This is a genomic window from Streptomyces sp. CNH189 (genome assembly GCF_000527195.1).
Window position 1 is genome coordinate 115,344 of record NZ_AZUS01000011.1, and the last position, 57,671, is coordinate 173,014.

Consider the following 57,671-nt stretch of genomic DNA (forward strand, 5'->3'; position numbering starts at 1 on the left):
CGAACGGCTCCGCGCCGCCGTGCGCGGCGACCGTCCCCGCCTCGGCCAGATCGAGATCGAGGTGGAGAGTCATCTCCGCCCCCGCGACATCCAGGCCCGTATAAGGGCCGGTGCGACCGCGGAAGAGGTCGCCCAGATGGCCGGCATCCCCGTCGACCGGGTCCGCCGCTTCGAAGGCCCCGTCCTCGCCGAGCGCGCCTTCATGGCCGAGCGCGCCCGCAAGACGCCGGTCCGCCGCCCCGGGGAGAACTCCGGTCCCCCGCTGGGCGAGGCCGTACAGGAGCGGCTGCTGCTGCGCGGCGCGGAGAAGGACACCGTCCAGTGGGACTCCTGGCGCCGCGACGACGGCACCTGGGAAGTACTGCTGGTCTACCGGGTCGCGGGCGAGCCGCACTCGGCGAGCTGGACGTACGACCCGCCCCGCAGGCTGGTCCAGGCCGTCGACGAGGAGGCGCGCTCGCTGATCGGTGAGTCCGACGACCTCGCCGCGCCAGAGCCCAGCTTCCCGTTCGTGCCGCGCATCGCCCGGCTGCCGCGCGACCGTCCGCTGGACCGCCCCGGCGACCGCGAGCGGCCGAACCTGCCCGCGCAGGCGTCCGAGCCGGCCGAGGAGTCCACCGCGGCCACCGCCTCGGGTGAACGCGACTCCCTGACCAGCCTCCTGGAGGCGGTGCCGAGCTTCCGCGGCGACCTGGTGGTGCCGGAGCGCACCCCCGAACCGGCCGCCGAGGAACCGGAGTCCGAGCCCGAGGCGGAGGAGCCGCCGGCGCCCGCCGCCTCCGCGGGTTCCGCGTACGCGGACGTGCTGATGCCCCGTTCGGTGGGAAGCCACCGGGACCGTCTCATCGGCTCCACCGACCGTCAGGCCGAGGCGGACGGCGTCCGTCCGGGCCGTCGCGCGGCGGTGCCGAGCTGGGACGAGATCGTGTTCGGGACGCGCCGCAAGAAGCAGGAGTAGGTCTCCCGGGGCTCCGCCCCGGACCCCGCTCCTCAAACGCCGGAGGGGCTGATGTCAGCCCGTCCGGCGTTTGAGGACGAGGCCCGCCAGGGCCGACAAGGCTTCGCTACCGCGGGTCCGGTCCCACCGCGACCGGTCGCTCCGGGTCCGAGGACCACTCCGACCAGGAGCCGACGTACAGAGCCGCCGGGACACCGGCGACCGCCAGCGCCAGCACCTCGTGCGCCGCCGACACGCCCGAGCCGCAGTACACGCCGACCGGTGCGTCCGGCGTCACGCCCAGCTCACCGAAGCGGGCGCGCAGCTCGTCGGCGGGCCGGAACCGGCCGTCGGCGCCCACGTTGGCGGAGGTCGGCGCGGACAGGGCACCCGGGATGTGGCCGCCGACCGGGTCGATGGGCTCCACCTCGCCCCGGTACCGCTCCCCCGCACGGGCGTCCAGCAGCACCCCCGTACGGGCGAGATCCGCCGCGCCGTCCGCGTCCAGCACCCCGGTGTCCCCCGGCTCCGGCACGAAGTCGCCCTCGGCCGGCTCCGGCACCGCCGTCTCCAACGGCCCCTCCCAGGCGGACAGTCCGCCGTCCAGGACCCGCACGTCCGGGTGACCCGTCCAGCGCAGCAGCCACCAGGCGCGGGCGGCCGCCCAGCCGATACCGCCGTCGTACACCACCACGGGCGTCCCCGCGGACACCCCGGCACGGCGCATCGCGGCACCGAACACCGCGAGATCCGGCAGCGGATGGCGCCCCTGCGGGCCGGGTGCGGACGCCAACTCCCGGTCCAGGTCGACGAAGACGGCGCCGGGCAGATGGCCCGCCGTGTAGGCGGCCCGCCCGTCGAACGGCGGTTCGCCGTTCGCGGCCGCCGTGCTGAGCTGCCAGCGGACGTCGAGCAGGACCGGCGGGCGGTCCGTCTGCAGCGCGGCCGCGAGTTCGGATGCGGAGATGATGACGTTCATGGTCACCATCCTCGCGCACGGGGTGGCCGACTCGTCCCGCTCCGACTACTCTGCTCGGCCGGGCACATCCGGTCACCGGGCGTACGGGATCGGGCACATACGGTGTCGGCTGCGGTGCGGGAACGATCCGCCAGGCGGACGCGAGACGGCCCCGCAGGGGCGAGCAGACCACGGCCGACGTACGAGCGGCCGAGAAGAGAGTGACGATGACCGACGCACGGGGGAACGCCCGCCCGAACGGCGGCGGGTCCGGTCGGCACACGCCCGGCACACCCTGCTGGGTGAGCCTGATGGCGCGCGGACTGGCCACGACCGAGAAGTTTTACGGAGCGCTGTTCGGATGGGAGTTCCGGCCGGGCCCGCAGCCGCTCGGCCCCTACGTGCGTGCCGTGCTCGACGGGCACGCGGTGGCCGGGATCGGGGTGCTGCCGCCCGACCGCCGGCTGCCCGTCGCCTGGACGCCCTACTTCGCCTCGGACGACGTGGACCGGACGGCCGAGGTGGTGCGTTCGTGCGGCGGCACGGTCGGCGTGGGGCCGCTGGACGCCGCCGACGCCGGGCGGATGGCGCTGGCCTCGGACCCGTGCGGCGCGGTCTTCGGCATCTGGCAGGCGGGCCCGGGAGCCGGCCGGGGCGTCACCGGCCGGCCTGGCACCCCGGCGTGGAACGAGCTGACGACCTACGAGACGCCGCATGTGGCCAAGTTCTACGAGACCGTGTTCGGCTACGACGAGGATCCGGTCGTCTCGGCCGACCTCGACTACGTGACGCTGCGCCTGGACGGCCGCCCGGTGACCGGCGTCCACGGCGTGGGCACCGCGCTGCCCCGCGACCGGGGGCCGCACTGGACGACGTACTTCACGGTGGAGGACGCCGACGACGCGGTGGACCAGGTCCTCCACCTGGGCGGCCAGGTGCTCACCGGACCCCGGGAGACCGAGCACGGCCGCGTCGCCACCGTGGCCGACCCGGAGGGGGCGCGGTTCGCGCTGCTACGGGGTCCGCGCTGACGCGCCGGTGTCGCGTGGCCGCGGCTGTCGCGCCCGGGCACGGCGCGAGTCGGCCGACTGTACGGCCGAGACCCCGGGACGCACCCGGATCTGGCAAGGTGGCGGCGGACGCCGGCGACCCGGGCCCGCCGCCGTCGCTCTCAGTCCAGGGCCCTCAGCAGGCTGCCGACGAGGCGGCCTGCCATCGTCCCGAGCGAACTCGCCACGGCGTTGACCAGACGGCTCGTCCAGGCGCGGAACGACGCGTCACCCGCGCGGCGGATGTCCGCCAGGTCCCGCGCCTGCTGAGCCAGCACCTGTGCCAGCAAGGACGCTACGCGGATGATCTCCCGAACGGCCTCCTCCACTTCCTGTGCCTCGAACCGGCGTCCGCAGGGGCAGTGAAAGTTCGTCTCCCACACCCCCCACGTCCGACGGCAGCCCGAGCAGCGCACTCGCGACCGGTCGGGCTCCACCTCCAGACCGCCGCCACCGCTCCCGGCGTCACTTCCCGCGTCCTCCGGGCAGTCGCGGTGCCGGCTCACGGCCCACGAGCGGGAGCAAGCCGGGCACTGCGGGAACGCGAACTCGACCCATGTCATGGTGTCCGTCGCGGGTCGTCCGGGACGCGGCGGGCCCTGCGGTACGCGTCCCGGTAGGACCGCTTCCCCGTCTCGACCATGCGTGCCGCGATCGACGCGAGGTCGTCGATGAAGGCACTGACGCGTGCCAGGGAGACACCGGCGACCGCCGCGAGCCGGCCGGCCACCTTGTTGAGCCACAGTCGGAACGACGCCTCCGACAACCGGTCGATCTCCCGCAGGTCCTCCATCTGTTCCTGGATGACCGAGCGCAGGGCGTCCACCACCGCGTCGAACTCCGCTCCCGTTCGCGGTTCGGCGTTCATCGGCTCTGCCCCCGCTCCACACGGCGTACGTACTCCTCGAACCGAGCCCGGTCGGCGTACAGCTCACGCCACTGGGCATCGGAGAGTTCCGCCAGCGCGTCGGCGACGGACCGAGGCTCGTGCGGATCGGGCTGTCGCGTCCGGTCCTGGGGCATCTGCTGCGGGACGGGTGGGTTCGGATCGCCTTCCGGAATCTCGGCCAGGGTCCTCGCCGTGGCGGCCCGAAGCAGCTTGCGGTCCACCAGAGCCGTGAAGTCCGCCAGGGCCATGCGCTGCTCCAGAACCCACCGGCGCTGCTCGGGGACGGCGTACATCATCTCCTTGAACAGGGCCGTCAGGTTGAAGAACCGGCCGGCCGCGTAACACACCGCCCGGCCCCGCCAGGACGGCAGCACGCGGGCGATGCTGCGGGTGAACTCCTCCTCCCGCTCCCGTAGCGCGGCCCGCTGCAGTTCGGAGGGCAGATTTGCGTGCCTGTTCCAGTCGTGCGGACCGATTTCGTCGGCCTTGTTGAGGCCGAACACCAGGCGGCCGACCAGGTCGGGACTGTTCCCGAAGACGTCCGCCAGCGCCTGCTGCACGAGCTGGACCGTCCGGTCCTCGGCCGGGTGTATCCACACGATGGCGTCCGCGGTCGGCAGGATCTGCCGGTACAGGTCCAGGTAGCGGCGGTAGTTCGCGATGTCGTCACCGAGGCCGGGCATGTCGACGACCTCCAGGGCGCCCTTGCTCCCACTGACCTCCTGCACCGGGATCGTCCAGGCCCTGTCGGTGGTCGCCTTGCTGTGCCCGACCTCCTGTCCGGCATTGAAGAGGGCGTTGACCGTCGTGGACTTGCCGACTCCGGTTTGACCGATGAGGACCAGCCGGGGCGGGCCTTCCTTGCCGAGCGCCTCCTCATAGCCTTCAAGGACCGCCTTCTTCTGGGCGGGTGTGAGGTCCTCGGACTGCTCGACCGACGTGGTGAACCGCCTCAGGCGGTCGCGGATGGTTCCGGACATGACCGTGCCTTTCTGGATCACCGGGGCCCCGCGCCCCGGTACCGCGATCGTCCCGGTAAGGGGATCGTGCCGTCTGTCCCCGCCGACGGGGACACGGTCGGCGGGCGCGGGGTCAGGGAGCGCGAACGGCTGCTTCCACGTAGGTGGAGGTGTCGGAGTTCAGCACGTCGGCGTCCGTTCGGGCACCGCCGGCCGAAAGCGCGTCTTCCAGCGCCCGGGCCCGCTGCCGGTCTCCTGGGAGCACGACGAGGGAGGCCCGTAAGGTGCCCGTCACGGCGTTGACGGTAAGAATGATCTCGTTCGGCGCGGGGCCGCTGGTCAGCGCCGTACTCAGCAACAGCCGCAGAAGAGCGGGCGGATGCAGGTCGTCGGAGTCCGACTGAATGGCGACGGCGCATCCCCCCTGGCGGGCGGACGCCAACAGGTCACGCACGGTCCGGTCGAGGACGCCGGGAAGCTGGAGCTCGTCGCGGACGGCACCGGACAGCAGACGGGCCCGGTTCCTGATTCCTGGGTCGTCGGGCGCGCACCGGCCGGAGCCCACTTCGGTCAGCAGTGGAAGGATCTCCTCGCCGAGCAGGGCCAGTCGTTGACGGTGCAGTTCCTCCCGGGCCCGCCGCGCCGCCTCGGTGGCCAGCAAGGCCGACCGGGCAGACTCCGCCCGGGCGGTCACCCCGCCGAGGTGGGCGATGGTGCGTCCGATGACGAGGCCCGTGAGGACGCCGAGTGCGGGCGCGAAGAGGGCGGGCAGCACGACGGCGACGGTTGCGCCGGGCGAGGAGGCAATCGGCGGGCCGGTGACGACGAGTACGACGATGCCCGCCTGTTCCAGCGCCAGTGCCGTCAGCGCTTCCCAGGCAGGGCGGACGATCACCAGCAGAGTCAGCAGCGGTGTCACGGCGCCGACCGGCCAGGAATCGAAGTCCTTGAGGGCGGAGAGGGGAAGGAACAGGAAGCTGCCGAGCACGCCGGAAACGGCGAAACAGCAGGCCGCGCCGGCCGCGTATCGGGAGATGCCCGCATCCGCCCGCAGGAGCAGCGCCACGGTCAGGCCCGCGAGCAGCGCGTACCAGATCAGGAGCGGGCCGGTGCCCGGGCTGCGGGAGGCATGTATGACCGCGATGATCCCCATGGCCGAGAGGAACGGCAGACATACGGCGGCCAGGGGGCGCCGCACGTCCCCCACGGCGGCCCGCATCCGTGCGAGCGTCGCCTCGGCGGTTCCGTCCCGGGCGTCGGCCAGTTCTTCCGCGTCCGCCGGAGCTGCGGCCGGCGGGTGCCACTCCAGCCGCACGGTGGTGCCGCGTCCAGGGGTACTGCGAATGTCCGCCCGTCCTCCGGCCTCGTCCATGCGCCGGATGACCGAACGCTGTAAGCCCACCGAGGACGGGGCGATCTCCCCGGCGGAGAAACCCGTCCCGTCGTCCGTGACGCTCAGCCGGAAACCCGCACCCCTCCCGGTGTCAGGACGGTCCTGTCCGCCCACGCTTTGCAGTCGTACGCGTACGGTCCGGGCCCCGGCATGCTCCTCGACGTTGCGGAGCGCCTCGCGGGCGGCGCCGACCACGGCCTCGGCGACGTGTGCCGGAACGTGAAGCGCGTCGGGTGTCTCGACCGTCAGTTCCGTCCCTGCGGGTGGCCGGAGTCCGCAGATCGGAGCCGTCAGGTCCACCATGCCGGCGCCGGCCGGCCGGACCGGGTAGGCCGCGAGCGCCGCCACGGCTCCCGCAGCCGCCTCCCGCAGCCGGAGCAACGGGACGCCGGGCAGGGCGATGGCCTGCAGTGCGGTACTGACCTCGTCGTGCAGCACGCCCTGGAAGTTGCGGTGGGCCTCACGTCGGCCGGCCTCGCGGCCGGCAGCCGCTCGTACCGCCCGTACCCGCTCACGTGCTCGGTCGGCCCGGTCGCCCGCCCTGCGCATGAGCGGAGCAAGCACATCACCGGCCACGGCCGTCGCCACCAGCGGCCAGACGCCTTCGACGGCGCCTGCCGGGCCGTCCGCCGGCCAACAGGTGACGACCTGCGCACCGATCACCACCGCGTACGTCCACCGGCGGGCACGGCCCGGCAGCACCGCTGCGGCGAGCAGCACGGCGGGAGTGGTCAGCAGGCAACGCTGCCCGATCACGACGCGGGAGGTCCCCTCGGCGGCGAGTACCGCCGGTCCCACCAGCGCCAGGCCGACAGCCATGCCGAGGTCCCCACGCGAAAGGTGCACCCGTGCGCCGCGTACGACCGTCACCACAGCCTGCGCGAGCGACACCAGTGCCACCGCGCGGACATCGGGCCATGGCTCCGCGGCTCCCGACAGCAGGAATCCGGACCAGCTCAGAGCGAACAGGGCTGACAGAGCGGCCACCGCGCGGGACAGCCCGCACTCCACCCCGTACCGGTAGGACCCCGGTCTCAGGGGACGGTCCGTTCCGGCAGGTCTGGGCCGATGTCGATGTGCCCGTCGGCCACAGCTCGGTACACGAGCCCGCTGGTGCCTCCCATCTGGTCGTCACCCACCTTGGCGTAGGCCTCGACCGCCCTCTTGCGGTGGGTGTGCAAGGTGTCCTCGGTGATGTGAAGCATGCGTGCGATGTCCGCGTAGGGCAGGCCCCGGGCGATCAGTTGCAGCACCTCCCTCTGGCGGGCGGACAGCCGGACCTCACCCCGCGGATCGGTCACGATCGAGTGGGCGAGGCGGCTGGAGACATAGATTTCGCCCGAGTCCGCCGTGCGGATCGCGTCGACGAGCCGTTCCTGCGGATCCTCCTTCAGCACAAGGCCGAGCGCTCCCTCGTCGAGCGCCCGACGCACCAGGGCTGGGCGCTGCTCGGCGGTGAAGACCAGCACGCGCGCCCCCGTGGCCCGCAGCCGTCGGACATTCGAGGTGACGTCGCTGCCGTCGCGCAGGCGCAGGTCGAGCAGAACGACGGATGCCGTGGTGTCACCGGCGAGTGCCGCGAACAGGAGGTCGACGTTTTCGGCCGTGGCCACGAGCCGGATACCGGGCGCATGAGCGGCGAAGTACGCCGCAATGCCGTCGAGCAGGATGGGGTGGTCGTCCACGGCGGCCACCCTGATCACCGGGCTGCCCCCGTCCCCCGCGCCTGGTCCCATGCCATCCCCCGCCCCCGTCGCGCATCCCGGGGCCCTGATGTGCGCTCGATTTCCCGGAGGTGCATCGTAGGCCGCGCCACGGCGAGTCGGGGCGGCTTCGTGAGGAACTTTCGGTGGCTCGGACCGTTACGACGAGGAGCCTGCCCACAGCCGCTGCCCGAGCGCTGTCAGGGCTGTCGTGACGGGCTGAGCCTCGTCACGGCCTCCTGGGCCCGCTGAGGTCCGCGTCCAGGCGGTAGCGGGACTGGACCGCGAGGGCGGCCGCCATGAGGAGGGCGGGCAGGAGCGTGAAGCCGAGCAGGATGGCCGTGTGCGCGCCGCCCGACTGGGTGACCTCCTCGCCGGCCCGCGCGGCCGCGTACCCGCCGAGCGCCAGGGCCGCCGAGTACAGGTAGGGGCCGGCCGCGGCGCCCGTCGCCTCCGTCGCGGTCCACACCCCCGTGTAGGCGCCGGTCCGGTCGGTCTCGGCGCCGCCGCCGGCGCGGACGGTGTCCGGGACCATCGAGAACGGGAAGAGCTGCAGGCCCGCGAAGCACACGCCGAGCACGAGGGTGCACAGGACGGGCACCACGAGCCCGGCCCCCTTCCCCGCCGCGAGGCCGAGCGCCCCGGCGACGAAGAACCCCTGGCACAGCAGCAGGCAGCGCTGCTTGCCCCAGCTCCGCGACAGGCGGAACCACACGGGCGTGGTGAGCAGCGCGGGGGCGACGAACGCGGCCATGAGGACGGTGGTGAAGCCGGGGCGGTCCAGTACGTGCCGGGCGTAGTACGGCAGACCGGCGAGGACCAGGTGGGTCGTGGTGGAGACCAGGAGGTAGCAGGAGACCAGCACCCGGAAGGGGCGGTTGCGGCGCAGTACGTCCCGGACCTGGGCGAGGGCCGGGTTGCGCGCGGTCCGTTCCGGGGCCCGTCGGCCGGGTTCGGGGGCGGGCAGGAGGTCGCGGACGCCACCGACGCCGACGAACTGGAAGACCACGGTGAACGCGCCGAGGACCAAGGCCATGCTCACGTACCGGCCGACCGAGTCGCCCTCCCCCGCCAGCAGCGGGGCCAGCGCGCCGCCGACGAGGATGCCGACGGTGAGGACCACCATCCGGAAGGACAGCACCCGGGTCCGGCCGTGGTAGCCGACCGTCATGTCGGTGGGGGTGGCGAGATAGGGCACCTGGTACGCGGCGAACAGGGCGTTGGCGACGACGAACCAGCCGGCGACCCAGAGGGCGGCGGTCCACGGCCGGTCGGCCACCGGCCCGGGGACGGCGAACAGCGCGACGAAGGCGGGCGCGAGGGCACAGCCCGCCTTCAGGAGCCGCAGCCTGGTCCCCCGGCTGGCACGCTCACGGTCGGACAGCGAGCCGACGTACGGGTGCAGGACGATGTCCACGGCCTTGGGGACCAGCAGCGCCAGACCGGCCAGCCAGGGGGCGACGCCGAGGGTGTCGGTCAGGAAATACAGGAGCAGCAGGCCCGGGACGGTGACGTAGACGCCCATGCCGGCCGAGCCGAGCGCGTAGCGCACGAGCGCGGGACGGGGCACGTCGGCGCCGTCCGCGGCGTCCGCCACGGCGGCGGGGGCACGCTCGTCGGGGAGAGGGGCTTCGGATCCTGTGGCGGCGTTCATGAATCCCTCAGGTGTTGGATTGCGAGGTCTGCGGATCCTAGCCAGACTGTGCCGGATGAGGAAGAGCAGCGAGACATCCCCCGACGAGCGGCCCGCCCGGCGCGGTCCGGGACGGCCCCGGCGCGCGGAGCGGGACGGGCCCTCCACGCGCGAGCGGATCCTGCGGGAGGCCACGGAACTGTTCGCCGCCCGGGGGCCGGAGGGGACCTCGCTGCGTGACATCGCGGCGCGGGTGGGCATCGACGTGTCGAGCCTGCACCACCACTTCCCCGCCAAGGAGGCTCTGTACGACGCCTGTTTCGAGCGGGTGCACGCAGCCGAGCGGGCGGCGCTCGCCCCGCTGGTGGCCGACCTGGACCGGGCCACGGCGGCGGGCGGGGAGCCCCTCAGCGCGGCGCTGCGCGCGCTCGCGGAGGGCTTCGTGGACTTCCTGGAGGAGCATCCGCACACCACGTTCCTGTGGCTGCGCCGGTGGCTCGACCCGACGCGCGGCGCGGGCCTGGACCGGGCCTACGCGCTGCCGTTGTACGGCGACGTGGAGCGGGCACTGCTGGAGGCCGCCCAGGCGGGGACCGTGCGCGAGACCACGCCGCACGTCACGGTCCGCAGCCTGGTGTGGGCGGCGCACGGTCACGTCACCGCGCTGGCCGCCGCCTCCCCCGCGGAACGGGAGCGCGAGCGCTACGAGTTCCGGCTCTGGGTGCGCCGCTTCCTCGACGCCCTGTACGGGACCGAAGGGAGCGCGGGCGGGCGGAGGGCTGGTGCCGGCGACGGAAGTGACGTAATAATCCATCGCACGTTGGAATAACTCCACGGGACAGCCGCATACGACGGCTGCACGGCTCGGGGAAGGGCGCGGACGCGATGGGCGCAGGACGGGGCACGGCGGGACCGGGACGGGTGGCCGTCGTCGGCGGCGGCATAGCGGGCATCGCGGCCGTGAAGGCGCTGCTCCAGGCAGGCGTCGAGGTGTTCGGCGTGGAGCGCGCCGACGAGCTGGGCGGACTGTGGCGACTGGCCCCGGACACCGCCGCGTACGAGGGGCTGCGGCTCAACACGTCGAGGGCTCGCACCGAGTTCGCCGACCACCCGATGCCCGCGGAGTGGCCGGACTACCCCTCGCGTGGCCAACTGCTGTCGTACGTCCAGGACTACACCGGACGCTTCGGTGTGACGGAGCACTTCCGCACGGGCACGGAACTCGTCGCCGCCCGGCGCACCGAGGACGGCTGGCTCCTCGAACTGACCGGCCCCGACGGCGCGTACGAGGAGCCGGTCGCCCATCTCGTGGTCGCCAACGGGCACAACCACACCCCGCGTCTGCCCGAACCGCCGTATTCCGGCACCTTCGAGGGGACCACCTCGCACGCGCACGCCTACCGCGAGCCGTCCGAGTTCGCGGGCCGCCGGGTGCTGGTCGTCGGCACCGGCAACTCCGCGATGGACATCGCGACGGAGTTGGCGGAGCAGGCGGACGAGGTGCTGATCTCGGCTCGGCGCGGCGTGTGGGTGCTGCCCAAGCGGCTGTTCGGCCGCCCGACCGACCAGTGGAACGGCGCGCTGGCGGCCGTCCTGCCGTGGCGGCTGCGCCAGCGGCTCTCCCAGACGATGCTGCGGCTCGCGGCCCGCGGCACGGAGGGCCCGGCGCTGCCCCCGTCCCCCGAGGGCGTGCTCCAGGACCATCCGACGCTGAGTGACACGGTCCCCGCGCTGGTGCGGGCCGGGAGGATCGGCGTACGGGCGGGCATCGAACGCTTCGACGGGCGCCGGGTGCGCTTCACGGACGGGCGGGAGGACGAGGTGGACCACGTGCTGTGGTGCACCGGGTACCGGGCGACCGTGCCGTTCCTCGACCCGGCGCTGGTCCCCGACCCGGCCCGGCTGCCGCTGTACCGGCACGTGTTCCCGCTGGACGACGACGCCCTGTCCTTCGTGGGCCTGATGCAGTCGACGGGGTCGGCGCTGCCGGTGGTGGAGGCGCAGAGCCGGCTGCTCGCCGCGCATCTGACCGGACGGCTGCGCAGGCCGCCGCGCGACCGGATGCTGGCCTCGGTCACCGCGGAGCTGCACGCGGCGCGGGAACGCTGGGGCGGCAAACGGCCGCACATGCGGATCGACGTCGACCAGTACCTGCGCCAGGTGGCGCGGGACCTGGACGGCGGACGGGACGTGACCCCGCTCGCGGGACGGCGGGTGCTCGTCACGGGCGCCGCGGGGACCTTCGGCCGGGCGCTGGGGGCGCGCTTCACCGAGCTCGGCGCCCGCGTGGTCGGCCTGGACCTGCACGCCGACGCCTCGGCACCGGTGCCGGTGGTGGGCTGCGACCTGACCGATCCGGAGTCGGTGACCAAGGGCGTCGAGGAGGCCGTGCGGCTGCTCGGCGGGGGCGTGGACGTCCTGGTCAACAACGCGGGCCGGGGCGGTCCGGCACCCGCGGAGCTGCGGCCGTCGGCGGAGGTGCACGCCCAGCTGAACCTCAACCTGCTCGCCGCCTGGGACGTGACGGCGGCGGCCCTCCCCCATCTCGAACGGGCGCGCGGGCGGGTGGTGTTCATCGCCTCGCGGATGGCGGTGATGCCGCTGCCGCTGGCCGCCGCGTACGGGGTCTCCAAGCGGGCCCTCGCCGCGTACGCGGACACGCTGCGGCTGGAGGTCGGCACCCATGTGGGAGTGACGACCGTCTACCCGAGCATGGTGCGCAGCCCGATCCACGACAGCACCCGTGAGGCGGGGCTCTCCCTGGACGGGGTGTCGCGGCCGGAGCCGCTGGAGGGTGTGGTGGCCGCGGTGGTCTCGGCGGTCACCGCCCGCCGGGCCCCACGCGACGTGGCGACGACCCGCCGCGGCCGGGCCGAGATGGCGCTGGCCCGGCACGCCCCGGCGCTGACCGACCGGATCGTCCGCCGCACGGTCGCGTCCCGGGTGGCGGCGGGCGCCTTCGCCAAGGCCCCGCTGGCGGAGGGACTGCGGCGGCGGCACGGACGGGAGGGCTAGGGCCTGTCCGGCACGATCCGCCGGGCTGGGCTTACGAGGGTGTCGGCCGGGCGGTCTCGGCGCGGGTGTCGTAGGCGGCCCGGGCGGCGTCGATGCCGTCCAGGTTGTGGGTGGACCACTCCAGCAGGGGCGCGGTGGCCTCGCGGAGGGTCGCGCCCATCGGGGTGAGCTCGTAACTGACGTGCGGTGGCATGACGTTGTGGACCGTGCGCGTCAGGATGCCGTCGCGCTCCAGGCTGCGCAGGGTGACGGTCAGCATGCGCTGGCTGATGCCGGTGGTGGCGCGCTTGAGCTCGGTGAAGCGGCGCGGCCCCTGGCTGAGGTTGCGGACGACCAGCAGGGACCACTTGTCGCCGACGATGTTCAGCACGTCGGCCGTCCGGCACGGGTGCTGCCGGTGGATCGCTGCTGACGGGCCGTCGGGTGGGGTCATGGTTACCTCCGGGGAACCGGGTCACCGAAATGTGCCTTATTGCCCGTGACCGGGCGGGTGCACCAGGATGAACGAGCGGTTCCCGAAGCGTACCGAGGCACGGAAGGGAACCGCTCCCCTCCCCTGCCCCTGCGTGAAAGGCACCCTTGTGTCGACCTACCTCCTTGTCCACGGCGCCTGGCACGACGGACGGTGCTGGGAGCGGGTGGCCCCGCTTCTGGAAGCGGCCGGACACCGCGCGTTCCACCCCTCCCTGACCGGCTACGGCGACAAGGCGCACCTGCTCGGTCCCGAGGTGGGCCTGGACACGCACGTCGAGGACGTCGTCCGGCTGATCAAGGACGAGGACCTGACCGACGTGATCCTGGTCGGCCACAGCTACGCGGGCCTGGTGATCTCGTCGGCGGCGAACGAGGTCCCGGAGCGGGTCGCGCATCTGGTGTACCTGGACGCGATGGTCCCGGAACACGGCGAGACGGCGGTCGGCGCGCAGCCCGTCACCCAGAGCCTGATCGACCTCGCCGCGTCCACGGACACCCCGTGGCGCATCCCGCCCCTGCCGGAACTGCCGCCACCCTTCGGCCTGTTCGGTGTGACCGATCCGGCGGACCAGGAGTGGCTGCGCGGCATGCTGTCCGACCACCCGGTGCTGTGCCTCCAGCAGCCGGCGCGTCTGGACAACCCTGCGCTGCGCCAGGTCCCGCGCACGCACATCCACTGCGTCGGCGCGGCTCCGGAGGGCATCGTGCGCCGCCCGGTGCCGGCGCTCCAGCCCAACGGGACGCCGTCGCGGGTACGGGAACTGCCCACCGGGCACGACTGCATGATCACGATGCCGGCCGAACTGAGCGAGCTGCTGCTGGACGTGGCCGGTTAGACCGGGGCAGCCGGGACGCGCACCGTTTCCACCCAGGGCGGCGGCTCGGGCGCGCCGTCGCCGATCAGGGCCGCGATCAGGCGACAGGACGGGATTTCGGCGGGCCAGGGGGTGAACCCGTCGGTGAGGACGATCACGACCGACGGGCGTTCGGGGGACGCGAGCGCGGCGTCGATGCCGACGCGCATGTCCGTGCCGCCCCCACCGCCGAGCGTGACCTCCTCGGTCGTCGTCACCCGCGACACGGCGTGCACGTCGGCGTCACAGGCGAGGACGGTGACACGGTTGCCGCGTACGCCGACCTCACGCAGGACACCCGTGATCTCCCCCAGTGCCGCCGCGAGTTCGGCCTCGCCCATCGAGCCCGAGGTGTCGACGACGACGGCCACCCGGGGCAGCGGACGGCGCAGACTCGGCAGGACCACACCGCGCAGTGCCGGGGTGCGGCGCGAGGGACGGCGGTAGGTGTAGTCGACGGCGCCGCCCGCCCAGGCGGCGGCCTCCCGTACCGCGCCGGTCAGGGCCTGCCGCCAGTCGACCGTGGGTTCCAGGACCTCCTCGGCCCAGCGCTGCCAGCCACCGGGCAGGGTGCCACGGGAGCGCTGGTGGGCGCGCATCGCCTCGGCGGTGTGCCGCCGCAGTGCCTGTGCCTCGGCCTCGCCGACCCCGTCGGGGCCGTCGGCCCGCGGGAGTTCCCACGGTGCGGAGATGCCGTGGGCGCCCGAACCGCAGTCGTGTTCCCGGACGTGCGGGGGCAGTGCCGGCAGGTACTGCTCGAACAGCTGGCCGGCGGGCAGACCGTAGAGACGGGGTTCCACGCGTCCGGCGGGCAGGCGCAGGCCGTCGGCGAGGACGTCGTCGTTGATCTCGCAGTCCTGGGCGACGTTGACGCGGCAGTGGTCGCGCTGGTCGGCGGCGGGGAGCCGTCCGGCGCGGCCGTGGTGGTCGCGCAGCAGATGGGCCACCTCGTGGATCCACACGCCCGCGAGCTCGTCGACGGGCGTCGCGTCGACGAACGCGGGCGACACGTAGCAGCGCCAGTGCCGGTCCACGCCCATGGTCGGCACCGCGGTGCTCTCCACGATGCCGAGGGCGTACAGCGCCGACGCCAGATAGGGGCGGTCGTGCGCCGCGCGGTAGCGGGCGGCGAGGAGTTTGGTGCGGTCCAGGCCGCCGCGGGGGTCCGTCATGCCCGCTCGTCTCAACGGCCGCCGGGCAGGGCCCCGGACAGCTGCAGCAGGTCCAGGAACGCGTCGATGCCGGGAGGTACGGGCCAGTCCAGCCGGCGCATCGCCGCGAGGTCGGTGGCGGCACGGGCGGCCACGTCCGGCACACCCGCGTCCACCGCCTTGGCCAGCACGGCCCAGGCGGCTTCCCAGCGGGGCCGCGTGAGATCGCTCTGCACGGCGGCCACGATCGCGATGAGGAAGGCCAGTTGCCGGTCGCCGCGGTCCGGCAGCGCGAACGCGTCGGGGTCGGCGAGGACCCGCTCGGGGTCGGGCAGGTCCAGGTGCTCCAGGTACGACAGCAACTCGATGCCCGCGCCGTCGCCCACGGCCCCGGTGAGCGCGACGGCCGTCGCCTCACGGCCCGCGCCGGTCGCGTACGCCGTCGCCAGCAGCCGCAGCGCCATCTCCCAGGTGCGCGGGGACGGCCAGGAGCGGCCGCGGGCCTCCGCGTCGCCGGGGAGCTGGTGGACCAGGCCGGGGCGGGCTGTGAGGAAACCGGAGACGGCGCCGCGTGCCCGCGCCACCGCGCCGGGCACCTTCGCGGGGTCGACGACCGGGACCGTCGCCTCCGGCCAGGTTCCGGCCATGCCGCGCGCGACCGTGGCCGGGTGGTGGGTCCAATGGAGGTGGACGAAGCGGTTGGCGAGCGGCGGGCTGAGGTGCCAGCCGTCGGCGGCGCTCGACGGCGGGTTGGCGGCGGCGACGATCCGCACCGCGTCCGGCAGGACCAGGCTGCCGACCCGGCGTTCCAGCACCACACGCAGCAGAGCCGCCTGCACCGCCGGGGGCGCGGAGGACAACTCGTCGAAGAACAGCAGGCCGTGCCCGGCGTCCCGGAGCCGGACCGCCCAGTCGGGCGGGGCCATGGGCACGCCGGTCGCCGCCGGGTCGTCGCCGACGATCGGGAGCCCGGCGAAGTCCGAGGGCTCGTGGACGCTCGCGATGACCGTCTCCAGCGGGAGGCCGAGTCCGGCGGCGAGCTGTTCCAGTCCGACCGACTTGCCGATGCCGGGTTCGCCCCACAGCAGGACGGGCTGGTTGGCCGTCACTGCCAGGGTCAGCGCCTCCAGTTGGGAGCTGGCGACGGGTTCGGTGCGGCGCGCGCGCAGCCGGGCGACGAGGGCGTCGGCGGCGGCGAGCGGGGCGGGGGTGGTGGTCAAGGTTGGGTTCCTCTGGTGGTCAAGGCTGGGTTCCTCGCTGTGCCGGGCGGGCTCGTGCCGCGCGGGGACGGGTGCGGGTCGGTGGCCGTCGGGCCGACGCGCTAGTCGTTCTCGTCGCGGCGGTCCAGGTACTCGTCCCACCAGTCGCCGCCGACGTCCGGGTGCTCCTCACGGACGCGCTTGCGGAGGAAGGCCAGATCGTCCCGCCGGTAACGGCGGATCACGTGCGCGAGCGACTGCTCCATGTGGTCCTCGACGTCGATCCGGGCGCCCGCGTCCAGCAGAGCCTCCACCAGGGCGCGGGAACCGCCCTCGGCGACCGCCACGAACAGCGGGGTCTTGTCCTGCGAGTCCCTCGCCTCCAGGTCGAGCCCCGCCGCGAGCAGCCGGGGCAGCAGGGGCTCGTGGTCGACGAGGTTCAACACGTGCAGCAGGGAGCGTCCGGCGGCATCACGGACGCGGCAGTCCACACCCATGTCGAGAAGCTGGAGCACGCCGTCGGTGTCGCCGTGCTGGCCGCGCAGGAACAGGTCGCGCCGCTGCGCGCGGAGCGCCTTCGGCAGCCGCCCTTCGCCCGACGACCAGGTCTGCTCCACGGCGAAACATCCCGCGACGGCGCCGCCGAACGCGCGCAGGGCCCGCTCGCGCTGCTGTTCCTCGTCGCTGTGCGGCATACGGAGCAGGGCGCCCGGACGGAAGCCGACCTCGTGCCACTCGCCCCGGCAGCGCACCCGGACGGGCGGAGGAGCCTCGGGACCCGGTGGTCCACCGATACCTCCGTCGGGCCGGACGCCGGGGAACAGGGCCTCGGCGACCAGCGGATGCAGGTTTTCCGGCTCGATCCCGCCCACCCGGAGCAGGTCGAGGTCGGGGAGCCTGCGCCAGAGCGTCTCGGGCAGGAACGGCAGCTTCTCGGTGCTTTTCCTGGGGTCGACGACCCTCACCGAGAGGCCGCCGTCCTTCAGCTTCCAGAGAAGGTTGCTGTGCCAGTGGTCGAGCATCAGGAAGCGGTCGCCCGCGCCCTCGTCCCGCAGCCGGCGCATCTCCTGCGCCAGGCGGGTGTGGTCGAGCGAGAGAACGGCGACGGATGTCTCCGCGCCCACGTACCACCTGGGGCCGCTGTCCGGCGCCGCCAGGTCGGCGTCGATCCCGGCGGCGGCGAAGGCCTCGTGGATCTCCCCCTTCTCGTGCAGCAGCGTCACCCACTCGGCCCGTCCGGCCGGGTCGCCGTCACCGGGGTCCGAGGAGGGCAGTGCGTCAGGGGCGAGCAGTCCGCCCTCCGCATCGAAGAACGGGAGCCGTCCAGGACCGCCCGCGTGCTCGCGCAGGGCGGCGGTGTGCCGGGCGTCCCAGAGGTGCCGGGCGTACCGCCAGTCCTCCGTCAGGCCGCCGAAGACGCCGACCGGCCCCTCGGCCGCGAGCGTGCCGAAGCTGAGGGAGACCCGCTGCGGTCCCTGCCGCATCTTGGGTGTGGTGAGGTGCAGGTACGGCGTGGCGCGCGGGCCTTCGTCCGCGCCGACCGGCCGGTACCGGGCGAGGACCACGGTGCGGTCGGTGTCCAGGGTGGTCCAGCCGTCGAGCGTCCGGGGCAGGTGCCATCGCACCAGGTCGGGGACCAGGTGCCGCAGGTCGTCCTCCAGCGCGGCGGCGACGTCGTGGCCGCAGTGCTCGGCGATCTCCGCCAGGTCGATGTCGACGTCGAACCGGGCCGCCGCGCAGGCGCCCCTCCAGTCACCCGCGTGACGGCGTTCGGTCGCGCGCTCGATCATGGCGCGCGGGACGGCGTACCGCCGGATCCGGCGCCAACTCGACGCCGTCGCAGGCGAAAAGCACGCGGGTGCGGTGCGGCGGCTCACCGGTAGACGCTCCCTGTCGCGCGCAGGTCGGGGTGGGCGGCGGTCATGGGCCGCAGACGCCGGGTGAAGGAGCGCTTCACCTTGCGGGGCAGCCCGGGGCCCAGGCCGACGTACTCCAGCGGGGAGTCGTCCGGAACGGCCGCCAGGAGGGACTTGGCGCCGCGTCCGGTGAGGCCGGTGTGGCGCAGCTCCAGCCGGCGCAGGGGGCTGCCGGGGAGCGCGGAGGCCAAGGCATGCGCGCCGTCGTCACCGGTGGCGTTGGCGGGTGCGCCGAGGCTGCGTTCCGACATGGGCCGTCCGAGGTCGAGCGCCTCGATGCCGCCCAGGGCGTCGGCGAGGGCGCGTGCTCCGGCGGGACCGATGCCGTTGCCGCCCAGGCCGAGCCGTGCGGGGTGTGCGGAGTCGGCGGCCGCTGCCGCGAGCACGGCGGCGCCCCGGTCGCCGAGGTGGTTGGCGGGCAGGTACAGCTCGCGCACCCCAGCGTCCCGGACGAGCGCCGCGAGCAGTCCGGCGGTGTCGGCGGTCAGGCCGTTCCCGCCGAGGAAGAGGCGTTCCACGGGGTGCGGGCGGCTGGTGAGGGCGTCGAGCAGGAGGCGCAGACTCGCCGTCGTGACACCGGTGTTGACGAGGTCGAGGGTCCGTAGTGCCGTGTTGCGGCGGAGCATCGCGGCGAGGGCCGTGCCACCGTCGTCGCCGACGGGGTTGCGCTTGAGCCAGAGGGCGCGGACGGTGTCGTCGCCGGAGAGCGCGTCGGCGAGGACGGTGACGCCGTCGGGGCCGATGCGGTTGCAGCCGAGATACAGGGTGCGCAGACCGTGGCCGCCGGCGAGGGCGCGAGCGACCGTCGACGCCCCCTCGTCGCCTATGGCGTTGGTGCCGAGCAGGACATGCCGGGCGTGCGGGGATGCTGCCGCGGCGGGCATCAGCCGGGCGGCGCCCGCCGCTCCGAGTCCCTGCTTGCACAGGTCGACGCGGCCGTCCGCGCGGAGAGTGCCGAGTGGGAAGGTCTCGTCGTCCTCGACCGCCCGGTCCGAGCCGAGCCTCGCCAGCAGCGGGTCCAGGCCCTCGGGATCGGCGGACGGGACGTCCGGGTGCTCGATCGCCGGGCAGCGCACGGGGGTCGGCTGCGTCATCACCACTCCACCGGTCCGTCGCCGGTGTCCGGTCCGCCGGGGGCCGGTACGGCCCCCGCCCGCCCGCGACGGACCGACGTCTGTCGACGTTTCTCCACGACTAGGGCGGCAAGACCGGTCGGATTCGAACCGACGTCCTCCAGCTTGATGCGTGGGCGCGACGACCTCTGCGCTACGGCCTTGCCAGTCGACGATCATAGCGGGACCGACCGCCGGATTCGATCACTTGTTTGGAAAAGTGTGCGACCTTCTCGGCCGGGCGGCTCAGCTAGACGACACCGGCAGCACGTCCGGTGCCAGGGCCGCCGCCCTCGCCGTCGCCGCCGTCATGCGGCGGCGGTGGTGGCGGCGGCAGAGGACCTCGTAGCCGATCTCGTCCGTGGAGCCGGTGACATCGCCGACGACGACCTGGGCGCCCTCGACGACCATCACGCCGCCGACCGTGCGGGCGTTGTGCGTGGCGCGGGCGCCGCACCAGCACAGGGCCTCGACCTGGAGCACCTCGACACGGTCGGCGAGTTCGACCAGGCGCTGGGAGCCGGGGAACAGCTTGGAGCGGAAGTCGGTGGTGATGCCGAAGGCGTAGACGTCGAGCTCCAGGTCGTCCACCACGCGCGCGAGCTGGTCTATCTGCTCGGGCGCCAGGAACTGCGCCTCGTCGGCGATCACGTAGTCCGCGCGTCGGCCCTGCGAGAGGTGGTCGACGAGGTGGGCGTACAGGTCGGCGCCGTCACCGACCTCCACCGCGTCGGTGACCAGGCCCAGGCGGGAGGACAGCTTGCCCTCGCCGGCCCGGTCGTTCCGCGTGAAGATCATGCCGACCAGGCCGCGTGCCGACCGGTTGTGCTCGATCTGCAGAGCGAGCGTCGACTTCCCGCAGTCCATCGTGCCGCAGAAGAACACCAGCTCGGACATGGGGGGTCGAACACCTTTCGGCAGGGATCAGGGACGGGACGCGTCAGGAGCGTACTTCGAGCAGGGGGACCAGCTGCTCGGCAGGGGTCATGGAACCGTGGTTGCCGACCATCGCCGACTCCCTCGGCTCCCGCTCGGAGGCGATGAGCAGGACGTCGTCCCGGGCGGCCGCGATCACGTCGCCGATCCGGTGGTACACGCGCTCGTCGACCGACGGGCCGAACCAGCCCGCGTCGATCGCCTCGTCGCGCGAGGCCACCCAGAACTGCTCGCCGAGCACCTCGCGCCAGCAGGCCAGCACGTCCCCGGCGGCGCCGGGCACCGCGTAGACGTGACGCGCGCGGCCCTCGCCGCCGAGCAGGGCGACGCCCGCCTTCAGCTCCCAGTCCTCGTCGAAGTCGATCCGGTGCTGCTCGTCGAAGGGCACGTCGATCATGCCATGGTCGGCGGTGACGTAGAGGGCGCTGCGCGGCGGCAGCTGCTCGGCCAGGCGCTGCACCAGGCGGTCGACGTACATCAGCTGGCCGCGCCAGGTGTCGGAGTCGACGCCGAAGCGGTGACCGGCCCCGTCGACCTCGGCGTAGTACGTGTAGACGAGCGAGCGGTCGGCGGCGGCCAGCTGCTCCGCCGCGGTGTCCATGCGGTCCTCCCCGGACAGCCGTCCCTGGAAGGTGCCGCCGCTGAGCGCGACCTTGGTCAGCGGGGTGTTGGCGAAGTGCGGGGAGGACACCTGTGCGGCGTGCACGCCCGCGCGGTGCGCCAGTTCGAAGACGGTCGGGTACGGCTGCCAGGCGCCGGGCGGGGTCCAGGGCTGCCAGCGCAGCTGGTTCATCAGCTCGCCGGTGTCCGGGTCGCGCACGGTGTAGCCGGGCAGGCCGTGCGCGCCCGGCGGCAGACCGGTGCCGACGGAGGCCAGGGAGGTCGCGGTGGTCGCCGGGTACCCGGCGGTGATCGGGCGTCCGGTGCCGCCGCGCGAGGCGGCCAGCAGGGACGTCATGAACGGCGCTTCCTCCGGGTGGGCCTTCAGCTGCTCCCAGCCGAGGCCGTCGATCAGGAAGACGCAGTTCCGGTCGGCGGGGGTGAGCTCGCCGATACCGACGGTCATGCCGGGGACGCCGAGGCCGGCGGCGAGGGTGGGCAGCAGGTCGGCGAGGGAGCCGGTGCCGTACGCCGGTACCGGGGCGGAGTCGACGGGGAGCGGCTCCGGGTGGGTGTCCCAGAGGTGCGCTGCCAGGTGCCCCCGGTCGTGGGCGGCGGGCGGGGGGTGAGCCATCAGCGCAGGTCCGCGGTCGCCTCGGACAGGGCCTGGGCGAAGACCAGGGCCTGGCGCACCGTCTCCGGGCCGTCACCGGCCTCGCTGACGCGCAGGCTCAGGTCGTCGGCCGTGGAGTTGCCCGTGTAGCCGTGGTCGGCCTCGCAGTCGGGGTCGCCGCAGGCGGCAGGCTCCAGGTCGATGCGGGAGACCGCGCCCCAGCCGATGGTGAGCACGATCTCGCGCGGCAGCGTGCCCGGCGTGTAGGACTCCGGGTTGGCGACGACGCGGCTGACCACGATCGACGAGATCCGGCCGAGCTTCACCGATTCGGTGGAGGTGGTGGCGTAGGGGGTGGAGGAGGTGCTGTCCGCGGCCTGCTCGTCGGTGTGGCTGACGATGAAGCGGTTGCCGGTGAGGACGAGCACGGTCACGTGCCGCCGTACCTCGTTCTGGTCGAACGTCGTCTCCTGGTGGACCAGGTACGACCGGATGGGCTCGCCGCCCACGGCGGCCTCCACCGCCTCGGCCACGAGAGCCGGGTAGTAGCCGCTGCGTTCGATCGCCGTCCGCAGCCCCTGGGTCGTCGTACTGGTCTTGGCCATGTCGCCCATCCTACGGGTGGCCACTGACTGCGAGGCACCGCTCGCCCCCGGTCAGTACGTGGGCAGGGTCCGGGGCCCGTGGTCGTCGCGGGCGGGCGGCGGGGCCAGGCGCACGGAGGCACCCAGGACGCTCACGCCGTGCGGGGCGACGACGACCGGCTCCAGGGTGACGGCGACGACCTCCGGATGGTCGTGGACCAGCCGCGACACCCGCAGCATCAGCTCCTCCAGCGCGGGAGTGTCGACGGGCGCCGAGCCGCGCCAGCCGAACAGGAGGGGCGCGGTGCGGATCGAGCGCACCAGCGAGGTCGCGTCCCGGTCGGTGACCGGGATCAGGCGGTGCGCCATGTCGCCCAGCAGCTGGGAGGCGGCCCCGGCGAGCCCGAACGACAGCACGGCGCCGGCCGCCGGGTCGATGACCGCGCGGACGACGGTGTCGACACCGCGCGGGGCCATCCGCTGCACCACGGGGCGCAGTTCCTCCGGACCGCCGAACAGCTCGGTCAGCTCGCCGTACGCCCGGCGCAGCTGCTCCTCGTCGGCCAGGTCCAGGCGGACGCCGCCCAGGTCGGCGCGGTGCCTCAGGTGGGGTGCGGTCGCCTTCAGGGCGACCGGGTAGCCGAGGGCGCGCGCGGCCTCGGCGGCGGCGTCCGGCGTGGGCGCGGGCAGGGCGCGGTGCACGTGGATGCCGTAGGCGGCGAGCAGTTCGCAGGTGGCGTCGGTGGTGAGGGTGAGGCCCTGGCCGCGGGAGAGCAGCCCCTCGATGAGGGAGGCGGCTCCGCGTTCGTCGATGTCCTCGTACTCGGGCACCTTGCCGGGGTCGGTGGCCTCGCGCCGCCACTGCCCGTAGGCCACGGCCTGCGCGAGCGCCCGTACGGCGCGCTCGGCGGCCGGGTAGGCGGGGATGAGGTGGGCGCCCTCGGGAGGGGGGACCGGCGCGGGGGGTGCCGCCGGCGCGAGGGGGTCGGCGTCCTGGGCCCCGGTGCCGCCGTCAGCCTCCGCGCCACCGTCCACCGCCGCGCCGCCGTCCGCCGGGACCGGGCCGAAGGCCGCGCCTGGCTGGGGTGCCGTGCTGGTCGCGGCGGACAGGGCCTCCGCGAGACCACCCAGCTCCACGTGGACCACGAGGACGGGCTTGGTCGGTGCCGCGGCGGCCGCCGAGCGCAGCGCCTCAGCGAGGGCGGCGTCGCCGACCGGGCCCTCCCCCACGGCCGGGATGGCGGTGACGACCACGGCGTCGGAGGTGTCGTCGGCCAGCGCGCGGGAGAGCGCGGCGTGGAAGTCCGCCGCCGAGGCGGCCGTCGAGAGGTCCTGCGGAGGGTGCGGGCGCAAACCCTCGGCGAGGCAGGCGTCGTAGGTGAGCAGGCCCAGGGACTCGGAGTTGCCGAGGATCGCCACCCGGGGCCCGGCCGGCAGCGGCTGGCGGGCGAGCAGCAGGCCCGCGTCGACCAGGTCGGTGATGGTGTCCACGCGGATCACCCCGGCCTGCCGCAGCAGCGCCGACACGGTCGCGTGGGGCAGCTGGGTCGCGCGGACGGCGTGCCCACGCGGTCCCGCTCCGTGACGCGCGCCCTGGACGACGACCAAGGGCTTGGCCGCGGCGGTGCGTCGGGCGAGGCGGGTGAACTTGCGGGGGTTGCCGATGGACTCCAGGTACATGAGGGTGACGTCGGTGTCGGCGTCCTCGTACCAGTACTGCAGGACGTCGTTGCCGGAGACGTCCGCGCGGTTGCCGGAGGAGACGAACGTGGAGACGCCCGTCACGCCCGTGACGCCGCCGCCGCGTCGGTGCAGGCGCGACAGCAGGGCGACCCCGATGGCGCCGGACTGGGCGAACAGTCCGATCCGGCCGGGGCGGGGCATGTCGGGGGCGAGCGAGGCGTTCAGCCGGACCTCGGGCGAGGTGTTGATGACGCCGAAGGAGTTCGGCCCGATGATCCGCATGCCGTAGCTGCGGGCCTGCCGGACCAGGGCGCGCTGGCGTTCCTTGCCCTCGGGGCCGGACTCGGCGTAGCCGGCGGAGACCACCACGAGCCCCTGGACGTCGTGCTCGCCGCACTCGGCGACCACCTCGGGGACCCGTTCGGCGGGCACCGCGACGACCGCCAGGTCCACGGGCCCGTCGATGTCACGCACCGAGCGGAAGGCGGGCACGCCGTCGAGTTCCTTCTGCCCCTCCGGCAGCGCCCCGTTCACGGCGTAGAGGCGGCCGGTGAACCCGGCGTCCCGGATGTTGTCGAGGATGCTGCGTCCCACGCCCCCGGGCATGCGGCCGGTGCCGATGACGGCCACCGCGCCGGGCGAGAGCAGCCGCTGCACCGAGCGCGCCTCCGCGCGCTGCTCGCGCGCGTACTGCACGGCGAGGGAGCGGTCGGTGGGTTCGAGGTCGAACTCCAGGCGCACGACGCCGTCCTCGAAGCTGCGCTTCTGGGTGTACCCGGCGTCGGTGAACACCTTGATCATCTTGGTGTTGGCGGGCAGCACCTCGGCGGCGAACCTGCGGATGCCGCGCTCGCGGGCGACGGCGGCGATGTGCTCCAGCAGGGCGGACGCGACGCCCCGGCCCTGATGGGCGTCCTGCACCAGGAAGGCGACCTCGGCCTCGTCGGCCTCCGCTCCGCTCGCGGGCCGGCCGCCGGCGCCGATGCGGTCGTAGCGCACGGTGGCGATGAACTCGCCGCCGATGGTCGCCGCGAGCCCCACCCGGTCCACGAAGTCGTGGTGGGTGAAGCGGTGGACGTCCTTGGCGGACAGCCGCGGGTAGGGGGCGAAGAAGCGGTAGTACTTCGACTCGTCCGACACCTGCTCGTAGAAGCTGACCAGCCGCTCGGCGTCGTCGGCCGTGATGGGGCGGATGCGCGCGGTGCCCCCGTCGCGCAGCACCACGTCGGCCTCCCAGTGGGCGGGGTACTCGTGGCGGTCCGACGAGGTCTGCATGGGCCCCAGACTACGGCTCGCGTCCGACGGTGGCGCGAGGCAGTCTGTGGTGGACGACCGCCGGGCCGAGGCCGCGGCCCGGGGGCCGCCGGAGCCGTTCCGGACGCCGCTCCGGGCACGCGCCACGATATGGAAGACTGGTCTAGACAACCCTGAACTGCGAAGGGCAGCAACACATGGCTGAGCGCCGCGTCAACGTCGGCTGGGCCGAGGGTCTCCACGCCCGCCCCGCCTCCATCTTCGTCCGGGCCGCCACGGCCGCAGGCGTCCCGGTGACGATCGCCAAGGCCGGGGGCACCCCCGTGAACGCGGCCTCGATGCTGGCCGTCCTGGGCCTGGGCGCCCAGGGCGGTGAGGAGATCGTCCTCGCCTCCGACGCCGAGGGCGCGGACGCCGCCCTGGACCGTCTGGCGAAGCTGGTCGCCGAGGGGCTCGAGGAGCTTCCCGAGACCGTCTGAGCACGAAGAGCCGCACGGACGACCGCGGGGGAATTCCCCCACGTCGGCCACACGGCATCGAAAGGCCCGTCCGGATCACCGGGCGGGCCTTTTGCATTTCTCTTTCCGGGCAGCAGAATTAGCCCCCACGAATTGCCCGCTCTTTGTATACGGGGCTCGTGTTAATGGCGCAGGCTCGGCATGTTTACGGGATGTTGCGAGTTCCTCACACGCTCCGCGCGTACGGCGCGCTCGGCGCCGGGGGCGAACCGCGGCCGGTGTCCGGCGCCCGCGTGCTCGGTGTGCAGCGCCGTGAGGGTGCGCGCCCGGTCGCCGTCGCCACGGGCCACGGCGTCCACGATCGCGCCGTGCTCCGCCCAGTACGCGACCGGATCCGCCGGCCCCTCGACCGCGTACATCCAGGCGATCTTGTGCCGCAGCTGGGTCAGCATCGAGGTCAGCGCGGGACTCCCCGAGGCCTGGGCGAGCGTCTCGTGGAACCAGCCGCCCAGCGAGCGCAGGTCGTCGCTGTTGCCCTGACGTGCGCGTTCCTGCCCCAGTCTGACCAGGCCGCGCAGCACCTTCAGATGGGCGTCGGTGCGCCGCTGGGCCGCCCGGGAGGCCCCGAGGGGCTCCAGGAGCTGGCGCATCTCCAGCAGGTCGGCGGCCTCCTGCTCGGTGGGCTCCGCGACGCACGCGCCCGCGTGCCGCCGGGTCACCACGAAGCCCTCGGCCTCCAGCGTGCGCAGCGCCTCGCGCACGGGGACGCGGGAGACGCCGTAGCGGCGGGCGAGCAGTTCCTCGGTCAGCCGGCCACCGCGCTCGTAGACACCGGCGACGATGTCGTCCCGGATCGCCGTGCACACCGAGTGCGCGGGAATACGCATGACCGACCTCCGCATTAATCCCCGTGAAACGTCGACGATTGACGTCCGTTCGTGACTCTATTGCAATCGGCGACAATTTCCGACGGCGGGCGGGAATCCATACATAATTTTTGGACAGACGGCGCTCGGGCGGATGGGCCCCGAAACGGCGAAAGCCCCGGCTCACGGGGAGCCGGGGCCGGGAGGGCGGACGTGCGCGCCCTGGACGTTCCCTTAGATGTTCACGCCGTGCGAACGGAGGTAGGCGACCGGGTCGAGGTCGGAGCCGTAGTCCGCTGACATGCGCGCCTCGAAGTGCAGGTGGGCGCCCGTGACGTTGCCGGTGGCGCCGGAGACGCCGATCTGCTGGCCCGCGGTGACCTCCTGGCCCACCGACACGGCGAGGGATGACAGGTGGGCGTACTGGGTGTAGGTGCCGTCGTGCATCTTGATCACGACCTGGTTCCCGTACGCGCCGCCCCAGCCGGCCTCGACGACGGTGCCGACGCCGACCGACTGGACGGGTGTGCCGCTCGCGGCGTGGAAGTCGATCCCGGTGTGGCTGCCGGACGACCAGATGGCGCCGCCGCTCTGGTAGGCCGTCGAGACGTAGGAGCCGGGGATCGGGGAGACGAAGGTGTTGAGGCGCTTGCGCTCGGCCTCGCGCGCGGCGCGCTCCTTCTCCGCACGGGCCTTCTCGGCCTCCTCGGCCGCCCGCTCCCGGGCCGCCTCCTCGGCGGCCTTGCGCGCGGCGGCCTCGGCCGCCTCACGGGCTGCCTCGTGCTGGGCGGCCGCCTGGGCGTCGACGCGGTCGGCGACCACGCCGCCCAACGTGACGACGGGGGTGAGGCCGGTCTGCGCCGCGGCGGGCTCGGCGGCGAGTGCGGGGGCCGCGAGCGAGCCGACGACGCCGGTGCCCGCGAGGGCCGCGACGCCCGCGGCGCGGGCGGTGCCGCGCTGGACGCGGCTGGGACGACGGTGCTTCCCGGTGGCGCGCGTGAACGCCATGTACAGGCTGTTCCTTTCCTTCCCTCTCGCCTACCGGGTTAGCTGACGGGTTCGGAGCAGGAAGGTCTCCTACGGACACCCTCGCGACACGCGCGGGCGTCCGATTCACCCCAGGGACTACAGGTGGGTCCCCGGCTCCCCTGGCTCGCGCCGTACGGGGACTCGGCGATGACTGTCCGGTGCCGCGGATGCGGCGCACTGCCCGACGAACAGCCCGCATGAAACTAAGCGGGGCGTCTCGCAATCCTCAAACGAATCCCGGTTTTTGTAGCGCATCCCACAGGGCAGACAGACAACCTCCGCCCCAATTCGGGCATAAGGGAGCCCCGGTGACGTTCCCGCCACCAGGGCTCCTCGCGCCCGCGCGTCGCGGCCGGTCCCTACTCGGCCGTCACGACGGTGACTTCACCGATTCCCAGGGCCTCCACGGGCGCCTTGATCTGCGCGGCGTCACCGACGAGGACGGTCACCAGGCGGTCCACCGGGAAGGCGTTCACCACCGCGGCCGTGGCCTCCACGGTGCCGGTCGCGGCCAACTGCCGGTACAGGTCGGCCTGGTAGTGGTCGGGCAGGTGCTGCTCGACCTGGTCGGCCAGGGTGCCGGCGACGGCCGCGGCCGTCTCGTACTTCAGCGGGGCGACCCCCACGAGGTTCTGCACCGCGACGTCGCGCTCCTCGTCGGTGAGACCCTCGGCGGCCAGCGTGCGCAGCACGGTCCACAGGTCGTCCAGCGCCGGGCCGGTGTTGGGGGTGTCGACCGAGCCGCTGATGGCCAGCATCGACGCGCCCGTGCCGTCCGGGGCCGACCGGAGTACCTGGCCGAACGCCCGCACGCCGTAGGTGTATCCCTTCTCCTCGCGCAGGACGCGGTCCAGGCGGGAGGTCAGGGTGCCGCCGAGGCAGTACGTGCCGAGCACCTGCGCGGGCCACACGCGGTCGTGCCGGTCCGGGCCGATGCGGCCGATGAGCAGCTGCGTCTGGACGGCGCCGGGCCGGTCCACGATGACGACGCGGCCGGAGTCGTCGGCGACCACCGGCGGCACGGGCCGCGGCTGGGCCTGCGAGCCGGTCCAGGCGCCCAGGGTGTCGGCGAGCAGCACGTCCAGGTCGATGCCGGTGAGGTCGCCGACCACCACGGCGGTGGCCGTGGCCGGGCGGACGTGCCTCTCGTAGAAGCCGCGCACGGCCGCGGAGTCGATGCGCTCGACGGTCTCCTCGGTGCCCTGGCGCGGGCGCGACATGCGCGCGCTCGCCGGGAAGAGCTCCTTGGCGAGCTCCTTCGCGGCACGGCGGGACGGGTTCGCCAGTTCGTGCGGGATCTCGTCGAGGCGGTTGCGGACCAGCCGTTCGACCTCGCTGTCGGCGAACGCGGGCGCCCGCAGCGCGTCGGCGACCAGCCCGAGGCCCTTGGCGAGCCGCGAGGCGGGGACCTCGAGGCTGAGGCGGACGCCGGGGTGGTCGGCGTGCGCGTCCAGGGTGGCGCCGCAGCGCTCCAGCTCGGCGGCGAACTCCTCGGCGGTGTGCTTGTCGGTGCCCTCGGAGAAGGCCCGCGCCATGATCGTGGCGACGCCGTCGAGACCGTCCGGCTCGGCGTCCAGGGGCGCCTCGAGGGACACCTCGACGGCGACGACCTGCTGGCCTGGGCGGTGGCAGCGCAGCACGGTCAGGCCGTTGTCGAGCGCACCGCGCTCGGGGGCCGGGAAGGCCCAGGGCTTGGCCTCGCCCGCCTGCGGCCGGGGGTGGAAGTCCATCGTGGCGAGCTCGGTCACTTCGCCGCCTCCTCGTTCTCGTCGGCGCCGGCGGCTGCGGCGGCTTCGTCGGTCTCGTCGGTGCCGTCGGTCGCGGCGGCTTCGTCGGTGCCGTCCGCGGCCTCCGGGGCGACGGGCTCGTAGACGAGCACCGCGCGGTTGTCGGGCCGCAGGCGGGCCTTGGCGACCTCCTGGACCTCCTCGGCCGTCACCTCCAGGACCCGGCTCACGGCCGTCAGGGCGAGCTGCGGGTCGCCGAACAGTACGGCGTAGCGGCACAGTTCGTCGGCGCGGCCCGCCACCGTGCCGAGCCGGTCCAGCCATTCGCGCTCCAGCTGGGCCTGGGCTCGCTCCATCTCCTCGTCGGTGGGGCCCTCCTCCGCGAACCGGGCGAGCTCCTCGTCGATGGCGGACTCGATGACCGGCACCTCCACGTCACCGGACGTCTTGACGTCCAGCCAGCCGAGCGACGGCGCACCGGCCAGCCGCAGCAGGCCGAACCCGGCCGCCACGGCCGTGCGGTCGCGCCGCACCAGCCGGTTGTAGAGCCGGGAGGACTCGCCGCCGCCGAGGATGGTGAGCGCCACGTCGGCCGCGTCGCTGGCGCGCGTGCCGTCCTCCGGGAGCCGGTAGGCGGCCATCAGCGCACGCGCGGGGACCTCCTCCTCGACGACCTCGCGCAGCTCCCCGCCCATGACGTCGGGCAGCGCGCCGTCACGCGGGGCGGGCTTGCCGTCGTGGGACGGGATGGAGCCGAAGTACCTCTCGATCCAGGCCAGCGTCTGCTCCGGGTCGATGTCACCGACCACCGACAGCACCGCGTTGTTCGGCGCGTAGTAGGTGCGGAAGAACTGGCGGGCGTCCTCCAGGGTCGCCGCGTCCAGGTCCGCCATCGACCCGATGGGCGTGTGATGGTACGGGTGGCCCTCCGGGTAGGCGAGGGCGGTGAGCTTCTCGAAGGCGGTGCCGTAGGGGACGTTGTCGTACCGCTGGCGGCGCTCGTTCTTCACGACGTCCCGCTGGTTCTCCATGGACTCCTCGTCCAGGGCGGTCAGCAGGGAGCCCATGCGATCGGCCTCCAGCCAGAGGGCGAGCTCCAGCTGGTGGGTCGGCATGGTCTCGAAGTAGTTGGTGCGCTCGAAGCTGGTGGTGCCGTTCAGCGAGCCGCCGGCGCCCTGGACCAGTTCGAAGTGTCCGTTGCCCTTCACCTGGGCCGACCCCTGGAACATCAGGTGCTCGAAAAGGTGAGCCAGGCCGGTGCGTCCCTTGACCTCGTGCCGTGAGCCGACGTCGTACCAGAGGCACACCGCGGCGACCGGGGTCAGGTGGTCCTCGGAGAGCACCACGCGCAGGCCGTTGGCCAGGCGGTGTTCGGTCGCTGTCAGGCCTCCGGAGCCTGCCTGGGCTGTGGCCGTGTGACCCATGGGCATGTACGTCCCTTCGATCGCGGAGGCGGTCGTCGTCGACACCGCCCGTTTCTGCCGGTCCTGCCACTGTATGCAAGCGCGCGGACGGTCGGCGGAGTTCCCGCCCCGGGCGGCTACGCCGAGAGCGAGAACCTGGTGGGACGGGTGGTACGGGGGTGTGCGGTGGGGCACGACGGGGCGCGGGCGGGCCCGCACTCTCCGTGCACGGGCGTGCGCCGTGGGGCGTTGGGGGGGTGGGGTGCGGGCTGCGTAGCCAGAGGCGCCGCGCGAGGTGCGGACGGCGACGCTCGGCGCGGCTTGGGGTCACGGTGGGGGTCGCGCGAGGCGCCGGCACCGGCCCTCGGGGGCCCGAGGCGGGCTCGTGGGCGTCCCGTGCCGCTGCCCAAGGCGCGTGCCCGGTACGGGAGGTCGTGGTCCCGGGCGGCGGGCCGGCCGCCCCCCGCGGCAACGCCCCCGCGGGACGTGCGCGGGCCGCGCGGCGTACCCTGCTCGCGCCGCCGCACCGCGTCGAACAGGGCTGCCGGACCCGGGTCCTGGTCCCGCCCTGTCAGTGCGAAGGTCCACAATGGTCCGCGTCAGATCCCGTCCACGCTTCAGCAAGGAGCCGGCAGCGATGGCCCGCCGCAGCACGAAGACCCCGCCGCCCGACGACCCGTTCGAGGAGAAGATCCTCGACATCGACGTCGTCGACGAGATGCAGGGCTCCTTCCTCGAGTACGCGTACTCGGTCATCTACTCCCGCGCCCTGCCCGACGCGCGTGACGGTCTCAAGCCGGTGCACCGCCGCATCGTCTACCAGATGAACGAGATGGGTCTGCGCCCCGAGCGCGGGTACGTGAAGTGCGCCCGCGTCGTCGGCGAGGTCATGGGCAAGCTGCATCCGCACGGCGACGCGTCGATCTACGACGCCCTGGTCCGCATGGCCCAGTCGTTCTCCATGCGCGTGCCCCTGGTCGACGGCCACGGCAACTTCGGCTCCCTGGGCAACGACGACCCGCCGGCCGCCATGCGGTACACCGAGTGCCGGATGACCGAGGCCACGAGCCTCATGACGGAGTCCATCGACGAAGACACGGTCGACTTCGCGCCGAACTACGACGGCCAGGAGCAGGAACCGGTGGCGCTGCCCGCCGCGTTCCCGAACCTCCTGGTCAACGGCGCGTCGGGCATCGCCGTCGGTATGGCCACCAACATGCCGCCGCACAACCTGCGTGAGGTCGTCGCCGCCGCGCGGCACCTGATCCGGTACCCGAACGCCGACCTCGACGCGCTGATGAAGCACGTCCCCGGCCCCGACCTGCCCACCGGCGGCCGGATCGTCGGCCTCTCCGGCATCCGGGACGCCTACGAGAGCGGCCGCGGCACGTTCAAGATCCGCGCCACGGTGACCGTGGAGGACGTGACGGCCCGCCGCAAGGGCCTGGTCGTCACCGAGCTGCCGTTCTCGGTCGGCCCGGAGAAGGTGATCGCCAAGATCAAGGACCTGGTCGGGTCGAAGAAGCTCCAGGGCATCGCCGACGTCAAGGACCTGACCGACCGCGCGCACGGACTGCGTCTGGTCATCGAGATCAAGAACGGCTTCGTGCCGGAGGCCGTGCTGGAGCAGCTGTACAAGCTGACGCCGATGGAGGAGTCCTTCGGCATCAACAACGTGGCGCTGGTCGACGGCCAGCCGCTCACCCTCGGCCTCAAGGAGCTGCTGGAGGTCTACCTCGACCACCGCTTCAACGTGGTGCGCCGGCGTTCGGAGTTCCGCCGCGGCAAGAAGCGCGACCGGCTGCACCTGGTCGAGGGTCTGCTCACGGCCCTGGTCGACATCGACGAGGTCATCCGCCTCATCCGCTCCAGCGACAACTCCGCGCAGGCCAAGCAGCGGCTGATCGAGCGCTTCTCGCTGAGCGACGTCCAGACGCAGTACATCCTGGACACGCCGCTGCGCCGCCTCACCAAGTACGACCGGATCGAGCTGGAGGGCGAGAAGGACCGGCTGACCGCGGAGATCGAGGAGCTCACCCGCATCCTCGACTCGGACGCGGAGCTGCGCAAGCTGGTCTCCGCCGAACTGGCCTCCGTAGCCAAGAAGTTCGGCAACGACCGCCGCACGCTGCTGCTGGAGTCGGCCGGCACCCCGGCAGCGGTGCCGCTGCAGGTGGCGGACGACCCGTGCCGTGTGCTGCTGTCGTCCACGGGGCTGCTGGCGCGCACCGCCGACGACCGGCCGCTCGGCGGCGCCTCCGCCGCCAAGCGGGTCAAGCACGACGTGATCGTCTCGGCGGTCCCGGCCACGGCGCGCGGCGAGATCGGCGTGGTCACCTCGTCCGGCCGGCTGCTCCGGGTGAACGTGGTCGACCTGCCGACGCTCCCGGAGTCGATGCCGACACCCAGCCTGTCGGGCGGCGCGCCGCTGGCGGAGTTCGTGTCCCTGGAGGACGACGAGCAGGTGATGTGCCTGACCACGCTCGACGAGTCCTCGCCCGGACTGGCGATCGGCACCCAGCAGGGCGTGGTCAAGCGGGTGGTGCCCGACTATCCCTCCAACAAGGAGGAGCTGGAGGTCATCGGCCTCAAGGACGGCGACCGGATCGTCGGCGCGGTCGAGCTGCGCACCGGCGAGGAGGACCTGGTCTTCATCACCGACGACGCCCAGTTGCTGCGCTACCAGGCGGCGCAGGTGCGCCCGCAGGGGCGGCCCGCGGGCGGTATGACGGGCATCAAGCTCACCGACGGCGCGAAGGTCATCAGTTTCACGGCGGTCGATCCGGCGGTGGACGCGGTGGTGTTCACGGTGGCGGGATCGCGGGGCACGCTGGACGACTCGGTCCAGACGACGGCCAAGCTGACCCCGTTCGACCAGTACCCGCGCAAGGGCCGGGCCACCGGCGGTGTGCGCTGCCAGCGGTTCCTGAAGGGCGAGGACTGCCTGTCCCTGGCCTGGGCGGGCCCGGCACCGGCGCGCGCCGCGCAGAAGAACGGCACCGCGGTGGACCTCCCGGAGCCCGACCCGCGCCGGGACGGCTCGGGCGTGTCCCTGCCGAAGACGGTGTCCGTGGTGGCCGGTCCGGTCTAGGCCGCCGGGTCCTCCGCCTCCTGGACGTAGCGCAGGACGCCCCACATGCCGGCCTCGTCGGCGTGTGGGGCGCCGTCGCTCACACATCCGTCCAGCGCGCCGCGCAGGGCGCCGGTGTCGAGGCCGGTGCCGATCAGCACGAGCTGCGTCGCACGCCCGGCGCCGGCCGGCCACGGCTCCGGGTAGAAGCGCAGGAAACGGCCGACGGCGTGCACGGCGTACCGGTTGCGCACGTCGTACGGCCCGAAGTCGACGTACCCCTTGATGCGGTACAGCCCCTGCGGCCTGCTGTCGAGGAACGCGATGAGCCGACGCGGGTCGAGGGGCTGCCCGGACTCGAACGACAGGCTGTCGTACCCGGCGTGCAGATGGGTGTGCTGGCCATGCTCGCGGTCGTCGCGGTGGAGGTCGTCGAAGGACAGCTGCCCGACGCGCTCCTCGCTCGGCCGGCAGTCGAAGAGGAACTCGGGGTCGACGCGGCCGTGCGTGGCGGGCACCACGGCGGCGCGGTCGACGAGGTCACCGACCGTCTTCAGCACGGGCTCCGGGTCGTCCACCCGGTCGATCTTGTTCACGACCACCAGATCGGCGAGCGCCAGGTGCCGGTCGATGCCGGGGTGCGCGGACCGGGTGTCGTCGAACTCGGCGGCGTCGACGACCTCGACGAGTCCGCCGTAGACGATGTCCGGCAGTTCGCTGGCGAGGACCATGCGGACGAGTTCCTGCGGTTCGGCGAGACCGCTGGCCTCGATGACGATGACGTCGATCCCGGCGGAGGGCCGGGCGAGCCGCTCGAGGTACTCGTCCAGTTCACTCGCGTCGACGGCACAGCACAGGCAGCCGTTGCCGAGGGACACGGTGGAGTCGCCGAGCGCCCCGGCGACGGCCATCGCGTCGATCTCGACGGCTCCGAAGTCGTTCACGATCGCGCCGATACGGCTGCCGCCGCTGCGGTGGAGGAGGTGGTTGAGCAAGGTGGTCTTCCCCGAGCCGAGGAATCCGGCCAGGACGACCACCGGAATCTGCCGCCCGCTGCTCTCCGACACACGACCCCTCTCACACCTGTGCGCACACCGGCTCGCTGACGGCGTGCGCACGGACGAACGACTGACGCTCCAGGATACGAGTACCCGTCGCGACCCCGAAGTGAACGATTGTTAGCAGCATTCGCGGGGCAGACGTTGGACAAGGCGCCGGATTGTGCGACCCTCGCTTCCCTCCGTGCGCCTCCTCTCCGCCTTCCCGCCGATCAGAGCCGCTCGGCACCCTGGAAGGCGGCTAGCGCCGCCCACCGCTCGCCGGTTCCCTACAGTCGACCCACCACCCGACGACCGGCGGACGGCGGCCTGATCGGGGGTATTTGACATGGGCACAAAGAGCGTGGGGCTGCGGAGGTTCCAGTCGGCCACCGCGGCCGGGCTGGGGATGGTCGCGGGCGTGATCGCTGCCGTGGCAGCACAGCGGAACGCGTTGGACGCCATCAACCGGCGGCTGGAGCAGTTGGAGGAACAAGCTAACAACCAACAGAGGGCCAACCTGGCCATGCAGCAGCGTCAGCACTGGGAACTGTTGAGCAAGGCAATCGATGATCCCGAACTCGCAGAAGTGCTCGACCTCTACGAGGCGCCCGTCAGCGAACAGAGGCGTCGTCAGTATCTGTTCGCCAACGCTCTCTACACGAATCTGCTGTGTTATCACCGCATCGGCAACTTCACACTGGACGAGTTCTTCAAACACGCTCGAGCCATGTTCCAGAACCCGATCGTCAGGGACTACTGGGAGATCACGCGACACAATCGCGACAGCTTGAAGGGGACTGAGGAAGCCAGGCTGGGTCGGCTCATCGACGACTATTTGCTGCAACTGGACGAGGCAGACACCGACGAGTGGTGGGTGGTGGGGAGTCCACCCACCGATTCGTGACCTATACGTCCGGGATGTCGTGCTTCGCCTTGATCAAGGTCTCCCGGGTAATCATAACGATGCGCTCGTAATCAGCACGTGCTGCATCTGGCGGCAGTTGCGTTTCCAGCGAATCAGTAACGTCCGTACCAATGACGGCGAAATTTCCATCAGCCAACTCGAAAAGGTCGGGGCAGGTTGCCCCGGTGGCACTGCCTCGAAGACGCGGAGCGACGCCGAGACGGCGAACGATCTGACTCACTGACTTCCTCTGTTCTCTTGGCACGAGCACAGTGCTCGGTGCCGCGCGACGCGCGAGCGTATTTTGGCAGGTTCGCCCCGCATTGAAAAACCGACGCACGGATATGACCCGTAAGGGCGGATGCGTGCGAAGAATCGATACTCGGCCACATTCTCGGCATACGTCGCCAGAGCAAGCGTCCGGGTCGAGCGGTGCTGGAGGCGCGGGGGGGGCCGACAAGGCGCCGCAGGCGAACTCAGGTTAGGCTCACCTGTGTGAGTAGCACGTGCTCAACCGTCTCCCGCGAGCTCGACGAGCCCGTCGCGGGAACCGCGGCCACCGCGACGACCTGGCTGCTGCTGGAGCAGCCCGGCCCGTGGGGTGCCAAGGCGCTCACGTCGAGCCACCTGGACCCCGCGCTGGGCCGCGCCCTGGAAGCCTCCGCGAAGGGCACGGGCGTACGCATCGCCCTCATCAGGCGCCCCGGACGCCACGCGGACAGCCGCATGCCCGCCTCACGCCACGTGTACGTGGCCCACACCGTGCCGGGCAACGTCTGGTTCCACGAGGCCACCACCGCCGAGCCCGCCCGCCTGCTCGACCTCGACTTCCCGGCCCTCGGCCGAGGCGACGCCGCCGGCTTCGGCTCGGTGCTCGGCGGGGTCCCCCACCAGGGCGATCCCCTCGCCCTCGTCTGCACCAACGGCAAGCGCGACCGCTGCTGCGCCCTGCTCGGCAGGCCCCTGGCGGCCGAGCTGGCCTCATCCGGTGTCGAGGGCGTCTGGGAGGTCACCCACCTGGGCGGTCACCGCTTCTCCCCCACCGTGCTCGTGCTGCCGTACGGCTACGCGTACGGCAGGGCGGAGGCGCACACCGTCAAGGAGGTGCTGCACGGCGCCCGCGAGGGCCGGATCGTCACCGAGGCCTGCCGGGGCGGCTCCGCCTGGGAGCGCCCCGGTCAGGCGGCCGAACTGGCCGTACGGCGTGCCGTGCGCGAGGACGCCGCGCAGGCACTGAGCATCGTGCGCACCGAGGGCGCCGCGCCCCGCTGGGAAGTGACCGTCGCCCATGCGGACGGGCGGCGCTGGCGGGTGGAGGTCGTCCAGGGGGCGTCCCTGCCGCCCCGGCCGGAGAGCTGCGGCTCGGTGCTGGGTTCACCGGCGCGGATGGACGTCGTGGCCGTCCGCGAGCTGACCACGGCGGCCCTGGCGGGCTGACCGCCCGGGCGGGCCGGCACCCCGGGAGAAGAACGTCACACCCGCTACGGCACTCCCGCCTCCCCCACGTACCGTCGGGGCATGCCCTCCACAGCCCCCGCCCGCCGTCTGCGCCTCGGCCTCCCGCGGCGGGTGTTCTCCCAGGTCCTGCTGATGCAGGTGGCGATCGCCGCCGGGGTCGCGGTGCTGGCGACCGGCCTGTTCCTCGCACCGCTCGGGGAGCAGCTGGACGACCAGGCGATGCGCCGCGCCCTCGCGATCGCGCAGACCACCGCCCAGCAGCCCGGGATCGTGGAGGATCTGCGCGCCACGGAGCCGACGCCCGACGGACCGGTGCAACGGGAGGCGGAGCGGATCCGGCGGGCCACCGGCGCGGAGTACGTCGTGATCCTCGACCGGCGGGGCGTGCGCTGGTCGCACACCGACCCGGAGCGGATCGGCGGTCCGGTGTCGACCGACCCGAGCGAGGCGCTGGCCGGCCGCGAGGTCATGGAGATCGACGAGGGCACCCTCGGACGCTCCGCACGCGGCAAGGTCCCGCTGAGGGACGCGGACGGCGAGGTCGTCGGCGCGGTCTCGGTCGGCATCGCCTACGACAGCGTCCGGGCCCGGCTGATCCACGCGATCCCCGGCCTGCTCGCGTACGCGGGTGGTGCCCTGGCGGTGGGTGCGCTCGCGGCCTGGCTGATCTCCCGGCGGGTCCAGCGGCAGACGCGTGACCTGGCGTTCTCGGACATCGCCGCGCTGCTCGCGGAGCGCGAGGCGATGCTGCACGGTATCCGGGAGGGTGTCGTGGCGCTGGACCGCACCGGCCGCGTCCGTCTGCTCAACGACGAGGCGCAGCGGCTGCTCGGCATCGGTGAGGAGGCGGTCGGCAGCTCGCCCGACGAGGCACTGGGGCGGGGCCGTACCGCGGACGTGCTGGCCGGGCGGGTGGGCGGCACCGATCTGCTCACCGTCCGCGGGCACCGCGTGCTGGTCGCGAACCGTATGCCGACCGACGACGGCGGCGCGGTGGCGACCCTGCGCGACCGGACCGAGCTGGACCAGCTGAGCCGGGAGCTCGACTCCACGCGCGGGCTGATCGACGCGCTGCGCGCCCAGGACCACGAGCACGCGAACCGCATGCACACCCTGCTGGGGCTGCTGGAGCTGGAGATGTACGACGACGCGGTGGAGTTCGTCGGCGAGGTGGTGGGCGAGCACCGGGCGACGTCGGAGCAGGTCACCGAGAAGATCCGGGACCCGCTGCTGGCGGCGCTGCTGGTGGGCAAGGCGACGGTGGCGGCCGAGCGCGGTGCGGCACTGCGGGTGTCGGACCGGACCGGCCTGCCGGACCGTCTGGTCGACCCGCGTGGTCTGGTGACCGTCGTGGGGAACCTGGTGGACAACGCGCTGGACGCCGTCGCCGGCACCCCGGACGCGCGCGTGGAGGTCGAGTTGCGCACCGAGGGCCGTACGGCGGTGCTCGTGGTGCGGGACACCGGTCCGGGGATCCCGCCCGAGCGGCGTGAGCTGATCTTCACCGAGGGCTGGTCCACCAAGGAGCCGCCCGGGCACCGCGGGCGCGGCATCGGACTGCCGCTGGTGCGTCGGCTCGCCCACCGGCACGGAGGCAGCGCGCGCGTGGGCGAGGCGCCGGGCGGGGGCGCCGAGTTCACCGTCGTGCTGCCCGAGGCCCTGGCGGAGCCGGACGCGCGGGCAGCCCTCACCGGAGCCCAGGTCCGGCCCACCGAAGCGGAGGAGGCGCGATGATCGAGGTGCTTGTCGTGGACGACGACGTGCGGGTGGCGCGGGTCAACGCGGCGTACGTCGACAAGGTGCCCGGCTTTCGGGCCGTGACCCCGGCGCACAGCGCGGCCGAGGCGCTCGACCGCGTGGAGACGCTCCCCCGGGTGGACCTCGTCCTGATGGACCACTACCTGCCCGACGAGACGGGCCTGGAGGTGGTCCGGGAGATGCGCCGGCGCGGCCACCAGGCGGACGTGATCATGGTGACGGCGGCCCGGGACGTCTCGACGGTGCAGGCGGCGATGCGGCACGGCGCGCTGCAGTACCTGGTCAAGCCGTTCGCGTTCGCCGGGCTGCGCGGCAAGCTGGAGGCGTACGCGCGGCTGCGCCGCACCCTGGACGGCGGCGGCGAGGCCGAACAGGCCGAGGTGGACCGCATCTTCGGCGCCCTGTCGGAGTCGACCGGGCCGCCGCAGCTCCCCAAGGGCCACTCCCCCACCACGGCGGAGCTCGTACGACAGGCGCTGATGGCCGCCGGAAGCCCGCTGTCGGCCCAGGAGATCGCCGAACGCACGGGAGTGAGCCGGCAGACCGCCCAGCGCTATCTGAAGCTCCTGGAGTGCACGGGACGGGCCACGCTGACCCTGCGCTACGGCGACGCGGGCCGCCCGGAACACCGTTACGTGTGGGCGACCCGCGCCTGAGGCACGGCTCGTGGGGGCGGGGGAAGGAAACCGTGCCTTCCCCCTCATACGGATGTCGGCACCGTACGTCTCCGGGCCCCGGAGTTCCTTCTACGCCGCGCCCGCGCCCGTCAGCGAGCGCACCTCGGTCTCCGCGTACCGGGCCTCGTCGGGCACCTCGGGGGAGGTGACCGTGCCGAGCCAGCCCGCGAGGAAGCCCAGCGGGATGGAGACCAGGCCCGGGTTCTGCAGCGGGAAGAGCTGGAAGTCGGCCTCGGGGAAAAGGGAGTCGGGGCTGCCGGACACCACCGGGGACAGCAGCACCAGCACGACCGCCGGGATGAGGCCGCCGTAGACGGACCACACGGCGCCGCGCGTGGTGAAGCCGCGCCAGAACAGTGAGTAGAGCAGCACGGGCAGGTTCGCGGAGGCGGCCACGGCGAAGGCGAGGCCCACCAGGAACGCCACGTTGAGGTCGCGGGCGAGCAGGCCGAGGGCGATCGCGACCACGCCGATACCGACGGCGGCGACGCGCGCGACGGCCACCTCGCTGCGCGGCTTGCCGCCCGGGCGGCGCAGCGAGGCGTACAGGTCGTGGGCCACGGACGCCGAGGAGGCGAGGGTGATCCCGGCGACCACGGCGAGGATCGTGGCGAAGGCGACCGCGGCGACGACCGCGAAGAGCACCGTGCCGCCCGTGGTGCCGGCGCCGCCGCCGAGGTCGAGCGCGAGCAGCGGGACCGCCGTGTTCCCCGACGCGTGCGAGGCGCGCACGGCGTCCGGGCCGATGAGGGCGGCGGCACCGAAGCCGAGCACGATCGTCATCAGGTAGAAGCCGCCGATGAGCCCGATCGCCCAGACCACCGAACGCCGGGCGGCCCGCGCGGTGGGGACGGTGTAGAAGCGGGACAGGATGTGCGGCAGGCCCGCCGTGCCCAGGACCAGCGCGATTCCGAGGCTGATGAAGTCGAAACGGGCGGTCCAGTCGCCGCCGTAGGCGAGGCCGGGGGCGAGGAACGCGTCGCCGTGGCCGCTGCGTTCGGCGGCGGTGTGCAGCATGCGGTTGATGTCGCCGTGGAAGCGCAGCAGGACGAGGACGGTCAGGGTGATGGTGCCGCCGAGCAGCAGGACCGCCTTGACGATCTGGATCCAGGTGGTGGCGCGCATGCCGCCGAGCGACACGTAGATCACCATGAGCGCGCCGACGCCGACGACGGTCCAGGCCTGTACGGCCTCTCCGGTGCCGCCGAGCAGCAGCGCTACCAGGCTGCCCGCGCCGACCATCTGCGCCACCAGGTACAGCACCGAGACGGTGACGGAGGAGGTGCCGGCGGCGATGCGCACCGGCCGCTCCCGCATGCGGGCGGCGACCACGTCGGCGAGGGTGAACCGCCCGCAGTTGCGCACCAGTTCGGCGACCAGGAACAGGACGACGAGCCAGGCCACGAGGAAGCCGACGGAGTAGAGCATCCCGTCGTAGCCGACGAGGGCGATGAGTCCGGAGATGCCGAGGAAGGAAGCGGCGGACATGTAGTCGCCCGCGATGGCAAAACCATTTTCCAGGGGCGAGAAGAGGCGTCCGCCCGCGTAGAACTCCTCGGCGGAGCCCTGCCGGTGACGGCTCACCCAGGTGGTGATGCCGAGGGTGACGGCGACGAACACGCTGAACAGCAGCAGTGCGGTGGTCTGGTGGTCGGTGGTCACGCCGCACCGCCTCTGCCGCGCGCCAGCTCCTGGGTGTCCCAGCGCAGTTCCAGCGCGGCCCGGTCGCGCCGCAGCCGGGCGTGGCGCACGTAGGCCCAGGTGAGCAGGAAGGTGGTGAGGAACTGGCCGAGTCCCGCGAGCATGCCCACGTTCACCGCGCCGGCGACGGGGCGTGCCATCAGCCCGGGCGCAGTGGTGGCGGTCACGACGTACGCGACGTACCAGACGAGGAAGGCGAGGGCCCCGGGGACCACGAAGCGCCGGTAGCGGCCGCGTACTTCCTGGAAGGCCGCGCTGCGCTGCACCTCGAGGTAGATGTCGGCCGCCGGCACGGAGTCCCGCCCGGGCCGCCGCGGTGGTGCTTCCGCCGCTCCCGTCGCCTCGGCCGACTCGCCCCAGCCCGAGGCCAGGGCGTCGTACCAGGGATCGTCGTAGGTCACGTCCCCCGCATTGCTTCGCTGCATGCCCAAGGATGGACAGAACGGGAACTTCCCTGACTCTTCTTCCCGTTCCGGTTCACTCCATCAGGTGACTGGAGGGTGCAGGCACCTCCGGAAGCGGCTAGGACGACGGCGCCGTCCCGCTCCGGGGCGGCGCCGTCGTCCTGGATCTCTCTGCCAGGCTTCTGTTCTAGGCGTCGATGCGGGAGCGGTCGAGCGTGGCCGCGGAGCTGGAGATGAACTCCTTGCGCGGGGCGACGTCGTTGCCCATGAGGAGGTCGAAGACCTGCTCGGCGGCCTCCAGATCGGTGAGGTTGATCCGGCGCAGGGTGCGGTGACGCGGGTCCATGGTGGTCTCGGCAAGCTGGTCGGCGTCCATCTCACCCAGACCCTTGTAACGCTGGATCGAGTCCTTGTAGCGGACGCCCTTGCTCTGGAACTCCATGAGCTTGTCGCGCAGCTCCCGGTCCGAGTACGTGTAGACGTACTTGTCCTGGCCCTTCTTCGGCTGGACGATCTCGATCCGGTGCAGCGGCGGCACGGCGGCGAAGACCCGGCCGGCCTCGACCATGGGCCGCATGTAACGGTGGAAGAGGGTCAGGAGCAGGGTGCGGATGTGGGAGCCGTCCACATCGGCGTCGGTCATCATGATGATCTTGCCGTAGCGCGCCGCGTCGATGTCGAAGGTCCGGCCGGACCCGGCTCCTATGACCTGGATGATCGCCCCGCACTCGGCGTTCTTCAGCATGTCCGTGACGGACGACTTCTGCACGTTGAGGATTTTGCCGCGGATCGGCAGCAGTGCCTGGAACTCGGAGTTCCGGGCGAGCTTGGCCGTGCCGAGCGCGGAGTCACCCTCGACGATGAACAGCTCGCTGCGGTCGACGTCGTCGCTGCGGCAGTCGGCGAGCTTGGCGGGCAGCGTGGAGGACTCCAGGGCCGTCTTGCGGCGCTGTGCGTCCTTGTGCTGGCGAGCCGCGATGCGGGTGCGGGCCGCGGCGACGACCTTCTCCATGACCGTACGGGCCTGCTGGGCGCCGTCCCGCTTGGTCGAGGTCAGGAACGCCTTGAGCTCCTTGGAGATCACGTTGTTCACGATGCGGCGGGCCGCCGAGGTGCCGAGCACCTCCTTGGTCTGGCCTTCGAACTGAGGTTCGGCCAGGCGGACGGTGACCACCGCGGTGAGGCCCTCGAGGGCGTCGTCCTTGACGACGTCGTCCTCGGCCACGCGCAGCATCTTCTTGGCCCGCAGCACCTCGTTCATCGTCTTGGCGACGGCCTGCTCGAAGCCCGCGACATGGGTGCCGCCCTTGGGGGTGGCGATGATGTTGACGAAGGAGCGCAGTGTCGTCTCGTAGCCGGTCCCCCAGCGCAGCGCGACGTCGACGCCGAGCTCGCGGGTGACCTCGGTGGGCGTCATCTGGCCGTGCTCGTCCAGGACCGGGACCGTCTCCTTGAAGGAGCCCTGTCCGGTGAAGCGGAGCGTGTCGCAGACCGGTCGGTCAGACGCCAGGAACTCGCAGAACTCGCTGATCCCGCCGTCGAAGCGGAAGGATTCCTCACCCTTGCTGCCGCCCTCGCCGAGCCCGTACTCGTCCCGGACCACGATGGTCAGGCCGGGCACCAGGAAGGCGGTCTGCCGGGCGCGCTGGTGCAGGGTGTCCAGGGCGAGCTTGGCGTCCTTGAGGAAGATCTGCCGGTCGGCCCAGTAGCGCACCCGGGTGCCGCTGCGGGTCTTGGGGATCTTCTTGGCCTTGCGCAGCCCGCTCTTGGCCTCGAACTTGGCGTCCGTGCCCTGGCCGGTGAAGGCGCCGGGGACACCGCGCCGGAAGCTGATCGCGTGGGTGTGCCCCCCGCGGTCCACCTCCACGTCGAGCCGCGCGGAGAGCGCGTTGACCACGGACGCGCCGACGCCGTGCAGGCCGCCGGAGGCCGCGTAGGAGCCGCCGCCGAACTTGCCGCCGGCATGCAGCTTGGTCATGACGACCTCGACACCGGAGAGGCCGGTCTTGGGCTCGACGTCGACCGGGATGCCCCGGCCGTTGTCCCGGACCTCGACCGAGCCGTCGTCATGGAGCACGACCTCGATGTGGTCGCAGTAGCCGCCGAGAGCCTCGTCGACGGAGTTGTCGATGATCTCCCAGAGGCAGTGCATCAGGCCACGGCTGTCGGTGGACCCGATGTACATACCGGGGCGCTTCCGCACGGCCTCGAGCCCCTCGAGGACGAGCAGGTGCCGCGCGGTGTAGTTGGAACCGTCCCGGTCTGCTCCTGCCAGCAGCGCTGTGGACGGCACGGACGTCTCGGCGGTCACGCGGTTCGCTCCTCGCTGAATTTCAGATGGGGCCCTGGTGGGTAAGGGCGCGGCTTGGTTCACCGGTGAGAGGGTACCGAGGCCTGGTAGAGCCGTTGTAACGCCACCCTCGTCTCCGGCCCACCCTAGTCGAGAGTCGTATGGGTGTTCGATCCTTCGGAGGAGTGAAGCACACATCACGTTCCCTTCGAGGCATGAACCATTTAGGCTCCGGGCACGTCCTCATGAACAACCGGCAACCCAGCCGGGAGGGCCGACCACCGATACGAACGCGAATCCGTACGACACAGAGACACGCACTACGGCACATTCGCCGCCAACCGGCAGCAGCCGGCCGCCTCGGAAACTTTTTTCGAGGAAAAGCCTCGAGCGGGAACGTTTTGGGGCTGGTTGGATGTTGACCCTGGTACGACAGCTCGTCGAGCTAGAGAAGAGGCGACGTGACTACTGTTCTGACCCCCGCGAGCCCCCTGACGGCCGCCGATCGCTGCGACCGCTGCGGCGCCCAGGCTTACCTGCGCGTCGTCCTGCTGAGCGGCGGAGAACTGCTCTTCTGCGCCCACCACGGTCGCAAGTTCGAGCCGGAACTCAAGAAGATCGCCGCTGAGATACAGGACGAGTCGGAGCGGCTGACCGCTCCGAAGGCAGCTCCCGAAGAGGAGCGCTGAGACTTCACGTCCACACACGACGAGCAGCCGAACCGGCACAGGCCGGCGAGCGGGCGGCGTCCTCCCCGGTGGAGGACGCCGCCCGTCTTGCGTTCTCCTGGGCGTCCAGGCCCTCTTCGGGCCTGCGCGAGCGGCGGTCGGCGTGCTGGAGCGGCTTGGAGGCGCCTCAGGGCGCCTCAATCAGCCTCCCAGCCTCCCGTCCCCTGGGCACACCGGCGTGGCTCCGCGTGCCCGTGCCTCCTCACGGGGCGTGAACCGGCGCACGTAAGCGAGACTCGGGTGCCTACGGGGCTCCCCGCGCCGGAAACGCCTTTACTCCTTTTCGGACCGGCAGGCGGGCGCCGCGAGGGCCGGCCAGAGCCCTCACGGCGCCCGCTGCCGCCCTCTCAGGCCTGGGAGGCCGCAGGCCACCCCAGAGCGCGGAGGACGTCGGAGATGCGCGTATAGACCCCCGGGCTGCCCGCCCAGCCGCATCCCGCCCCCCAGGACACCAGCCCTATCAGCCGCCCCTCCGCGACCAGCGGCCCGCCGCTGTCGCCCTGGCAGGCGTCCCGCCCCCCGGCCACCTCACCCGCGCACAGCATCGTCTCGGCGCGGTAGGTGCCGTGGGAACCGCCCGGGTACGCCTGCTCGCACAGCGCGTCGGGCTGCACCCGAACCCGGGCGCCGTGCAGACTGCCGGCGTAGCTGCCGGAACCCGTGGTGTCCCCCCAGCCGTAGACCGTGGCGGCCGTACCCGAGCGGTACGCCGGATCACCCGCCCCGGCCATGCCTATGACCGAGGTGGCCGGCAGCGGTTCGGCCAGACTCAGTACGGCGAAGTCCCCGGAGTTGGTCTCGCCGTCGTACTTCGGGTTCACCCAGATCGCCCGTACGGCGACCTCATGGCCCCGGTCCGAGAGGAGCTCGGTGCGTCCCGCGATCACCCTGAGGTCGCGCAGCCGCTCCGGGGCGGTGCCGAGCACGTCCTTGTCCATGCAGTGGGCGGCGGTGAGCACGGTGGTCCGCCCGACCGCCACGCCCCCGCAGAACTGTCCCGCCCGCGTACCTCCGAACCGGTCACGGCTGGAGAGGGCCACGGTGTACGGGCTCTGTGACACATCGACGGGGAAGCCGCCGACGACGATGCTGTCGGCGGCCACCGGAGCGGCCGTGGCCAGTGGTATGACGGCCCCCGCGGCCACGAGGGTCAGCGGCAGGGCCAGGGCCCTGGCAAGTCGACGTCGCATGCACGCTCCTCACACTGGGGTGATCCTTAGCCACCCACAGTGAGGGAAGCGGTCGGTGCACGCACGCGCGCGACAGCGTGAAGGCCCGGCCCCCTGGACGGGGGCCGGGCCTTCACGGACGGCGGTGCACGACGGGTCGTCGTGCGAGATCGACCGGTCTAGTCGAGGTAGTCGCGCAGCACCTGCGAACGCGACGGGTGCCGCAGCTTCGACATGGTCTTGGACTCGATCTGGCGGATACGCTCACGCGTGACGCCGTACACCTTGCCGATCTCGTCGAGGGTCTTCGGCTGACCGTCGGTGAGACCGAACCGCATCGAGACGACGCCCGCCTCGCGCTCCGACAGGGTGTCGAGCACGGAGTGCAGCTGCTCCTGCAGCAGCGTGAAGCTGACGGCGTCGGCCGGGACGACGGCCTCGGAGTCCTCGATGAGGTCACCGAACTCGCTGTCGCCGTCCTCGCCCAGCGGGGTGTGCAGGGAGATGGGCTCGCGGCCGTACTTCTGGACCTCGATGACCTTCTCAGGGGTCATGTCGAGCTCCTTGGCCAGCTCCTCCGGGGTGGGCTCGCGGCCCAGGTCCTGGAGCATCTGGCGCTGCACACGCGCGAGCTTGTTGATGACCTCGACCATGTGCACCGGGATACGGATGGTGCGTGCCTGGTCGGCCATGGCGCGGGTGATCGCCTGACGGATCCACCAAGTGGCGTACGTGGAGAACTTGTAGCCCTTGGTGTAGTCGAACTTCTCCACCGCGCGGATCAGACCGAGGTTGCCCTCCTGGATGAGGTCCAGGAACAGCATGCCGCGGCCGGTGTAGCGCTTGGCCAGGGAGACCACCAGTCGGAGGTTGGCCTCGAGCAGGTGGTTCTTGGCCCGGCGGCCGTCCTCCGCGATGATCTCCAGCTCGCGCTTGAGCTTCGGCGCCAGCTTGTCGGAGTTCGCCAGCTTGTCCTCGGCGAAGAGGCCCGCCTCGATGCGCTTGGCCAGCTCCACCTCCTGCTCGGCGTTGAGCAGGGGAACCTTGCCGATCTGCTTGAGGTAGTCCTTGACCGGGTCGGCGGTGGCACCGGCTGCGGCGACCTGCTGCGCCGGGGCGTCGTCCTCGTCGTCGTCGGAGAGTACGAAACCGGCGTTCTCGGTGCCCTCGGGCTCGTCCGCCGCCTTGGTCTCCTCGATGACCTCCTCGTCGACCAGCTCGGCGTCGTCCTTCTTGCCCGTGGTCTTCTTGGCGGCGGTCTTCTTCGCCGTGGTCTTCTTGGCCGTCGCCTTCTTGGCGGTGGTCTTCTTGGCGGCCGCCTTCTTGGCGGGCGTCTCTTCCTCGGCGGCAGGGTCGGCGGCGGGAGCCGCCGGTGCGGCGGCGGTGGTCTTCCGCGGGGTCGCCGTCTTGGCCGCGACGGTCTTGGTGGCGGTGCGCTTGGCGGGACTCTTCGCTGCGACGCTCTTGCGGGTGCGCTTGGGCTCTGCGGCACTGACCATCAGCGTCACACCCTCTTCCTCGAGGATCTGGTTGAGGCTGCGCAGTACGTTCTTCCACTGAGTGGCCGGAATCTGGTCAGCTTCGAAGGCCCGACGCACGTCATCGCCGGCGATCTGCCCCTCAGCCTTTCCCCGCTCGATGAGCGCCATGACAGAGACGGACTCGGCGATCTCCGGCGGGAGCGTACGGGATGTGCTGGCCGACACGAACAACCTCTCGGAACGTTGGAAAACGGCTTCCGGCCCCGTCCACAGTGGACAGGGGCCGACCGCCGGCTTGGGGATGGGCCGACGGCGCGGGCGGGGGCCGGGGAAGATGCACAGCGCCGTGAACGGCGTCCGTATTCCCTCCGCGGCTGTCACCTCTTAGGTCATCGCGTTCTCCCCGGGAGCGTTACGCCCAATCCGCGTGGCCCGAGTCACACCCCGTAATCAGTCAGAATCTGACAGACGAGGACATAAGTGTGCACCGGGGCGAGGAGGTCGCCTGCCCGGGTGCCGGTCCGCCTTTCGTACCGTCGGACCCCACGGGATCGCCAATGATCCCGCGGGGTCCGACGTGGGACGGCTCACGGACGCGACGCTGCCACAGGAGGGGGGTGGCAGGCCGGACCGCGCCGTCAGGGGAACCCGGTCAGTGCTCGCGCGGTGCGGGCACCACGCGCTCCACCTCGGGGTGGACCGTGAGGAGCTGCCGCATGGCCGTCTCGGCCGCCGCGCCGTCGCCGCCGGCGAGAGCGTCGACGATCCGGCCGTGGTGGGCGAGCGAGGTCTCGTTCGGCCGCTCACAGCCCGTGACGGGGCCGCCCGAGACGTGCAGCGCGGCGGACACGATGCCGGACAGGTGCTCCAGCATGCGGTTGCCCGCGACCTGGATGAGCAGCGAGTGGAACTCGGAGTCGGCCCGGGCGAAGGTCAGCGCGTCGCCCTGGCCGAGGGCGTGCCCCATGATCTCCACCATGTCGGCGAGGCGCTGCTGGACGTCCTCCCGGCCGTGACCGGCGGCCAGCCGGGCGGCGAGCGGCTCGATCGTCCAGCGCAGCTCACTGAGCTCCCGGCGCTGGTCGTCCCGCTGCGGCCCGTAGGCCCGCCACTCGATGATGTCCGGGTCGAGGAGATTCCAGTCACTGACCGGGCGCACCCGCGTGCCCACGTTCGGCCGGGCGCTGACCAGGCCCTTGGCCTCCAGCACACGGAGCGACTCGCGGACGACGGTGCGGGACACCTCGAAACGCTGACCGATCTCCTCCGGAACCAGCGGGCGGTCGGCGCCGAGATCACCCGAGACGATCATCTGTCCCAGCTGCTGGACGAGTTGTCCGTGCAGTCCGCGTCCGCGGCTGCCCGCGGTCCGCCGGCCGACGCGACCCAGGTCCGGCTCCGCTCCGTCCCACACGGGGCTCCCGACACGGTCGGCGCCGGGCGCCTCCGCGTAGGGGTAGCGGTCGAGTTCGCCCGGGGTCGCGAGGCCGGAGTCGGCGGAGCGGGCGGCGGTCATCATGGTGTGCGCAAGGGTACTCACGCATCCTTTGTCGGCGTCGGTTCCAACTCCCTTGAGGTCTTTGGTGAAAAGCACACGAAAGGGTGATCGCTCACCCCGTCGCAATTGACGCCTTATCGGAAAGAAATGAGCTTTCCCCTGGGAGTTGCGAGCAGGGAAAGGCCGAGAGACGCAAATTCGGTCATCATCGGACTCTGCTCCGCAGGCCGGTGAGCACATACGCGCCCAGGAGTGCCACCACCGACAACGCCATGGCGCCGCCCACGGGTTGGACGACCAGACGCAGCACCGCCTCCAGGTGCTGCTCGCCTCCGAAGGGCCACCGCAGCGGCAGACCGTCGCGCAACCGCTGCGAAAGCGGCTCCGGAGTTCGCGCCGACGGCCCCTCCATGAGCTTGTGCACGAGGGGTACGACGAGAAGGGGTACGGCGACGACCGCGGCCAGCCCGGCGGTGGTGGACCGGAAAACACCCGCGGCCAGCACACCGGCCCAGGCACAGCCCGTCATCAGGGCGAGCCAGCCCGCGGTCAGCGGAAGCCAGTCGGCGGGGACCGCGACCATTTCGCTCCCGTAGACGAGGTACAGCAGTTCGGCGTCGCATCCGATGGTCAGCACGGCCAGCACGAGCGCGGCGGTGGAGGCGACGAGGAGCTTGGCCGTGAGCAGCCCCAGTCTGCGGGGCACCGTGCCACGGTCCGCCGCCAGCGCGGGATGACGGAACTCGTCCCCGAAGGCCAGTGCGCCGAGCAGACCCGCCCCGAGCGCGGCGGGCGGCAACGGCAACTCGGCGGGCCACGCGGCCAGCAACCGCGGTTGCGGGGTGTGGCCGATGCGGGCCAGCACCACGGCGGTGAGGGCGGAGACGAGGAGCACGCATGCCCCGACGACGTACCCCGTGGCCACACCGGTGGCACGGCGGATCTCGTACCGGACGGGCCGCAGCGGGCGGGGCGCGGGACGGACGAGGACGGGCGGAGGGAGGGTGACGTGGGGGCGGGTCGAGCGGGGGGTGGTGCGGGCGGTGGCGTGACGGCCATGTGCGCGTCGGGGTGCCGCCGTCTTGTGGGTTTCGGCTTCGTCCGGGGCGGCTTCGTGTGGGACGGCTTCGTCCGGGGCGGCTTCGTGTGGGACGGCTTCGTGTGGGGCGGCTTCGTCCGGGGCGGTCGACTCGTCGGGGGCTGCGGGTTCGGCAGCGGGGGTGTGTGGTGGCCGTTCGTCCTTCTGCGGGTCTCCGGACACCGGCGTGGGCTGTCCATCCGTAGGGGCCCCCGCAGAGGGCCTGACACCGACACCCGGGCCCATGTCACCGACCTCGTCGGCCAGTTGATGGACGACGATGCCGTGCCGGAAGGCCGTCTCCCCCACTTCGGCGCAGGTACTTCCGTAGACGCAGAGGCGGTTGCCGCCCTCCCGTACGACCTCCACGGATCGCCGGGTGGAACGGGCCTCCTGCGTGAGCAGCGCGGACAGGCGGACGGCGTGCGGACTGCGGACGGCGACACGGGGACGCAGCCGGGTGCGGGCGAACTCGGCGGCTTCCTGGTCGGCGACGACCCTCCCGCCCTCCAACGTGACCACGTGGTCCGCGATCCGCGCCGCCTCCTTGGGATCGGCCGTGCTGCACAGGACCGTGCCGCCCTGCGCCGCGTGCTCCCGCATCATGTCGTGCAGCCAGCGGCCCTCCCCCACGGACAGCCCCCGGGTGGGATCGTCGAGCACGAGCGTGTGCGGGTCGGTGAGGAGGGCGCAGGCCAGACCGAGGCGGCGGTCTATCCCGCGCGACAGCGTTCCGAGCCGTTCGTCGCGCAGGCTCACGAGGCCCACCGCTTCGAGGACTTCGTCGGCCCGCCGGGCCGGGACACCGGAGGCCGCGCACAGCATGCGGAGATGACCGCGCGCCGAACGGGCGGGGTGGCCCGGCACATCACCCAGCAGTACGCCGACCTCGTGGGCGGGGTGGGGGATGCGGTGCAGGGGGCGGCCTCTGAAGTAGGTGACCCCGCGCCCGCGTTCAAGTTCGAGCATGAGCTTGAGCGCCGTCGTCTTGCCGGCACCCGGCGCTCCGAGCAATGCGGTGACGCGGCCCGCATGCGCCTCGAAGGAGACGTCGTCGACGGCGGGCGGGAGCTCTTTGCGAGGGCTGCTGGTCAGTCCGATGGCCTGGATCACCCGATGCAAGATAGCGCGCCAAATCGGGTTTTTCGGGCACCACAGGGCCCGTTGCCCGCTGTCCGTCACCGGGAGGGAAGACGTCCGGGGCCCGCGCTTCCCGCCTCAGACCTCGGGGCGCAGCATGGGCGGGTTGAGCAGGGTGGCGCCGCCGGCCCGGAAGAGCTGGGCGGGACGGCCGCCCTGGCGGGTGGTCGTACCGCCGGTGGGTACGAGAAAGCCCGGCGTACCCGTCACCTTGCGGTGGAAGTTGCGCGGGTCGAGCGCCACACCCCACACCGCCTCGTAGACCCGCCGGAGCTCGCCGACCGTGAACTCGGCCGGGCAGAAGGCCGTCGCCAGGGACGAGTACTCGATCTTGGAGCGGGCGCGCTCCACTCCGTCCCACAGGATCTGGGCGTGGTCGAAGGCGAGCGGCGCCACCGGCTCACCGTCCCTGCCGTAACCACCCTGCTGCAGCAGCTCCTCCACCGGCGCCCAACGGGCGTTGCTGGCGTCACCGCCCGCCCGGGGCGCCGGCAGGTCGGGGGCGAGGGCGAGATGGGCGACGCTGACGACCCGCATCCGGGGGTCACGCTTGGGATCGCCGTAGGTGGCGAGCTGCTCGAGGTGGGCGCCGTGGTCCTGCGTGGGGACGGCCGGGTCGTGCACCCGCAGCCCCGTCTCCTCCGCCAGCTCCCGGGCCGCTGCCTGCGCCAAGTCCTCGTCGGCCCGTACGAAGCCGCCGGGGAGTGCCCACCGTCCCTGGAACGGGGGCTCCCCCCTCCGCACCGCCAGCGCGCACAGAGCGTGACGACGCACGGTGAGCACGACCAGGTCCACGGTGACGGCGAAAGGCGGAAAGGCTGACGGGTCGTAGGGCATGCGGCGATCATAGTCGTCTGCCTGACGATAAACACTCCCTTCGTCGGCCGCATTGGCGGCTGATCTCCTTCCTTACGGCTCTCCTTTCTCATGGCGCCTTCGCGGCGTCCGACCTCCGCTCCCGCCTGGGTCCGGGCGCGCCCGGACCGAGCGACCGCCCGGCGTGTCACTGCGCGCATCGCTGATGGCTGAGGCGTCCTTCCTTCACTCCTCCGCGTCCCCAAGGTGGGACGCGGCTTCCGCGCCGTCGTGGCGGTGTCCGCGTCGACTCGTGGTTCCGGGTCGGGGCGCACCGGGGCGGGTTCCGCCGGCCTGGGTTCCCCGCCGCCGGTCCGTGCCGCCGGGGCGTACGGTGCCCTTCGCGGCGCCGCCCTCGGCACGCGCGCCGCCCGCCGCCATCCGAGGGCGTGGCAGCCGCCCGGCGACGGTCGGCTCGCGGCGAGCCGACCGTGCCCCGCGGCCGGCCGCACGCATACGGCGCCTGCGAGAGAGCGGCTCCGCCTCTCGGCCGGGCACGGTGCTGCTCTCAGCCGGGTGGGTGTCCCCGGGCTCGGATCCCGCGCCTTGATCCGCCTCATCCGATGTCCGCTCACCAGTCGGCTCCGCCCCGCCCTCCTTCCGTCCCTCGCGTCGTCCCTCGCGGAGGCAGCGGCGGATGGACTCGGGGTCGAGTCCCTCATTGCATGCCTGGTGCAGCAGGCGTGCGAAGAGGTAGTCGGGGTCGGCGCCCAGGGCCATGGCGAGTGCCTCCCGGGCCTCCAGTTCGTCGCCGGAGGACCAGGCGACCCAGCCGGCCAGGGTGAGGGGTGCCGCTGCGTGCTCCCCGTACGGCCCGACGCAGCGGCGCGCCAGGGAGCGCCAGAGGCGGAGGGCGGGGGCAGCCTCGTCCCCCTCCATCCATGCGGCGGCGCGGTCGCGGGTGGTGCGGTCCTGGAGGCCCAGGATGAGCGTCGCCGCCTCGTCGTGCGTGATCAGTTCGTCGTCGCGGAGATCCGCCGGGAGCATGCCCGGCGCGGCAGGGGCGTCGGCGAGGCGGCACAGGAGGCGCTCGGCCAGCTCCAGCGTCTCCTCGGCGACCGCGCGCCGGTCCTGCTCGTCGACGATCCTGGGGATCAGCTTCGACCCGGCGGCGTCCAGCGCGCGCTGCTGGTCGACGGCGGCGGAGGTCTCCCAGGGCAGGAGCCGGGCGTGCAGTTCGCGCAGCGTGCCGCGGACCTGCAGTCCCGCATAGGTGGCCGCGGCGGCCAGTACCGAGGTGCCGGGCAGGCCCATCGGTGTTCCGTCGGCCGGGCAGCAGGTCTCGTCGTCGCAGCAGTAGGACCAGAAGCGGCCGTCGGAGACGCAGAGTGCCTCCACCACCGGGATGTTCAGGGCGCCGCACTCCAGCCGCAGGACGTGGGCCAGCGGTCCGAGCCGCTCCTTGACCTGTCGGCCGGACTCGCCCTGTCCCGGTTCCTGGCAGAGGAACACGACCATCTGCTCCGGCCGGGCGCCGCGGCGCTCGCAGCCGGTCACCAGGCCCTGGGCGAGCTGCCGGGCAGCGGAGGGCCAGTCGCCGGCGTCGGCGGGGATGCCGAGCCGGGCGCGGCCCCCGAACCTGCCCCGCCCGCCGGTGTCGTGCAGGGAGACGAGCACGATGCTGTCCTCGGGGCGGTACCCGAGCAGGTAGGGCACCGCGTCGGCGAGCTCGGCCGGGGTGCGCAGGGTCACCTGCTGCTGGTCACCGTGACTTTCGTACGCGGTGCAGGACAGGTCCGCCGGGCGCGGAGGGCGGTCCGCCGGGTCCGGGGTCGCCGGGGGGTCGGTGCGGGCCACGGCCGCCTCCCGCCGGGGCTCCGCTTCCTCGCGTCCGCTCTGGCGCGGGATGTCACTGTTCTCGGAGGGACCGGTCGTCCCGCTGTGGTTCGTCATGCCGAGACGATCTCGCGGATTGCGACATTCCGGTTGAACCTGTGGATAAGTCGCATCAGGTTCATGTCACCCACCGGTGTGCCGGCCGGCCTTCGTCCACAGCCCACGACCGATGTCCGCGCCGTCCTGTTGTATGGGACCCATGGAGCACACGAGCAACACGGATCTCCGGACGGCCGCCGACGCGGTGCTCGCCCGTCTCGTCGGGGACGACACGGGCACCGCCCGGCTGCGCGACGACCAGTGGCGGGCGATCGAGGCACTGGTCGCGGACAAGCGACGGGCCCTGGTCGTCCAGCGCACGGGCTGGGGCAAGTCAGCGGTGTACTTCGTGGCGACCGCGCTCCTGCGGGCCCAGGGCAGCGGACCGACCGTGATCGTCTCCCCGCTGCTGGCACTGATGCGCAACCAGGTCGACGCGGCGGCCAGGGCCGGCGTCCGCGCCCGCACCATCAACTCCTCCAACAGCGAGGAGTGGGACTCCATCCGGGCGGAGATCGAGGCAGGGGACGTCGATGTGCTGCTGGTGAGCCCCGAGCGGCTGAACAACCCCGACTTCCGCGACCAGGTGCTGCCCCGGCTGGCCGCGGCGACCGGCCTCCTCGTGGTCGACGAGGCGCACTGCATCTCGGACTGGGGCCATGACTTCCGCCCTGACTACCGGCGGCTGCGGACGATGCTGAGCGATCTCCCCGACGGGGTGCCCGTCCTCGCCACGACCGCCACGGCCAACGCCCGGGTGACCGCCGACGTCGCCGACCAACTGGGCACGGGCGGCACCTCGGACGCGCTGGTGCTGCGGGGTCCGCTGGACCGGGAGAGCCTGAGTCTGAGCGTGCTGCGCCTGCCGGACGCCGCGCACCGCATGGCCTGGCTCGCCGACCACCTGGACCAGCTGCCCGGGTCGGGCATCATCTACACCCTGACCGTCGCCGTCGCCGAGGAGGTCACCGCCTTCCTGCGCCGCCGCGGGCACACCGTCGCCTCCTACACCGGCCGGACGGAGAACGCCGACCGGCAGCAGGCCGAGGAGGACCTGCTCGCCAACAAGGTGAAGGCGCTTGTCGCGACCTCCGCCCTCGGCATGGGGTTCGACAAGCCGGACCTGGGCTTCGTGGTGCATCTGGGGTCGCCGTCCTCCCCGATCTCCTACTACCAGCAGGTCGGCCGCGCGGGCCGCGGAGTGCGTCACGCCGAGGTGCTGCTCCTGCCGGGCAAGGAGGACGAGGCGATCTGGGAGTACTTCGCCTCGCTCGCCTTCCCCTCGGAGGACACCGTGCGGCGCACCCTCGACGTCCTCGCCGGTGCCGAGCGGCCGCTGTCGCTGCCCGCGCTGGAACCGCTGGTGGAGCTGCGCCGCTCCCGCCTGGAGACCATGCTGAAGGTGCTCGACGTGGACGGGGCGGTGCAGCGGGTCAAGGGCGGCTGGATCGCGACCGGCCGGCCCTGGACGTACGACGCCGAGCGGTACGCGTGGGTGGCGCGTCAGCGTGCGACGGAGCAGCAGGCGATGCGCGACTACGTGACGACGACGGACTGCCGGATGGAGTTCTTGCAGCGGCAGCTGGACGACGAGGGCGCCAAGCCATGCGGCCGCTGTGACAACTGCGCCGGCGCCCGCTACACGGCCGAGGCGTCCACCGTGGCGCTGGACGCGGCCCGCGCGGATCTCGGCCGGGCGGGCGTGGAGGTGGAGCCCCGGCGCATGTGGCCCACCGGACTCCCGGCGATCGGCGTGGATCTGAAGGGCCGTATCCCCGCCGGGGAACAGGCGGCTCAGGGGCGTGCGCTGGGGCGTCTGTCGGACATCGGCTGGGGCAACCGGCTGCGTCCGCTGTTCGCGCCCCAGGCTCCGGACGGGCCCGTGCCCGACGATGTCGCCCGGGCCTCGGTGGGCGTACTGGCCGACTGGGCGAAGGGACCCGGCGGTTGGGCCCCGGGTGTGACCGACGCCCAGCCCAGGCCGGTCGGCGTGGTGACCGTCGCCTCGCGGAGCCGGCCGCGCCTGGTCCACTCCCTGGGGGCACACATCGCGGAGACCGGACGGCTGCCATTCCTCGGGTCGGTGGCGAACACGGGTGAGCAGCATTCCCTCTCCCGAAGCAACAGCGCCCAGCGGCTCAAGGCGCTGGACGGTTCGCTGACCGTGCCGCCCGAGCTCGCGGAGGCACTCGCGCGGGCCCAGGGACCGGTGCTTCTGGTGGACGACTACACCGAGACGGGGTGGACACTCGCGGTCGCGGCACGTCTGCTGCGGCGGGCCGGTGCGCAGGGAGTACTGCCGCTGGTACTGGCCGTACAGGGCTGACCCGTCGCGCCCACTCCCGGGGTGGGGATATTAGCCGCGGATCCATCGATACCGGTCCCCTGCCCCAATTGCTCGTTGCCGCATCCAAGTTCGACAGGAAGAATTGAACTACGCACCCGCACGGCTCGCCCGCCGACCAGGTAGGGCTTTGTTGCGCGCGCGCTCCCCCGAATCCGACCCGCCCGCAGTGTGGGCGTAGCCGAAGGGAGGACCGTGACCTTCGGATTCGCTCCGTCCTCGGCGGCATCGCTGTCGACGTCCGCCGCATCCGCCAACCGTGTGCTCGAGCCTGCGGAGTGGGCGGCCGCGGGAATTCCGCTGCTGCGCAGTCCACGCGAGGTCGTCAGCGGACTGCATTCCCGGCATCGTCCCGGCCTGGCGACCGCGGTCGTCGCCGTGCTCGATCCGGACGAACGCCTGCGCGCGAGCGCGTCGTTCACCCGGCGCACCGCGACCACCGCCGACGGCTGGATGTTCCGCAACGCGCTGCTGGCCCAGCTGCGCCGGGTCATCCCCCACGACCTGCGGCGCCGCACCCCGGTGCGCACCGCCGTGCTGCTCTACTGCCGTGACGGCGACGCCCGGTGGACCGAGGAGGACGGGGCGTGGATGTGGGGGCTGCGGGACGCCTGCACCCTTCACGGCCTGCGCTGCGGTGCGTACATCACGCTGACCCGAGACGGCTGGCAGGTCCTCGGCGAAGGACGGGGTGGCCGCCACCCCAGCGCCGACTCGGCGCCGGAACCGGTCGCCATGTCCGAGGCACCGCCGCGGATCCCCCGCACGGGCGGGGCGGCGTCGGAGGTGCTGCGGCGCGCGGCGGCCCGCTGAGGTCACGTGGTTCGCCGCACACACCCGGCCGCAGCGCGTCCGGCACCAACGGCGCGTTCGGCGAACGCGCACGTCCGGCAAATCGCCCGCTGGGCAAGCCGCACGCTCGGCGAACCGCGTGTGGGGCCCACCGCAAACGCGGCGTGCCGGACCGCGGAACGACGTGTGCCGCTTCCGTGCCGTGAGCCTGGCCCGCCACAACAGCCGAACGCGCCGGTCCCCGCACGGCCGCGCGCCCCGCGAGGACACCACGACGCACGAGCGCGCCGGCGCCCGGCGCTCCGTCCATCGGCCCACCGGACAAGGACACACCCGCGGCCACGGGCACAGGCCCGTACCCACGCACACCGAAGCCCCAGCGGTACGCGTCCACGCGACCGCCGGTGCTCGGGCGTACCCGGCGCACCGGCGTGCCGACACCGTGGCGTCGGCTCAGACTCCGGTGCCCAGAACCGAGTTGATGCGCTGCGGGTCACCGCAGACGATCAGCAGGGCGCCGGCCCGGGCATGGGCCGTCTGCAGGGCGGAGGCGGTCGCCGGCTCGGGGCCGCCGTTGGCGGCGACGACCACGACGGGACGGGCCTTGGCGCGGTCCGCCACCTTGGCGTCCGTGTAGAAGACGTCGTCGCCGGCGTCGTGCTGGGCCCAGTAGGAGGCTTCGCCGAAGGACAGTTCGTGGGTCGCCCACGGGTGCGGCTCACCGGTGGTGATCACCAGCACGTCGCCGGGGGCGCGGCCCGAGTCCAGGAGCAGATCGACGGCTTCCTCGGCGGCGTCGAGCGCCCCCTCGGCGGAGGCCGGGATCAGCTGGATCTGCGGACCGTTGGCTGCGGCGGACGGACCCGAAGGTCCGGGCTTGGCCGCGGGAGCCGCCTCTCGCGACGTGCGCTGCGCCGGAGGCGCCGGCCGCGGCGGGCCGGGACGACCGGGACGCGACGAAGCCGCGGGGCGGGGACCGGGTACGGGACGGGGGGTCGGCGCGGTGCGGGGACC

The 57,671-nt window shown here is 72.7% G+C and carries 46 protein-coding genes, 1 pseudogene and 1 riboswitch (2 of these 48 cut by a window edge); of the genes and pseudogenes, 14 read left to right on the forward strand and 33 right to left on the reverse strand.

Features of this window, described 5'->3' with window-relative positions; translation table 11 throughout:
• On the forward strand, positions 1 to 958 hold the 3' portion of the coding sequence (sepH, locus tag B100_RS0116820) for a septation protein SepH (protein WP_024885598.1). Its footprint begins 92 nt before the window's first position; the window shows 958 of its 1,050 coding nt (coding positions 93-1,050); the start codon falls outside the window, past its left edge; it ends in the stop codon at positions 956 to 958.
• Between the two features lie 106 nt (positions 959 to 1,064).
• On the opposite strand, the gene B100_RS0116825 is transcribed toward sepH, so the two are convergent.
• Positions 1,065 to 1,916, reverse strand: a complete 852-nt coding sequence (locus tag B100_RS0116825) for a sulfurtransferase (protein ID WP_024885599.1) — start codon at positions 1,914 to 1,916, stop codon at positions 1,065 to 1,067.
• 206 nt (positions 1,917 to 2,122) lie between these two features.
• On the opposite strand from B100_RS0116825, the gene B100_RS0116830 reads away from it, so the two are divergent.
• Positions 2,123 to 2,926 (forward strand): VOC family protein, encoded by an 804-nt coding sequence (locus B100_RS0116830; protein ID WP_024885600.1) that lies wholly within the window; start codon positions 2,123 to 2,125, stop codon positions 2,924 to 2,926.
• 140 nt (positions 2,927 to 3,066) lie between these two features.
• Here the strand turns inward: B100_RS0116830 and B100_RS36965 are convergent, their stop codons facing one another.
• The 6 genes from B100_RS36965 to B100_RS0116860 form a co-directional block, all read right to left on the reverse strand.
• The gene (locus B100_RS36965) at positions 3,067 to 3,273 is read right to left on the reverse strand and encodes a hypothetical protein (RefSeq protein ID WP_158686724.1); all 207 of its coding nucleotides are present in this window, start codon (positions 3,271 to 3,273) and stop codon (positions 3,067 to 3,069) included.
• Between the two features lie 230 nt (positions 3,274 to 3,503).
• Entirely contained in the window at positions 3,504 to 3,812 is a 309-nt protein-coding gene (locus B100_RS0116840) for a hypothetical protein (protein WP_024885602.1), read from the reverse strand.
• Positions 3,809 to 4,813: a GTPase gene (locus B100_RS0116845; RefSeq protein WP_158686725.1), complete on the reverse strand. Its 1,005-nt coding sequence runs from the start codon at positions 4,811 to 4,813 to the stop codon at positions 3,809 to 3,811. The genes B100_RS0116840 and B100_RS0116845 overlap by 4 nt, the downstream gene beginning before the upstream one ends.
• Before the next feature lie 112 nt (positions 4,814 to 4,925).
• Positions 4,926 to 7,004, reverse strand: a complete 2,079-nt coding sequence (locus B100_RS36490) for an ATP-binding protein (RefSeq protein WP_158686726.1) — start codon at positions 7,002 to 7,004, stop codon at positions 4,926 to 4,928.
• 215 nt (positions 7,005 to 7,219) lie between these two features.
• Complete coding sequence (locus tag B100_RS0116855) at positions 7,220 to 7,870, reverse strand: response regulator transcription factor (protein ID WP_158686727.1); 651 nt, start codon at positions 7,868 to 7,870, stop codon at positions 7,220 to 7,222.
• A 247-nt stretch (positions 7,871 to 8,117) separates the two neighbouring features.
• Positions 8,118 to 9,542 carry an MFS transporter gene (locus B100_RS0116860; RefSeq protein WP_024885606.1) on the reverse strand — a complete coding sequence of 475 codons (1,425 nt, stop codon included), beginning with the start codon at positions 9,540 to 9,542 and terminating at the stop codon, positions 8,118 to 8,120.
• A gap of 55 nt (positions 9,543 to 9,597) precedes the next feature.
• Here B100_RS0116860 and B100_RS0116865 point away from each other — a divergent pair, with 55 nt between their 5' ends.
• Positions 9,598 to 10,350, forward strand: coding sequence for a TetR/AcrR family transcriptional regulator (locus B100_RS0116865; RefSeq protein WP_024885607.1), 753 nt, complete (start codon positions 9,598 to 9,600; stop codon positions 10,348 to 10,350).
• Positions 10,351 to 10,406: 56 nt separating this feature from the next.
• Positions 10,407 to 12,536, forward strand: a complete 2,130-nt coding sequence (locus tag B100_RS0116870; protein ID WP_024885608.1) for an SDR family NAD(P)-dependent oxidoreductase — start codon at positions 10,407 to 10,409, stop codon at positions 12,534 to 12,536.
• 31 nt (positions 12,537 to 12,567) lie between these two features.
• Here the strand turns inward: B100_RS0116870 and B100_RS0116875 are convergent, their stop codons facing one another.
• Positions 12,568 to 12,969, reverse strand: coding sequence for a winged helix-turn-helix transcriptional regulator (locus B100_RS0116875; protein ID WP_024885609.1), 402 nt, complete (start codon positions 12,967 to 12,969; stop codon positions 12,568 to 12,570).
• Positions 12,970 to 13,117: 148 nt separating this feature from the next.
• Here B100_RS0116875 and B100_RS0116880 point away from each other — a divergent pair, with 148 nt between their 5' ends.
• Positions 13,118 to 13,846, forward strand: a complete 729-nt coding sequence (locus tag B100_RS0116880) for an alpha/beta fold hydrolase (RefSeq protein WP_024885610.1) — start codon at positions 13,118 to 13,120, stop codon at positions 13,844 to 13,846.
• Here the strand turns inward: B100_RS0116880 and B100_RS0116885 are convergent.
• The 9 genes and pseudogenes from B100_RS0116885 to B100_RS0116925 form a co-directional block, all read right to left on the reverse strand.
• A complete protein-coding gene (locus B100_RS0116885) occupies positions 13,843 to 15,036 on the reverse strand; it encodes a DUF2201 family putative metallopeptidase (RefSeq protein WP_024885611.1) in 1,194 nt (397 codons plus the stop codon). The two genes, B100_RS0116880 and B100_RS0116885, sit on opposite strands and share 4 nt — an antisense overlap.
• A gap of 11 nt (positions 15,037 to 15,047) precedes the next feature.
• A complete protein-coding gene (locus B100_RS0116890) occupies positions 15,048 to 16,235 on the reverse strand; it encodes a sigma 54-interacting transcriptional regulator (protein WP_024885612.1) in 1,188 nt (395 codons plus the stop codon).
• Between the two features lie 101 nt (positions 16,236 to 16,336).
• Positions 16,337 to 18,004, reverse strand: coding sequence for an ankyrin repeat domain-containing protein (locus B100_RS0116895; protein ID WP_486585653.1), 1,668 nt, complete (start codon positions 18,002 to 18,004; stop codon positions 16,337 to 16,339).
• Between the two features lie 83 nt (positions 18,005 to 18,087).
• Positions 18,088 to 19,224 carry a hypothetical protein gene (locus B100_RS0116900; protein WP_024885614.1) on the reverse strand — a complete coding sequence of 379 codons (1,137 nt, stop codon included), beginning with the start codon at positions 19,222 to 19,224 and terminating at the stop codon, positions 18,088 to 18,090.
• Positions 19,225 to 19,333: 109 nt separating this feature from the next.
• Positions 19,334 to 19,406: pseudogene (locus B100_RS0116905) on the reverse strand.
• Between the two features lie 82 nt (positions 19,407 to 19,488).
• Positions 19,489 to 20,139 (reverse strand): thymidine kinase, encoded by a 651-nt coding sequence (locus tag B100_RS0116910; protein ID WP_024885615.1) that lies wholly within the window; start codon positions 20,137 to 20,139, stop codon positions 19,489 to 19,491.
• 43 nt (positions 20,140 to 20,182) lie between these two features.
• Positions 20,183 to 21,412 carry an alkaline phosphatase family protein gene (locus B100_RS0116915; RefSeq protein WP_051490006.1) on the reverse strand — a complete coding sequence of 410 codons (1,230 nt, stop codon included), beginning with the start codon at positions 21,410 to 21,412 and terminating at the stop codon, positions 20,183 to 20,185.
• Positions 21,412 to 21,996: a DUF5998 family protein gene (locus tag B100_RS0116920; RefSeq protein ID WP_037722968.1), complete on the reverse strand. Its 585-nt coding sequence runs from the start codon at positions 21,994 to 21,996 to the stop codon at positions 21,412 to 21,414. The genes B100_RS0116915 and B100_RS0116920 overlap by 1 nt, the downstream gene beginning before the upstream one ends.
• Before the next feature lie 51 nt (positions 21,997 to 22,047).
• Positions 22,048 to 24,933, reverse strand: coding sequence for a GNAT family N-acetyltransferase (locus B100_RS0116925; RefSeq protein ID WP_024885618.1), 2,886 nt, complete (start codon positions 24,931 to 24,933; stop codon positions 22,048 to 22,050).
• Between the two features lie 176 nt (positions 24,934 to 25,109).
• Between B100_RS0116925 and B100_RS0116930 the strand changes: the two genes are divergently transcribed.
• Positions 25,110 to 25,391 carry an HPr family phosphocarrier protein gene (locus B100_RS0116930; RefSeq protein WP_006136411.1) on the forward strand — a complete coding sequence of 94 codons (282 nt, stop codon included), beginning with the start codon at positions 25,110 to 25,112 and terminating at the stop codon, positions 25,389 to 25,391.
• A 161-nt stretch (positions 25,392 to 25,552) separates the two neighbouring features.
• On the opposite strand, the gene B100_RS0116935 is transcribed toward B100_RS0116930, so the two are convergent.
• From B100_RS0116935 to B100_RS0116950, 4 genes are all read right to left on the reverse strand, one after another.
• A complete protein-coding gene (locus B100_RS0116935) occupies positions 25,553 to 26,257 on the reverse strand; it encodes a GntR family transcriptional regulator (RefSeq protein ID WP_024885619.1) in 705 nt (234 codons plus the stop codon).
• Positions 26,258 to 26,470: 213 nt separating this feature from the next.
• The gene (locus B100_RS0116940; RefSeq protein ID WP_024885620.1) at positions 26,471 to 27,244 is read right to left on the reverse strand and encodes a M23 family metallopeptidase; all 774 of its coding nucleotides are present in this window, start codon (positions 27,242 to 27,244) and stop codon (positions 26,471 to 26,473) included.
• 12 nt (positions 27,245 to 27,256) lie between these two features.
• A riboswitch (cyclic di-AMP (ydaO/yuaA leader) is annotated at positions 27,257 to 27,422 on the reverse strand.
• 202 nt (positions 27,423 to 27,624) lie between these two features.
• Positions 27,625 to 29,013 (reverse strand): M16 family metallopeptidase, encoded by a 1,389-nt coding sequence (locus tag B100_RS0116945; RefSeq protein ID WP_024885621.1) that lies wholly within the window; start codon positions 29,011 to 29,013, stop codon positions 27,625 to 27,627.
• Positions 29,010 to 30,416 (reverse strand): M16 family metallopeptidase, encoded by a 1,407-nt coding sequence (locus B100_RS0116950; protein WP_024885622.1) that lies wholly within the window; start codon positions 30,414 to 30,416, stop codon positions 29,010 to 29,012. The genes B100_RS0116945 and B100_RS0116950 overlap by 4 nt, the downstream gene beginning before the upstream one ends.
• A gap of 616 nt (positions 30,417 to 31,032) precedes the next feature.
• Here B100_RS0116950 and B100_RS0116955 point away from each other — a divergent pair.
• Complete coding sequence (locus tag B100_RS0116955; RefSeq protein WP_024885623.1) at positions 31,033 to 33,486, forward strand: DNA topoisomerase IV subunit A; 2,454 nt, start codon at positions 31,033 to 31,035, stop codon at positions 33,484 to 33,486.
• Here B100_RS0116955 and B100_RS0116960 read toward each other — a convergent pair.
• Positions 33,483 to 34,532 (reverse strand): CobW family GTP-binding protein, encoded by a 1,050-nt coding sequence (locus B100_RS0116960; protein WP_024885624.1) that lies wholly within the window; start codon positions 34,530 to 34,532, stop codon positions 33,483 to 33,485. The two genes, B100_RS0116955 and B100_RS0116960, sit on opposite strands and share 4 nt — an antisense overlap.
• A 319-nt stretch (positions 34,533 to 34,851) precedes the next feature.
• Here B100_RS0116960 and B100_RS0116965 point away from each other — a divergent pair, with 319 nt between their 5' ends.
• Positions 34,852 to 35,409 (forward strand): DUF6082 family protein, encoded by a 558-nt coding sequence (locus B100_RS0116965; RefSeq protein ID WP_024885625.1) that lies wholly within the window; start codon positions 34,852 to 34,854, stop codon positions 35,407 to 35,409.
• A gap of 1 nt (position 35,410) precedes the next feature.
• On the opposite strand, the gene B100_RS35580 is transcribed toward B100_RS0116965, so the two are convergent.
• Positions 35,411 to 35,650: a hypothetical protein gene (locus tag B100_RS35580; protein ID WP_078540963.1), complete on the reverse strand. Its 240-nt coding sequence runs from the start codon at positions 35,648 to 35,650 to the stop codon at positions 35,411 to 35,413.
• 254 nt (positions 35,651 to 35,904) lie between these two features.
• Here B100_RS35580 and B100_RS0116970 point away from each other — a divergent pair, with 254 nt between their 5' ends.
• From B100_RS0116970 to B100_RS0116980, 3 genes are all read left to right on the forward strand, one after another.
• The gene (locus tag B100_RS0116970) at positions 35,905 to 36,846 is read left to right on the forward strand and encodes a sucrase ferredoxin (protein WP_024885626.1); all 942 of its coding nucleotides are present in this window, start codon (positions 35,905 to 35,907) and stop codon (positions 36,844 to 36,846) included.
• Positions 36,847 to 36,927: 81 nt separating this feature from the next.
• Positions 36,928 to 38,601 carry a sensor histidine kinase gene (locus B100_RS0116975; protein WP_024885627.1) on the forward strand — a complete coding sequence of 558 codons (1,674 nt, stop codon included), beginning with the start codon at positions 36,928 to 36,930 and terminating at the stop codon, positions 38,599 to 38,601.
• Positions 38,598 to 39,281 carry a response regulator gene (locus B100_RS0116980; protein ID WP_024885628.1) on the forward strand — a complete coding sequence of 228 codons (684 nt, stop codon included), beginning with the start codon at positions 38,598 to 38,600 and terminating at the stop codon, positions 39,279 to 39,281. Before B100_RS0116975 ends, B100_RS0116980 begins: the two co-directional genes overlap by 4 nt.
• Before the next feature lie 90 nt (positions 39,282 to 39,371).
• Here B100_RS0116980 and B100_RS0116985 read toward each other — a convergent pair whose 3' ends face one another.
• The 3 genes from B100_RS0116985 to B100_RS0116995 all read right to left on the reverse strand — a co-directional run bounded on the left by B100_RS0116985 (position 39,372) and on the right by B100_RS0116995 (position 43,718).
• Positions 39,372 to 40,964 carry a sodium/solute symporter gene (locus B100_RS0116985; RefSeq protein WP_024885629.1) on the reverse strand — a complete coding sequence of 531 codons (1,593 nt, stop codon included), beginning with the start codon at positions 40,962 to 40,964 and terminating at the stop codon, positions 39,372 to 39,374.
• On the reverse strand, positions 40,961 to 41,428 hold the full coding sequence (locus B100_RS0116990) for a DUF485 domain-containing protein (RefSeq protein WP_078540965.1): 468 nt from the start codon (positions 41,426 to 41,428) through the stop codon (positions 40,961 to 40,963). The genes B100_RS0116985 and B100_RS0116990 overlap by 4 nt, the downstream gene beginning before the upstream one ends.
• A gap of 166 nt (positions 41,429 to 41,594) precedes the next feature.
• A complete protein-coding gene (locus B100_RS0116995) occupies positions 41,595 to 43,718 on the reverse strand; it encodes a DNA topoisomerase IV subunit B (protein WP_024885631.1) in 2,124 nt (707 codons plus the stop codon).
• A 440-nt stretch (positions 43,719 to 44,158) separates the two neighbouring features.
• On the opposite strand from B100_RS0116995, the gene B100_RS0117000 reads away from it, so the two are divergent.
• Positions 44,159 to 44,386 carry a DUF7455 domain-containing protein gene (locus B100_RS0117000; RefSeq protein ID WP_024885632.1) on the forward strand — a complete coding sequence of 76 codons (228 nt, stop codon included), beginning with the start codon at positions 44,159 to 44,161 and terminating at the stop codon, positions 44,384 to 44,386.
• Between the two features lie 386 nt (positions 44,387 to 44,772).
• Here B100_RS0117000 and B100_RS0117005 read toward each other — a convergent pair whose 3' ends face one another.
• The 6 genes from B100_RS0117005 to B100_RS0117030 all read right to left on the reverse strand — a co-directional run bounded on the left by B100_RS0117005 (position 44,773) and on the right by B100_RS0117030 (position 53,539).
• Positions 44,773 to 45,615, reverse strand: a complete 843-nt coding sequence (locus B100_RS0117005; protein WP_024885633.1) for a S1 family serine peptidase — start codon at positions 45,613 to 45,615, stop codon at positions 44,773 to 44,775.
• A 158-nt stretch (positions 45,616 to 45,773) separates the two neighbouring features.
• Positions 45,774 to 47,300 carry an RNA polymerase sigma factor gene (locus tag B100_RS0117010; protein ID WP_024885634.1) on the reverse strand — a complete coding sequence of 509 codons (1,527 nt, stop codon included), beginning with the start codon at positions 47,298 to 47,300 and terminating at the stop codon, positions 45,774 to 45,776.
• A gap of 427 nt (positions 47,301 to 47,727) precedes the next feature.
• Positions 47,728 to 48,615 (reverse strand): FCD domain-containing protein, encoded by an 888-nt coding sequence (locus B100_RS0117015; protein ID WP_024885635.1) that lies wholly within the window; start codon positions 48,613 to 48,615, stop codon positions 47,728 to 47,730.
• Between the two features lie 163 nt (positions 48,616 to 48,778).
• On the reverse strand, positions 48,779 to 50,764 hold the full coding sequence (locus tag B100_RS0117020) for an ATP-binding cassette domain-containing protein (protein ID WP_024885636.1): 1,986 nt from the start codon (positions 50,762 to 50,764) through the stop codon (positions 48,779 to 48,781).
• 105 nt (positions 50,765 to 50,869) lie between these two features.
• Positions 50,870 to 51,628: an NUDIX hydrolase gene (locus tag B100_RS0117025; protein WP_024885637.1), complete on the reverse strand. Its 759-nt coding sequence runs from the start codon at positions 51,626 to 51,628 to the stop codon at positions 50,870 to 50,872.
• A 204-nt stretch (positions 51,629 to 51,832) separates the two neighbouring features.
• Positions 51,833 to 53,539 (reverse strand): DUF4192 domain-containing protein, encoded by a 1,707-nt coding sequence (locus B100_RS0117030; protein ID WP_024885638.1) that lies wholly within the window; start codon positions 53,537 to 53,539, stop codon positions 51,833 to 51,835.
• A gap of 142 nt (positions 53,540 to 53,681) precedes the next feature.
• Between B100_RS0117030 and B100_RS0117035 the strand changes: the two genes are divergently transcribed.
• Both B100_RS0117035 and B100_RS0117040 read left to right on the forward strand, forming a co-directional pair.
• A complete protein-coding gene (locus B100_RS0117035; RefSeq protein WP_024885639.1) occupies positions 53,682 to 55,847 on the forward strand; it encodes a RecQ family ATP-dependent DNA helicase in 2,166 nt (721 codons plus the stop codon).
• Between the two features lie 213 nt (positions 55,848 to 56,060).
• Positions 56,061 to 56,678 carry a hypothetical protein gene (locus B100_RS0117040; RefSeq protein WP_024885640.1) on the forward strand — a complete coding sequence of 206 codons (618 nt, stop codon included), beginning with the start codon at positions 56,061 to 56,063 and terminating at the stop codon, positions 56,676 to 56,678.
• A 432-nt stretch (positions 56,679 to 57,110) separates the two neighbouring features.
• On the opposite strand, the gene B100_RS0117045 is transcribed toward B100_RS0117040, so the two are convergent.
• Positions 57,111 to 57,671, reverse strand: the 3' portion of a protein-coding gene (locus tag B100_RS0117045) for a hypothetical protein (protein ID WP_024885641.1). 45 nt of this gene lie beyond the right edge of the window; only the last 561 of its 606 coding nucleotides appear in the window; the start codon falls outside the window, past its right edge; its stop codon occupies positions 57,111 to 57,113.

Bases quoted from the DNA above. Each gene is read 5' to 3' on its own strand.
- B100_RS0116915 (WP_051490006.1), bottom strand. From the start codon at position 21,412: ATGGCTCACCCCCCGCCCGCCGCCCACGACCGGGGGCACCTGGCAGCG.
- B100_RS0116990 (WP_078540965.1), bottom strand. From the start codon at position 41,428: ATGCAGCGAAGCAATGCGGGGGACGTGACCTACGACGATCCCTGGTAC.
- B100_RS0116860 (WP_024885606.1), bottom strand. From the start codon at position 9,542: ATGAACGCCGCCACAGGATCCGAAGCCCCTCTCCCCGACGAGCGTGCC.
- B100_RS0116840 (WP_024885602.1), bottom strand. From the start codon at position 3,812: ATGAACGCCGAACCGCGAACGGGAGCGGAGTTCGACGCGGTGGTGGAC.
- B100_RS0116830 (WP_024885600.1), top strand. From the start codon at position 2,123: ATGACCGACGCACGGGGGAACGCCCGCCCGAACGGCGGCGGGTCCGGT.
- B100_RS0117030 (WP_024885638.1), bottom strand. From the start codon at position 53,539: ATGACGAACCACAGCGGGACGACCGGTCCCTCCGAGAACAGTGACATC.
- B100_RS0116920 (WP_037722968.1), bottom strand. From the start codon at position 21,996: ATGGCCAAGACCAGTACGACGACCCAGGGGCTGCGGACGGCGATCGAA.
- B100_RS0116900 (WP_024885614.1), bottom strand. From the start codon at position 19,224: ATGACGCAGCCGACCCCCGTGCGCTGCCCGGCGATCGAGCACCCGGAC.
- B100_RS0116980 (WP_024885628.1), top strand. From the start codon at position 38,598: ATGATCGAGGTGCTTGTCGTGGACGACGACGTGCGGGTGGCGCGGGTC.
- B100_RS0117035 (WP_024885639.1), top strand. From the start codon at position 53,682: ATGGAGCACACGAGCAACACGGATCTCCGGACGGCCGCCGACGCGGTG.
- B100_RS0116930 (WP_006136411.1), top strand. From the start codon at position 25,110: ATGGCTGAGCGCCGCGTCAACGTCGGCTGGGCCGAGGGTCTCCACGCC.
- B100_RS0116910 (WP_024885615.1), bottom strand. From the start codon at position 20,139: ATGTCCGAGCTGGTGTTCTTCTGCGGCACGATGGACTGCGGGAAGTCG.
- B100_RS0116940 (WP_024885620.1), bottom strand. From the start codon at position 27,244: ATGGCGTTCACGCGCGCCACCGGGAAGCACCGTCGTCCCAGCCGCGTC.
- B100_RS0116870 (WP_024885608.1), top strand. From the start codon at position 10,407: ATGGGCGCAGGACGGGGCACGGCGGGACCGGGACGGGTGGCCGTCGTC.
- B100_RS36490 (WP_158686726.1), bottom strand. From the start codon at position 7,004: ATGGCTGTCGGCCTGGCGCTGGTGGGACCGGCGGTACTCGCCGCCGAG.
- B100_RS0117025 (WP_024885637.1), bottom strand. From the start codon at position 51,628: ATGCCCTACGACCCGTCAGCCTTTCCGCCTTTCGCCGTCACCGTGGAC.
- B100_RS0116950 (WP_024885622.1), bottom strand. From the start codon at position 30,416: ATGGGTCACACGGCCACAGCCCAGGCAGGCTCCGGAGGCCTGACAGCG.
- B100_RS0116955 (WP_024885623.1), top strand. From the start codon at position 31,033: ATGGCCCGCCGCAGCACGAAGACCCCGCCGCCCGACGACCCGTTCGAG.
- B100_RS0116825 (WP_024885599.1), bottom strand. From the start codon at position 1,916: ATGAACGTCATCATCTCCGCATCCGAACTCGCGGCCGCGCTGCAGACG.
- B100_RS0116865 (WP_024885607.1), top strand. From the start codon at position 9,598: ATGAGGAAGAGCAGCGAGACATCCCCCGACGAGCGGCCCGCCCGGCGC.
- B100_RS0116845 (WP_158686725.1), bottom strand. From the start codon at position 4,813: ATGTCCGGAACCATCCGCGACCGCCTGAGGCGGTTCACCACGTCGGTC.
- B100_RS0116965 (WP_024885625.1), top strand. From the start codon at position 34,852: ATGGGCACAAAGAGCGTGGGGCTGCGGAGGTTCCAGTCGGCCACCGCG.
- B100_RS0116885 (WP_024885611.1), bottom strand. From the start codon at position 15,036: ATGACGGACCCCCGCGGCGGCCTGGACCGCACCAAACTCCTCGCCGCC.
- B100_RS0116875 (WP_024885609.1), bottom strand. From the start codon at position 12,969: ATGACCCCACCCGACGGCCCGTCAGCAGCGATCCACCGGCAGCACCCG.
- B100_RS0116895 (WP_486585653.1), bottom strand. From the start codon at position 18,004: ATGATCGAGCGCGCGACCGAACGCCGTCACGCGGGTGACTGGAGGGGC.
- B100_RS0116925 (WP_024885618.1), bottom strand. From the start codon at position 24,933: ATGCAGACCTCGTCGGACCGCCACGAGTACCCCGCCCACTGGGAGGCC.
- B100_RS0116935 (WP_024885619.1), bottom strand. From the start codon at position 26,257: ATGCGTATTCCCGCGCACTCGGTGTGCACGGCGATCCGGGACGACATC.
- B100_RS0117005 (WP_024885633.1), bottom strand. From the start codon at position 45,615: ATGCGACGTCGACTTGCCAGGGCCCTGGCCCTGCCGCTGACCCTCGTG.
- B100_RS0116975 (WP_024885627.1), top strand. From the start codon at position 36,928: ATGCCCTCCACAGCCCCCGCCCGCCGTCTGCGCCTCGGCCTCCCGCGG.